The sequence below is a fragment of the Bacillus sp. 5B6 genome (genome assembly GCF_000259405.1).
GTDB classification, from domain to species: domain Bacteria; phylum Bacillota; class Bacilli; order Bacillales; family Bacillaceae; genus Bacillus; species Bacillus velezensis.
Window position 1 is genome coordinate 1909804 of record NZ_AJST01000001.1, and the last position, 55509, is coordinate 1965312.

The 55509-nt window shown below is 42.5% G+C and carries 65 protein-coding genes, 9 pseudogenes and 1 riboswitch (2 of these 75 cut by a window edge); of the genes and pseudogenes, 26 read left to right on the plus strand and 48 right to left on the minus strand.

Features of this window, described 5'->3' with window-relative positions:
* Positions 1 to 500: the 5' end (the start) of a glycosyltransferase family 2 protein gene (locus MY7_RS08785; protein ID WP_007612031.1), read on the minus strand. It extends 772 nt beyond the left edge of the window; only the first 500 of its 1272 coding nucleotides appear in the window; the start codon lies at positions 498 to 500; the stop codon falls past the left edge of the window.
* A 64-nt stretch (positions 501 to 564) separates the two neighbouring features.
* Positions 565 to 864 carry a spore maturation protein CgeC gene (gene cgeC, locus MY7_RS08790; protein WP_029326145.1) on the minus strand — a complete coding sequence of 100 codons (300 nt, stop codon included), beginning with the start codon at positions 862 to 864 and terminating at the stop codon, positions 565 to 567.
* 210 nt (positions 865 to 1074) lie between these two features.
* Between cgeC and MY7_RS08795 the strand changes: the two genes are divergently transcribed.
* A complete protein-coding gene (locus tag MY7_RS08795) occupies positions 1075 to 1506 on the plus strand; it encodes a hypothetical protein (protein WP_029326144.1) in 432 nt (143 codons plus the stop codon).
* Between the two features lie 6 nt (positions 1507 to 1512).
* Positions 1513 to 2469 (plus strand): CgeB family protein, encoded by a 957-nt coding sequence (locus tag MY7_RS08800; RefSeq protein WP_007612045.1) that lies wholly within the window; start codon positions 1513 to 1515, stop codon positions 2467 to 2469.
* Between the two features lie 49 nt (positions 2470 to 2518).
* Here MY7_RS08800 and phyC read toward each other — a convergent pair whose 3' ends face one another.
* Positions 2519 to 3670, minus strand: a complete 1152-nt coding sequence (phyC, locus tag MY7_RS08805) for a 3-phytase (RefSeq protein ID WP_007612047.1) — start codon at positions 3668 to 3670, stop codon at positions 2519 to 2521.
* 315 nt (positions 3671 to 3985) lie between these two features.
* Between phyC and MY7_RS08810 the strand changes: the two genes are divergently transcribed.
* The gene (locus MY7_RS08810; protein ID WP_007612048.1) at positions 3986 to 4411 is read left to right on the plus strand and encodes an SDR family NAD(P)-dependent oxidoreductase; all 426 of its coding nucleotides are present in this window, start codon (positions 3986 to 3988) and stop codon (positions 4409 to 4411) included.
* 33 nt (positions 4412 to 4444) lie between these two features.
* Here the strand turns inward: MY7_RS08810 and sprB are convergent, their stop codons facing one another.
* The 3 genes and pseudogenes from sprB to MY7_RS08820 form a co-directional block, all read right to left on the minus strand.
* Positions 4445 to 4621, minus strand: coding sequence for a recombination directionality factor SprB (sprB, locus tag MY7_RS19560; protein ID WP_007612049.1), 177 nt, complete (start codon positions 4619 to 4621; stop codon positions 4445 to 4447).
* A 2-nt stretch (positions 4622 to 4623) separates the two neighbouring features.
* Positions 4624 to 4803: pseudogene (locus MY7_RS08815) on the minus strand (hypothetical protein); the annotation flags it as partial.
* Positions 4804 to 4993: 190 nt separating this feature from the next.
* Positions 4994 to 5338, minus strand: coding sequence for a DUF3221 domain-containing protein (locus MY7_RS08820; RefSeq protein WP_224224354.1), 345 nt, complete (start codon positions 5336 to 5338; stop codon positions 4994 to 4996).
* 461 nt (positions 5339 to 5799) lie between these two features.
* Here MY7_RS08820 and MY7_RS08825 point away from each other — a divergent pair, with 461 nt between their 5' ends.
* Positions 5800 to 6036: a hypothetical protein gene (locus tag MY7_RS08825; RefSeq protein WP_007612058.1), complete on the plus strand. Its 237-nt coding sequence runs from the start codon at positions 5800 to 5802 to the stop codon at positions 6034 to 6036.
* 125 nt (positions 6037 to 6161) lie between these two features.
* Positions 6162 to 6536: a YoqO family protein gene (locus tag MY7_RS08830; RefSeq protein WP_029326142.1), complete on the plus strand. Its 375-nt coding sequence runs from the start codon at positions 6162 to 6164 to the stop codon at positions 6534 to 6536.
* Positions 6537 to 6552: 16 nt separating this feature from the next.
* Here MY7_RS08830 and MY7_RS20150 read toward each other — a convergent pair.
* Positions 6553 to 6631: pseudogene (locus MY7_RS20150) on the minus strand (hypothetical protein); the annotation flags it as partial.
* Positions 6632 to 6769: 138 nt separating this feature from the next.
* The gene (locus MY7_RS08835; RefSeq protein WP_007612060.1) at positions 6770 to 7222 is read right to left on the minus strand and encodes a hypothetical protein; all 453 of its coding nucleotides are present in this window, start codon (positions 7220 to 7222) and stop codon (positions 6770 to 6772) included.
* Positions 7223 to 7600: 378 nt separating this feature from the next.
* Between MY7_RS08835 and MY7_RS08840 the strand changes: the two genes are divergently transcribed.
* Both MY7_RS08840 and phrK read left to right on the plus strand, forming a co-directional pair.
* Positions 7601 to 8716, plus strand: a complete 1116-nt coding sequence (locus tag MY7_RS08840) for a Rap family tetratricopeptide repeat protein (RefSeq protein ID WP_029326141.1) — start codon at positions 7601 to 7603, stop codon at positions 8714 to 8716.
* Complete coding sequence (phrK, locus tag MY7_RS19175; RefSeq protein ID WP_016936664.1) at positions 8713 to 8835, plus strand: phosphatase RapK inhibitor PhrK; 123 nt, start codon at positions 8713 to 8715, stop codon at positions 8833 to 8835. Before MY7_RS08840 ends, phrK begins: the two co-directional genes overlap by 4 nt.
* A 40-nt stretch (positions 8836 to 8875) precedes the next feature.
* Here phrK and MY7_RS19180 read toward each other — a convergent pair.
* A pseudogene (locus MY7_RS19180) lies at positions 8876 to 8980 on the minus strand (DNA polymerase); the annotation flags it as partial.
* Between the two features lie 387 nt (positions 8981 to 9367).
* Between MY7_RS19180 and MY7_RS08850 the strand changes: the two are divergent.
* Positions 9368 to 9766, plus strand: a complete 399-nt coding sequence (locus MY7_RS08850) for a hypothetical protein (RefSeq protein WP_007612064.1) — start codon at positions 9368 to 9370, stop codon at positions 9764 to 9766.
* A 338-nt stretch (positions 9767 to 10104) separates the two neighbouring features.
* Here MY7_RS08850 and MY7_RS08855 read toward each other — a convergent pair whose 3' ends face one another.
* The 6 genes and pseudogenes from MY7_RS08855 to MY7_RS08880 form a co-directional block, all read right to left on the minus strand.
* Entirely contained in the window at positions 10105 to 10443 is a 339-nt protein-coding gene (locus MY7_RS08855; RefSeq protein WP_007612065.1) for a hypothetical protein, read from the minus strand.
* A gap of 210 nt (positions 10444 to 10653) precedes the next feature.
* Positions 10654 to 10974 (minus strand): annotated as a pseudogene (locus MY7_RS08860) (GNAT family N-acetyltransferase); the annotation flags it as partial.
* 238 nt (positions 10975 to 11212) lie between these two features.
* A pseudogene (locus MY7_RS08865) lies at positions 11213 to 11810 on the minus strand (SMI1/KNR4 family protein).
* A gap of 62 nt (positions 11811 to 11872) precedes the next feature.
* A complete protein-coding gene (locus MY7_RS08870) occupies positions 11873 to 12370 on the minus strand; it encodes an SMI1/KNR4 family protein (RefSeq protein WP_029326140.1) in 498 nt (165 codons plus the stop codon).
* Between the two features lie 8 nt (positions 12371 to 12378).
* Entirely contained in the window at positions 12379 to 14094 is a 1716-nt protein-coding gene (locus tag MY7_RS08875) for a T7SS effector LXG polymorphic toxin (RefSeq protein ID WP_007612069.1), read from the minus strand.
* A 36-nt stretch (positions 14095 to 14130) separates the two neighbouring features.
* Positions 14131 to 14567, minus strand: a pseudogene (locus MY7_RS08880) (SMI1/KNR4 family protein).
* 263 nt (positions 14568 to 14830) lie between these two features.
* Here MY7_RS08880 and MY7_RS08885 point away from each other — a divergent pair.
* The 3 genes and pseudogenes from MY7_RS08885 to MY7_RS08895 form a co-directional block, all read left to right on the plus strand.
* Complete coding sequence (locus tag MY7_RS08885) at positions 14831 to 15796, plus strand: thermonuclease family protein (protein ID WP_007612070.1); 966 nt, start codon at positions 14831 to 14833, stop codon at positions 15794 to 15796.
* Between the two features lie 361 nt (positions 15797 to 16157).
* A pseudogene (locus tag MY7_RS08890) lies at positions 16158 to 17842 on the plus strand (recombinase family protein).
* Positions 17818 to 18438 (plus strand): annotated as a pseudogene (locus MY7_RS08895) (polysaccharide biosynthesis protein); the annotation flags it as partial. The pseudogenes MY7_RS08890 and MY7_RS08895, both read left to right, overlap by 25 nt.
* A gap of 40 nt (positions 18439 to 18478) precedes the next feature.
* Here the strand turns inward: MY7_RS08895 and msrB are convergent.
* Entirely contained in the window at positions 18479 to 18913 is a 435-nt protein-coding gene (gene msrB, locus MY7_RS08900) for a peptide-methionine (R)-S-oxide reductase MsrB (RefSeq protein ID WP_007409536.1), read from the minus strand.
* A 1-nt stretch (position 18914) separates the two neighbouring features.
* Positions 18915 to 19448: a peptide-methionine (S)-S-oxide reductase MsrA gene (gene msrA, locus MY7_RS08905; protein ID WP_007612075.1), complete on the minus strand. Its 534-nt coding sequence runs from the start codon at positions 19446 to 19448 to the stop codon at positions 18915 to 18917.
* A gap of 128 nt (positions 19449 to 19576) precedes the next feature.
* Between msrA and MY7_RS08910 the strand changes: the two genes are divergently transcribed.
* Positions 19577 to 20002 (plus strand): MarR family transcriptional regulator, encoded by a 426-nt coding sequence (locus MY7_RS08910; protein ID WP_003153639.1) that lies wholly within the window; start codon positions 19577 to 19579, stop codon positions 20000 to 20002.
* Positions 20003 to 20052: 50 nt separating this feature from the next.
* Here the strand turns inward: MY7_RS08910 and MY7_RS08915 are convergent, their stop codons facing one another.
* The 5 genes from MY7_RS08915 to ilvA form a co-directional block, all read right to left on the minus strand.
* On the minus strand, positions 20053 to 20616 hold the full coding sequence (locus tag MY7_RS08915; RefSeq protein WP_029326139.1) for a YpmS family protein: 564 nt from the start codon (positions 20614 to 20616) through the stop codon (positions 20053 to 20055).
* Between the two features lie 9 nt (positions 20617 to 20625).
* Positions 20626 to 21381: an SGNH/GDSL hydrolase family protein gene (locus MY7_RS08920; RefSeq protein WP_003153635.1), complete on the minus strand. Its 756-nt coding sequence runs from the start codon at positions 21379 to 21381 to the stop codon at positions 20626 to 20628.
* A gap of 77 nt (positions 21382 to 21458) precedes the next feature.
* Positions 21459 to 22040 carry an SCO family protein gene (locus MY7_RS08925; protein WP_029326138.1) on the minus strand — a complete coding sequence of 194 codons (582 nt, stop codon included), beginning with the start codon at positions 22038 to 22040 and terminating at the stop codon, positions 21459 to 21461.
* A 98-nt stretch (positions 22041 to 22138) separates the two neighbouring features.
* A complete protein-coding gene (locus MY7_RS08930) occupies positions 22139 to 22390 on the minus strand; it encodes a DUF2535 family protein (RefSeq protein ID WP_007409532.1) in 252 nt (83 codons plus the stop codon).
* Positions 22391 to 22482: 92 nt separating this feature from the next.
* Positions 22483 to 23751, minus strand: a complete 1269-nt coding sequence (gene ilvA, locus MY7_RS08935) for a threonine ammonia-lyase IlvA (protein WP_007612085.1) — start codon at positions 23749 to 23751, stop codon at positions 22483 to 22485.
* A gap of 184 nt (positions 23752 to 23935) precedes the next feature.
* Here ilvA and MY7_RS08940 point away from each other — a divergent pair, with 184 nt between their 5' ends.
* Both MY7_RS08940 and trhA read left to right on the plus strand, forming a co-directional pair.
* Positions 23936 to 24928 carry a sigma-54-dependent transcriptional regulator gene (locus tag MY7_RS08940; protein WP_007612090.1) on the plus strand — a complete coding sequence of 331 codons (993 nt, stop codon included), beginning with the start codon at positions 23936 to 23938 and terminating at the stop codon, positions 24926 to 24928.
* A gap of 16 nt (positions 24929 to 24944) precedes the next feature.
* Complete coding sequence (gene trhA / locus MY7_RS08945) at positions 24945 to 25583, plus strand: PAQR family membrane homeostasis protein TrhA (protein WP_007612091.1); 639 nt, start codon at positions 24945 to 24947, stop codon at positions 25581 to 25583.
* Positions 25584 to 25623: 40 nt separating this feature from the next.
* Here the strand turns inward: trhA and MY7_RS08950 are convergent, their stop codons facing one another.
* From MY7_RS08950 to MY7_RS08995, 10 genes are all read right to left on the minus strand, one after another.
* Positions 25624 to 26247 carry a lysophospholipid acyltransferase family protein gene (locus MY7_RS08950; protein WP_029326137.1) on the minus strand — a complete coding sequence of 208 codons (624 nt, stop codon included), beginning with the start codon at positions 26245 to 26247 and terminating at the stop codon, positions 25624 to 25626.
* Between the two features lie 20 nt (positions 26248 to 26267).
* On the minus strand, positions 26268 to 26753 hold the full coding sequence (locus MY7_RS08955) for a dihydrofolate reductase (RefSeq protein ID WP_007409527.1): 486 nt from the start codon (positions 26751 to 26753) through the stop codon (positions 26268 to 26270).
* Positions 26750 to 27544 carry a thymidylate synthase gene (locus MY7_RS08960; RefSeq protein ID WP_007612094.1) on the minus strand — a complete coding sequence of 265 codons (795 nt, stop codon included), beginning with the start codon at positions 27542 to 27544 and terminating at the stop codon, positions 26750 to 26752. Before MY7_RS08960 ends, MY7_RS08955 begins: the two co-directional genes overlap by 4 nt.
* A 99-nt stretch (positions 27545 to 27643) precedes the next feature.
* Complete coding sequence (locus MY7_RS08965) at positions 27644 to 28252, minus strand: YpjP family protein (protein WP_007612095.1); 609 nt, start codon at positions 28250 to 28252, stop codon at positions 27644 to 27646.
* 262 nt (positions 28253 to 28514) lie between these two features.
* Entirely contained in the window at positions 28515 to 29285 is a 771-nt protein-coding gene (locus MY7_RS08970) for a class I SAM-dependent methyltransferase (protein WP_007612096.1), read from the minus strand.
* A 39-nt stretch (positions 29286 to 29324) separates the two neighbouring features.
* A complete protein-coding gene (locus MY7_RS08975; protein ID WP_003153619.1) occupies positions 29325 to 29759 on the minus strand; it encodes a BrxA/BrxB family bacilliredoxin in 435 nt (144 codons plus the stop codon).
* 81 nt (positions 29760 to 29840) lie between these two features.
* Complete coding sequence (gene ilvD, locus MY7_RS08980; protein WP_007612099.1) at positions 29841 to 31517, minus strand: dihydroxy-acid dehydratase; 1677 nt, start codon at positions 31515 to 31517, stop codon at positions 29841 to 29843.
* 252 nt (positions 31518 to 31769) lie between these two features.
* The gene (locus tag MY7_RS08985; RefSeq protein ID WP_007612100.1) at positions 31770 to 32903 is read right to left on the minus strand and encodes a conserved virulence factor C family protein; all 1134 of its coding nucleotides are present in this window, start codon (positions 32901 to 32903) and stop codon (positions 31770 to 31772) included.
* A 68-nt stretch (positions 32904 to 32971) separates the two neighbouring features.
* On the minus strand, positions 32972 to 33580 hold the full coding sequence (locus MY7_RS08990) for an HD domain-containing protein (protein ID WP_007612101.1): 609 nt from the start codon (positions 33578 to 33580) through the stop codon (positions 32972 to 32974).
* An 11-nt stretch (positions 33581 to 33591) separates the two neighbouring features.
* Positions 33592 to 34074, minus strand: a complete 483-nt coding sequence (locus tag MY7_RS08995) for a glutathione peroxidase (RefSeq protein ID WP_007612102.1) — start codon at positions 34072 to 34074, stop codon at positions 33592 to 33594.
* A gap of 283 nt (positions 34075 to 34357) precedes the next feature.
* On the opposite strand from MY7_RS08995, the gene metA reads away from it, so the two are divergent.
* From metA to cspD, 4 genes and pseudogenes are all read left to right on the plus strand, one after another.
* Positions 34358 to 35263 (plus strand): homoserine O-acetyltransferase MetA, encoded by a 906-nt coding sequence (metA, locus tag MY7_RS09000; RefSeq protein ID WP_003153608.1) that lies wholly within the window; start codon positions 34358 to 34360, stop codon positions 35261 to 35263.
* A gap of 224 nt (positions 35264 to 35487) precedes the next feature.
* Complete coding sequence (locus MY7_RS09005; RefSeq protein ID WP_007612114.1) at positions 35488 to 36630, plus strand: diglucosyl diacylglycerol synthase; 1143 nt, start codon at positions 35488 to 35490, stop codon at positions 36628 to 36630.
* Positions 36631 to 36724: 94 nt separating this feature from the next.
* Positions 36725 to 36836 (plus strand): annotated as a pseudogene (locus tag MY7_RS19565) (hypothetical protein); the annotation flags it as partial.
* 15 nt (positions 36837 to 36851) lie between these two features.
* Positions 36852 to 37052, plus strand: coding sequence for a cold-shock protein CspD (cspD, locus tag MY7_RS09010; RefSeq protein WP_003230776.1), 201 nt, complete (start codon positions 36852 to 36854; stop codon positions 37050 to 37052).
* 53 nt (positions 37053 to 37105) lie between these two features.
* Here cspD and MY7_RS09015 read toward each other — a convergent pair whose 3' ends face one another.
* Positions 37106 to 37288, minus strand: a complete 183-nt coding sequence (locus MY7_RS09015) for a hypothetical protein (protein WP_003153585.1) — start codon at positions 37286 to 37288, stop codon at positions 37106 to 37108.
* 160 nt (positions 37289 to 37448) lie between these two features.
* On the opposite strand from MY7_RS09015, the gene MY7_RS09020 reads away from it, so the two are divergent.
* Complete coding sequence (locus MY7_RS09020; RefSeq protein ID WP_007409519.1) at positions 37449 to 37706, plus strand: DUF2564 family protein; 258 nt, start codon at positions 37449 to 37451, stop codon at positions 37704 to 37706.
* 26 nt (positions 37707 to 37732) lie between these two features.
* Here MY7_RS09020 and MY7_RS09025 read toward each other — a convergent pair whose 3' ends face one another.
* Complete coding sequence (locus MY7_RS09025) at positions 37733 to 37915, minus strand: zinc-finger domain-containing protein (protein WP_003153581.1); 183 nt, start codon at positions 37913 to 37915, stop codon at positions 37733 to 37735.
* Positions 37916 to 37917: 2 nt separating this feature from the next.
* The gene (locus tag MY7_RS09030) at positions 37918 to 38589 is read right to left on the minus strand and encodes a ribonuclease H family protein (protein WP_029326136.1); all 672 of its coding nucleotides are present in this window, start codon (positions 38587 to 38589) and stop codon (positions 37918 to 37920) included.
* 81 nt (positions 38590 to 38670) lie between these two features.
* Between MY7_RS09030 and MY7_RS09035 the strand changes: the two genes are divergently transcribed.
* Genes MY7_RS09035 through sspL form a run of 3 tightly spaced genes read left to right on the plus strand, consistent with a single transcriptional unit; the run spans position 38671 to position 39930 of the window.
* Entirely contained in the window at positions 38671 to 39351 is a 681-nt protein-coding gene (locus tag MY7_RS09035; RefSeq protein ID WP_012117815.1) for a queuosine precursor transporter, read from the plus strand.
* Positions 39352 to 39357: 6 nt separating this feature from the next.
* The gene (locus MY7_RS09040) at positions 39358 to 39750 is read left to right on the plus strand and encodes a reverse transcriptase-like protein (RefSeq protein WP_025649782.1); all 393 of its coding nucleotides are present in this window, start codon (positions 39358 to 39360) and stop codon (positions 39748 to 39750) included.
* 51 nt (positions 39751 to 39801) lie between these two features.
* Positions 39802 to 39930, plus strand: coding sequence for a small, acid-soluble spore protein L (gene sspL, locus MY7_RS09045; RefSeq protein WP_007612122.1), 129 nt, complete (start codon positions 39802 to 39804; stop codon positions 39928 to 39930).
* A 5-nt stretch (positions 39931 to 39935) separates the two neighbouring features.
* On the opposite strand, the gene MY7_RS09050 is transcribed toward sspL, so the two are convergent.
* The 7 genes from MY7_RS09050 to MY7_RS09070 all read right to left on the minus strand — a co-directional run bounded on the left by MY7_RS09050 (position 39936) and on the right by MY7_RS09070 (position 46998).
* Positions 39936 to 40823, minus strand: coding sequence for a 5'-3' exonuclease (locus MY7_RS09050; RefSeq protein ID WP_029326135.1), 888 nt, complete (start codon positions 40821 to 40823; stop codon positions 39936 to 39938).
* Between the two features lie 94 nt (positions 40824 to 40917).
* On the minus strand, positions 40918 to 41061 hold the full coding sequence (locus MY7_RS19570; RefSeq protein WP_003153570.1) for a hypothetical protein: 144 nt from the start codon (positions 41059 to 41061) through the stop codon (positions 40918 to 40920).
* Between the two features lie 76 nt (positions 41062 to 41137).
* Positions 41138 to 41395, minus strand: a complete 258-nt coding sequence (locus MY7_RS09055) for a YpbS family protein (protein WP_003153568.1) — start codon at positions 41393 to 41395, stop codon at positions 41138 to 41140.
* Positions 41396 to 41462: 67 nt separating this feature from the next.
* Positions 41463 to 45041: a dynamin family protein gene (locus MY7_RS09060; protein WP_007612127.1), complete on the minus strand. Its 3579-nt coding sequence runs from the start codon at positions 45039 to 45041 to the stop codon at positions 41463 to 41465.
* Positions 45042 to 45223: 182 nt separating this feature from the next.
* Positions 45224 to 45319 (minus strand): Fur-regulated basic protein FbpC, encoded by a 96-nt coding sequence (gene fbpC / locus MY7_RS19575; RefSeq protein ID WP_025284905.1) that lies wholly within the window; start codon positions 45317 to 45319, stop codon positions 45224 to 45226.
* Positions 45320 to 45391: 72 nt separating this feature from the next.
* The gene (locus MY7_RS09065; protein ID WP_003153565.1) at positions 45392 to 45898 is read right to left on the minus strand and encodes an isoprenylcysteine carboxyl methyltransferase family protein; all 507 of its coding nucleotides are present in this window, start codon (positions 45896 to 45898) and stop codon (positions 45392 to 45394) included.
* A complete protein-coding gene (locus tag MY7_RS09070) occupies positions 45898 to 46998 on the minus strand; it encodes a type III polyketide synthase (RefSeq protein ID WP_029326134.1) in 1101 nt (366 codons plus the stop codon). The genes MY7_RS09065 and MY7_RS09070 overlap by 1 nt, the downstream gene beginning before the upstream one ends.
* A 165-nt stretch (positions 46999 to 47163) precedes the next feature.
* On the opposite strand from MY7_RS09070, the gene MY7_RS09075 reads away from it, so the two are divergent.
* Entirely contained in the window at positions 47164 to 47772 is a 609-nt protein-coding gene (locus MY7_RS09075) for a GNAT family N-acetyltransferase (RefSeq protein ID WP_007612132.1), read from the plus strand.
* A 28-nt stretch (positions 47773 to 47800) separates the two neighbouring features.
* On the opposite strand, the gene MY7_RS09080 is transcribed toward MY7_RS09075, so the two are convergent.
* The gene (locus MY7_RS09080; protein ID WP_007612133.1) at positions 47801 to 48109 is read right to left on the minus strand and encodes an MGMT family protein; all 309 of its coding nucleotides are present in this window, start codon (positions 48107 to 48109) and stop codon (positions 47801 to 47803) included.
* Positions 48110 to 48340: 231 nt separating this feature from the next.
* Between MY7_RS09080 and MY7_RS09085 the strand changes: the two genes are divergently transcribed.
* Both MY7_RS09085 and MY7_RS09090 read left to right on the plus strand, forming a co-directional pair.
* Entirely contained in the window at positions 48341 to 48610 is a 270-nt protein-coding gene (locus tag MY7_RS09085) for a hypothetical protein (protein WP_007409508.1), read from the plus strand.
* 515 nt (positions 48611 to 49125) lie between these two features.
* The gene (locus MY7_RS09090) at positions 49126 to 49710 is read left to right on the plus strand and encodes a DUF421 domain-containing protein (RefSeq protein WP_007612136.1); all 585 of its coding nucleotides are present in this window, start codon (positions 49126 to 49128) and stop codon (positions 49708 to 49710) included.
* Between the two features lie 240 nt (positions 49711 to 49950).
* On the opposite strand, the gene MY7_RS09095 is transcribed toward MY7_RS09090, so the two are convergent.
* Positions 49951 to 50517, minus strand: a complete 567-nt coding sequence (locus MY7_RS09095) for a cysteine hydrolase family protein (protein WP_007612138.1) — start codon at positions 50515 to 50517, stop codon at positions 49951 to 49953.
* Between the two features lie 317 nt (positions 50518 to 50834).
* On the opposite strand from MY7_RS09095, the gene MY7_RS09100 reads away from it, so the two are divergent.
* Positions 50835 to 51110 (plus strand): hypothetical protein, encoded by a 276-nt coding sequence (locus MY7_RS09100; RefSeq protein WP_007612144.1) that lies wholly within the window; start codon positions 50835 to 50837, stop codon positions 51108 to 51110.
* Between the two features lie 263 nt (positions 51111 to 51373).
* Here MY7_RS09100 and pbuX read toward each other — a convergent pair whose 3' ends face one another.
* From pbuX to MY7_RS09120, 4 genes are all read right to left on the minus strand, one after another.
* Positions 51374 to 52678 carry a xanthine permease PbuX gene (gene pbuX, locus MY7_RS09105; protein ID WP_007612149.1) on the minus strand — a complete coding sequence of 435 codons (1305 nt, stop codon included), beginning with the start codon at positions 52676 to 52678 and terminating at the stop codon, positions 51374 to 51376.
* Positions 52675 to 53259, minus strand: a complete 585-nt coding sequence (gene xpt, locus MY7_RS09110; RefSeq protein WP_007612152.1) for a xanthine phosphoribosyltransferase — start codon at positions 53257 to 53259, stop codon at positions 52675 to 52677. Before xpt ends, pbuX begins: the two co-directional genes overlap by 4 nt.
* Before the next feature lie 99 nt (positions 53260 to 53358).
* Positions 53359 to 53458, minus strand: a riboswitch (purine riboswitch).
* A gap of 132 nt (positions 53459 to 53590) precedes the next feature.
* Entirely contained in the window at positions 53591 to 55093 is a 1503-nt protein-coding gene (locus MY7_RS09115; protein WP_007612154.1) for a carboxypeptidase M32, read from the minus strand.
* 112 nt (positions 55094 to 55205) lie between these two features.
* On the minus strand, positions 55206 to 55509 hold the end of the coding sequence (locus MY7_RS09120; protein ID WP_029326133.1) for an ATP-dependent DNA helicase. It continues 1616 nt past the right edge of the window; 304 of the gene's 1920 nt are visible here — the last part of the coding sequence; its start codon lies beyond the right edge, outside the window — the gene reads right to left on this strand; it ends in the stop codon at positions 55206 to 55208.

Genomic DNA, 55509 nt, shown 5'->3' on the forward strand with positions numbered 1-55509 from the left:
GATCTCCGGTGCATCACTGAACAGTGATCAACGAGAAAAGCGGCCTGATCAAGCACCTCTTCAGCAAAACGATAGAAGTGGAATTGTTCTGTTCCGCGTCCGTTTACATGTATCACCTTCTGGCTGGAATAGACGGCATCAAACTCGCTGCATTGATTAAGCGCTTCCGCCATGCGGCTGAGCCTATCCGGATGAAATACGGTGTCGTCTGTCAAATAAGTGATGTATTCGCCTTTAGCCCGTGAAAGCGCATCATTAATCAAAACGGCATACCGGGTCGACTTCAGCCGTTCGGCAGGATTGATAAAACTGTTGTCATAATATATGCGAGGATCTTTTATATACGTGCTGATGGCAGCCGAGGTTTCTTCATTTGAATGATCATCCATCACAAACAGCTCCCAATTGCTGTAGGTCTGATGCAAAACACTTTCAATCGCCTGTTTCACAAGATCCGGTTTGTTGTAACTCGTTAAGATAATTGAGATCTTCTTTTCCATCCCATCACCCCTTCTGTAAAACGTAAAAAACGGCTCCGAAAGAGACAGAGCCTGATATCCGTTATTAAAAAGCACCCCAGCTGACGATGCTTGAAATCGCGACGTTTGATCTCGTATTATTGAGCGGATTTTGAAAAACGGCCAAATCTGACAGCACTTCTTTGACAATTACGTTTTGCAGTGTGCTGCCGTTAATCAGATTGACGCACGATACAGGAACCCCAAGCTCTTTTGCCATTACAAGCTGACGCCGCAAATCTGAATGATCTCCGGACGGCTGACGGGATAACAAAAGAAGAAGAAGCAGTACGAGCTGAAATTCCTCCTCAAAACCCCCGTGTTTTACAGTTTCTCCTGAATCCAAAATATTCCTCTCCTTCATTTTTTAATCTATACAACGTATGTCATACTCTTACAATCCGCATAGGCAAACAAAGCCTGATTCGAAAATTCAGCTGTTTGATTAAATATTGAAAAAAACACAAGCAAAACGGCATTCGACTTATACCAATCTCTTCAATCAGGAATATGAATAAACGTGAGGTTGAAATTGTTAAAGGAGGTGTATGTCCGCATGAGCGAGGATCGTTTGGAGCTTAAAAAGAACTTATTGAAGACTCTTTTAGCCCCTGTATTTGACAACAGCGCTTTATCTGGCGGTACAGATGGAGGAGATAACGTGAAAAACAGCGTAAAAGAATTATTGGAATCGGCAATTGATGCAAAAGTAGATGAAGCAGCGGCGAAAGACAGTCTCAGCGCACAATCTGTATTGGGAAGCGGTATTTCATTAGCGGCGAGATGGATTTTTGCAAGAATTCAGCCCGGCACTGTCATCAGCATTGTGATGGATTCAGGAGACATGATCGGCCCGGTTCAATTTGTTGCCTTTGACGAAATTCACGGAATCGTTTTTGTTACGCAGGAAAATTCCGTTACACCGGCAGGCTCTGCTACAACATTGCTTGACGTCGACAAAGTTGAAAGTGTCACGTTCACTTCGTAACAGCATATGAACGTTTTATATATCCGTTCAGGATATAAAGGCATATACACGTATTTTGACCGCTGGATCGAGGAAGGCTTTTTACAGTCTTCCGTCCGCTTTTTTTCTGTTTCTGAGTTTGAGGAAGATACCATTCGCAGTATACGGGCATTCAAACCAGACATCAGTCTGATGATGACGGGAGACCGTATTCCGTCTGAATGGCTTCAATGGCTGAAGACAGAACAGATTCCCGTTTATCTATGGATGACGGAGGATCCTTTTTATTTCGATGTGAGCATGACAATCGCCCCTTTCGCCGATGCCGTTTTGACGATAGAACAAAACGCGCTTGATGCTTACCGGCAAATGGGCTTACAGCACGTATATTATGTCCCGATCCCCGTTAATCAGCGGCTTTTTAAGAAACAACCTGCTGAAGCCTCTCTTCACACAAATCTGCTTCTGATCGGATACCCGTATCCGAACCGCGTTGAACTGGTGAAAGCAGCGGCAAAGCTTCCGTATACGCTTCGTATCATCGGGAAGGGATGGCGCAGACATCTGCCTAAAAAAATCGCCAGGCAGCAAAATGTGCTCGTAATGGATGAATGGATTGCACCCGAACGTGCCGCATTATATTACAACAGCGCAGACGTGGTCTTAAACCCTCACCGTTCTTATCGGTTTGCGCTCAATCAGAACGGACGCGGCATCGAAAATATCAGTTTAAATACGAGAAGCTTAGACATTGCGGCTTGTCAGGCCTTTCAGCTGACAGACCTTTCTCCCGCGCCCCCGTTTTCATCATTTGTTTCTTACAGCGGGCTTGCGGATTTTGCGGATAAGATCCATTTTTATATGACAAACCCGGGTGAACGTAAACAAATCGCGGCGCTTAACTATCAAGAGACAGTACCGGCGTACACGTATGACCTGCTGCCGGCTGTGCTTACGGCTATCCGTTCCAAGACTTTCTCATGAAACGCTCTTCACATCAAAAAGCAGCTTGGATAAGCTGCTTTTTTCATGTTTATTTTCCGCTTCTGTCAGTCAGTTTTCTCGGGTCAACCTGTTTATTGACCTGCGGGTGAAAGCCGATTTTATCAGCGATTCTTTCCCATGGCACCATTTTAAAATTTTGATTGGCCTTTTGGCCGTGATCTATATTTTCTCCGTCCTGTGCGACAAAAAGGCCGAACGGATATTCAGGCCCCAGCCCGAAACCCAGAACGTCAATTCCGTCTGTATCGCTTGTGCCGTCTGTTTCAGGCCCGTCTGTTATCTGAAAGTCCGCAACATATTTGTTCTGTCCCTGTCTTTCATAAATCGCGTAGCTGCTGTTACCCTGGCTTGATGCAAGCAAATAACCTTTCCCGTCAGCAGCGTAGTAAATCGTCAGTCCTTCAATATCAGGGGTTAAATGCCTGCCGTCGGCACGATCGATCACCGTTCCGTTACTGCCGCCGTCCGGCTCAGCGCTGAACTTCCAGATGGCCTCATCTTCTTCTGCGATATAAAGACTGCCGTATTCATCGTCTGCTGCCATCCCTTCTGTCTGAGAATTCATTTTAAACGCCCTTACCTTTTTGCCGGATATGTATCCATTTTTATCCGCATTTAATTCGTATTGTTCAAATTCGCCTTCTTTCCCAGTCACCATCGCGTAATATTTTCCTGTTTTTTGACTATGGTACAAGCTGAAACCGTATACTTCATCAATTGCTGACGCAATCGGGCGGTCTGGGTTCGTAATGCTTTGTAATGTGCCGTTTTTCCCGTCAATGGCGTAAATCTCAATGGTATTCTTTCCTTCAGACCGATTGGATGCCGCCGCAATATCGACTTTTTTTCCGTTCAACGGAAAATCATAGCGGATATCAACATTGTTCAGCTTCCCGGTATGATAGGAATGAAGCATCTTTCCCTCTAGGCTGTACACGACTAAGCCTGATTTTTTATTGGTTGTGATCAATTTGCTGTTCTGAGGATTCTTGGAGTCCAGCCAAATCGCAGGATCATCAGCTGCATCACCGGCTGTATCAACCGGTTCCGTTTCCGCCGCCGCATTCACTGTAAAATGATAAGGATCAGACAGTTTATGCTTGGCCTGGGAAGAAACCGCACCGCATGTGAGCATCAATCCGGCTGCCGCGGTTAACAAAAGTGTTTTTGAATGATTCATTTTCCTTCCTCCTTTTATGAAAATGCACTTTAATTGTAAAATACATACAGGAAGTTCAGTGTTAAGTTTTTGTGAAGATTGTCCGCATGTGAGAATTTATGAAGAGAAAAAATTGACGTGAGCAAATATTCTCGATGAATATTTAGTACATTGTTTTATTTGTAAGTTCTATTCTATTAACCGGGTAAAGCGATATGAAAGCGCATCAGATTAATGTTTTTCTCTAATTTTTGATTTATTGGTTTCTTTCATTAACTCGCTGAAATTGTTCAACATATGATGCATGGTAGAGAAACGAGAGTTGGAGGATAAGCCATGCCTAAACAGCAAGCAGTAGAGCTACAACCGTTTTTTCACGATAAAACTGTTCTCGTCACAGGCGGGACAGGATCAATCGGAAGCCAAATTGTAAAACGCCTTTTGCTCTTAACCCCTAAAGAAATCATTGTGTTCAGCAAAGATGACAGCAAACAATATGTGATGAAACAAAAATACGCCGATGAACAAAGACTGTCGTTTGTGCTCGGCGATGTTCGTGACTACAGAAGAGTCAACCAAGTGATGAAAGGTGTTGATATTGTCTTTCACACAGCTGCGCTGAAGCAGGTTCCGACATGTGAGGATAATCCCTTTGAAGCCATTCAAACCAACCTTATCGGCGGACAAAATGTCGCAGAAGCCGCTTTGCTGCAAGAAGTGACGCATGTGATTAATATCAGTACCGATAAAGCCGTTTATTAAGATACTTACCACAAACAAATCAAAAAAAGAAGCTTACTCTGCACTCCTTTCCAAAGCAGCCTCCAATAAATGCTGAGCAAATTGTTTATAAAATTCATCTAAGTCATTACTCGCTTCATCCTGATCTATATAACGGATACTGTAATTATCTTTATGGACAACCTTTATTGTTTTCTTCTTTAATTCCTCATAACGTTGGTAAGGTTCCAAAACTACACCCCCGCTTTCACAGGAGTATTATATGTATGTAATGGTTCGTCTCTTGACTGTTCTTTCTTTATCAAAGCCTCGGAAAGCTTGTTCAAATAATATGTATGGTTAACTTTTTTCTTTATCCAGCGTTCAGTACCGATCTCTTCGCATATGAATATGGGAATGCTGGCTTTATTCAAGGTGCCCAGTAATTCAAAATGTGTTCTTGACATATGCCTTCTCTGCACCTGAGTCAACAATCGTCAAATAAATCTCGGGGCAGGAATAAGCCACCGCGAATAAAGAATGAGATGAGGTTTGAAGACATTATTTCTGTTTAATATGCCGCTTCAGTTTTGCAGCGGTATTCCTAGGAATTAAAGAGATGTACTAAATACTTTCAAACTTTGAGATGTTTGTTTTTGGAGGTGAAGATTCATTTAATTTTTTATACCAAATACGAATTTTTTGTCCTTTGCTCAAGTCATCTTTATTGTTAAGTTGACTAAGCCCCAGTAAAACTATATCCGATCTATACTTTTCAATAATCTCTTTTTCACTAAGATTTTCATAGTCTTTAACATCAGCTTTTTCATTAGGTATGAGAATTGCTTGATTCTCTCTTTTTAAAATGACATAGCCGACCATAGTTTGCTCAGCCTCCATAAAATGTTTGTTATGTTGGTTTTGACACCCTAATGTTATACATAACAAAATTAATAGCATTATAAACACTCTATACAAGTTAAAACCGCCCTTCTTGCATATTTGTAACAAGAATAAAACACCGTTTTAGGAAATGACAGACTAAAACGCCTCATGTTTATGAATTTAAACAAATTCCTCCTAGACAAATGGAACACGGTGAGGTCTTCACCATTATAGAACCGCACAAATTGCATCATGAAATATTCAATTGACTGATCAACCACATCACCTTCTTTAAGCGATCTAATGTTTATATTATAAGGTCCTATAAGTCTATACACCTTTCCGCTTAATCATTTTGCTTATCTATAAGCAGTTTACATTAACTAAGGGTATGTACAGTTTTTCAGACATGTTCAGCTTGTCCTTGAAATGCCGGATTGCTTTATCTTGTTCTTTACTTAAAATGTTTATCATTTAATCATGCTGACTTAATATAATGTTTAAGTGTTTTTATATGGGGGAATATGTGTAAGGAGGCGGTTTATTTGAAAAACGATCAGAAAATAACACTTGACTCTTCTTTTGCGTTATCCACTCTTATTGTCTTACTTATTGCATTGTATCCATCCTATTCTTCTTGGTTTGTCACAATATTTCTTTTAGGATTTGCACTAATATACACATTTGAAAAAAAGAGCAAATCTTCAAAACTAATTGCTGTTATCTCTTATCCATTATTTATTGTTGCGTTTGTTTACAGCATAATAAACAGCATGTCATGATCCACTCTAAATTTGTTCTTAAAATTACGATTTTAAGTTAAGTTTAAACTGCATTATGTTGAGAATATCACCTTTAATTGGTAAGCTGACATCTAAGGTCATACTTATACAAAGCAGGTGATATATTGAATAAAATAATCGGAATGACCGGATTAATTATCTCCTTACTTGTGCAAGGGTTCTCAGCAAGTGATTCATTGACTCATAAGATCGCCATGGCTTGTCTATTCTTGTTCTTATTGGTTTATAATTTTAACCATACTAAGGAGTTCTCTAAAAAGTCTCTGGCGATTATAGGCGCTTCCTTTATTGTGCTAATGCTTGGAATTTATCAATTTCTCTTTTTTACCGATGATTACTTTGAAAGTCGCGGTTTAAATTTTGGATTTATCCTCTTACTTGAAATTGTTTTAGTTATTGGATTAGTGACTGCTGCGCTGAATTTAATTAAGCATATTGCAGACCGCTTAAGGAAAACACCTGATGGTAAAGAGCGTTGACTCTTTGCCTTTTTTTAGCTAACCATTTCTTTTTATGCCGTCTTTCTATGTACAAAATCAAACGCAATATCGACTTTTGCCGGCTCTCTTCTGTCAAATGATGAATTGACTCCAGACATTCCATCTTAATGGACTCTTCTTCATTTTTCACCAGAATTTCTCGATCAATTACCTTTTTGACAATTTACAAAAGATCCAGTCGCATTGCTCTCTTTGATAAGAACTCTACATTTCTAATAGCAAGATTGAATATTGTTTGTTAATACACTCGGCCCCAACTTTTGTGTCTTAGAATTTGAAAGGCGTACTTGCACTTTAACATTTGTCATTTCAGCTGATATGGAATCAATCCTTCCAGCCCAATTAGGACTCTCTCCCTCGGGAGTCGGATATAGTTTAAATCGCCAACTGATCTCCCCTGTTTTGGCGGCAAATCCTTCATAACTGTCGTAGCTTCCATAAGAAGATGGTTGAGGAAGGTGGACAGCAAGAATACTCATATTCGTTCTTGCAGCACTTGGCGGATAAAACTGCACTTTATAGATTAGTGCCGCACCCTTCGCATTTTTCAGTTTTTGATTCACCGGTTCGAGTACTGCACTACAAGGCATTGGACTTGCTTTCATTTGAGTTGGAGAGGCAATAACAGCAGCCAATAAAGGTATAACCAAGATAAATCGTTTCATCTACATTCCCTCACATTTTTTTGTTAATTTCCCTTACTCCCGCCTTGAATATTCATCACTTTTGAATGGTTAGCTTTATTAAAAGGTGAAAAAGGCAGTACTGGAGCTAAAGGAGCTACTGGTGCTGCTGGTAAAGATGGAAAATCAGCATATGAATTAACCGTTCAACAAGGTTTCTCAGGAACATTAGATGAATGGCTTGCCTCACTAAAAGCAACAGCAAACTGAACACGTACCCTTCTCTAACGAGGAGGGTATTTTTTTCGTTTTTTCAAATTAGAAAATCCCAAAATCTCTACATCCTTTTACAATTTTTTCAATGACTATGTTATGATTATTCCCAAAGGATTTTTGAAATTTTCAGAAAGAGGGGTTTGGATGAGCAAGATCGCTTCAGAAGTTGTTGCTACTACACTGAATGATTGGTACATTGCTATAAAGAAACAAAAGGTACATGAGTCAATAAAATATTACTCAGAGATTAAAAGTCTGTTCGATGATATGGAAGAGGATCAAGAAGTTCTTGCATATTACAGTTTATTAGAAGAAAGACACAAAATGTTGCTACACTCTTCACGCGGAGAGCCTTTACAAAAGCACACTTATTTCACTGAAGAGAATGAAAATTTCATAAAAAGAACGAACGATAAATTGGAATATAACTTTTATTTATTCGAAGCAATGTACGAGGCATACAACAAAAATTATGATCGAGCAATTAACTTATATGGATTAGCTGAGAAAAAGCTTGCAGAAATTCCGGATGAAATTGAAGCAGCTGAATTCTACTCCAAGGTCTCCTACTTATACACTCTTGTTAAACAAAGCATTGTGGCACAACACTATATCAAGAATGCAATTGCAATATATAAGCGACACCCTGACTATAAATGCAAACTGGCAACTTCAACAATGATTGCGGCTGCAAACTATTCCGATATGAAACGGTTTGAGGAGTCAGAAACATATTATTTAGAAGCAATAGACATTGCACAAGAAACAAAGGATGAATATTTGGAAGCTCAGTTATATCACAACCTTAGTATCGTGTATTCTGATTGGGACAAACCTGATAAGTGCATTAAATCTCTCGAAAAAGCTATTGGAAATGAATCTTGGATGAATTCAAATTATTATATAAATTCTTTATTCATGATGATTAAGGAGCTATTTAAAATTGACGAAAAAATGAAAGCCATTAATTTTTACAATAAAGCACAGGAAAGACTCATATTAATGGAGAATAAGGTATACGAAGCCAAAATTAGCACCCTATACAACCTATATTGTGGTGAATTAAAAAACAACTTCAATAATTGCATCCGTTACATTGAGTTTTTAAAACAACAAAATGACCTTGAAAGTGTAGATGAATTGTCCTACATAGCTGCAAAAAGGTTTGAATCAATAGGTGCTTTTGAAGAAGCAACAAGCTTTTTCAATGAAAAAATTTGGGCTGAACAGAAAATGAATCAGGTGGAGGGAATCTTATGAAAAAAATTGTGCTTTGCGTATCTATTTTAACTGTAATTTTAAGTGGGGTAGCTTTAACGCAATTGAGTACAGATTCACCATCTAACATCCAGGTAGCTGAAAGGCCAGTCGGAGGTTAAAAATTAATTTAGCCCTACTCATATGAGTGGGCTTTTTATTTTATAATTTGTGGCCACCTGTCAAACCTGCTCTATGCAAAGCTGTGCCTCCAGGTGTATAAGAAACAACTCGTAAGATCGCTTTTAATCCGTATTTATTTCTTATCATCCATAACAAAATTATGGACGCATGAAAGTGGTAAGGAATTATCAGAACAACTGGGGTAAGCGATTCAAAAGCAAAAAGAAACAGTATGTTAAGGGCGCAGATATCTATGATAAGGTAAAGGCCCAGAGATATGCTAGTAGTAAAACAGGTAAGCCTTATTCAGTGGCTGCAACCAAAAAAAGCACAAATAAATAGTATTGCTCTAAACTTGTGTGGCAATCATACAAAAATACAAAAGGAACCGACCTAGACAGTAATGGAGGCGCACTTGTCACACCTGCAGATATTGACCGCTCATTAAAAACTGTCTGCTCCTAATCATTTGCTTTGCAGATTTATTCTGCAAGTGTCTTTTTATTTTATATAAAAGATAGGGAGCGTTATATGAAAAAGTCTTATGTTTTATATGGGATTTCAGGAGTTCTAATTGGTGCAATAGTTATATTGTTGATCTATGCAATCTTTATAAATAAAAGTGAACACTCTGTACGTACTTCTAAAATTAATTCAGCCGAAGATAAAATCTTTTTTATCTATTCAAATCCACTCATCAAGAAAAGCGTACTCATATCCACATCCCAAGGAGAAAAATTCAATAAACGATACTTTAAAGTACCGGATATACCATATATCCAGAAAAAAACCCCTTCTTCAGACGATATCGTCTTGTTAGCTGAACATGAACCATATTATTACACATTAAATAACAACACCATTAAGGATCATCAATTGTCAAATCCATTTGCTTTTTGGTATCTAGGAGAGGAACGTAAAAGCCTATAATGTCGACACCAATGGAAATGAACTGAAAGTAAATGATAAAAAGTTCAATAAGAAATAGACCTCCCTTGAGCTGGAAACCTGAAGGGTTAGGTCTATCATGAAACTACATCGAGCAAGCCCTTTGATGGGCAGCTTTTTGTACAGAGCCGGGGTGCTACCAACACCCTGGTCTTTTTATTTTATGCAGCATTTCTTATTAAAGAAATAGTAATATAACCAGTTTGTATTTCACAGTTTGATTATAACAGATTAAATGAAATAATTGGAATGTTTACAAAAATTTTGTTTATTGGATATCATCGTTATTTTATTTAGAGCCGATAAGAAGCTTTAATGTATCAATGTGCTTCAACACTTTCTAAATACTTTTCATGTTGTTCTTCTAAAAGATTGATATCCTTTTTAATGATTTTAACTTTATATTTTTCTTTAGCTTCCTCAGATAAATTGTCGTTTAGATAGCGCCGTAATTCTTCTTCATTTTTTGTTTTATCCATACCAATTGATATGACTGGGTCTGTTTCTCCAATTCCAAAGCTAAATAAGCCAAATTCATCCCATGCACTTTCTAATACTTCCTCAGTGGATTTTTGATTTTTAAAAGAATGTGTAACTGCGCCATACATGAACACAGAGAAACAAACAATGATCAAGACCCCAATTAATTTCTTTTTCATTGTCTCCTCCTTTCATTTCGAGAATACCATAAAATACAATACATGAAAAAAATTACTCAGCCAACAGTATCCTAGTTCAGTACGGGTTGGTTTTGAGAGGATAAATGCTAATCCGCATCTTAATAACGATCTAATTAGATTAGATTAAGTTACCGTCTATCATCGTTTGTGAAAGTAACCTCCCACACATTCACCATAATCTCGGGAATTTTATTTTAATACTTTTAGGAGTTTTACATATTCACCATATTCATCTTCACCAAGAAATAATACGGTTGTAAAACCCTTCTTTTCATATAGATACCTTGCGTTTAAGTTATCTGTATCTGCACCGAGTGTTATTTCCTCATATCCAAGTTGTTTAGCATAATCAATCAAATAATCAACAATAATACCACCTATCCCACAATTTCGATATCCTTCTTTAACAATCATACGAGATAGATAAATGCGTTTATCCGGAATGGTATAATCTGGGTCATTGTTTTGAAAAACTAACGATCCTTCTCCTATAAACTCGTCATTCACTGATGTAAATAAAAGTAATTCTGTTTCCGCTTACTAATTCGTCATAAAACACCTTAGCCATTTTCTTTTTCTTTTCCATGTCCCAAATATTATTACACTTATTTAATTCTCTTCGGGTTTTAATTTCTTTATTTGGTACGAATCCATAACCTCTCTCCCTTTTTATATTTAGTTTCTATCGAAAATAAAAAGCTCTCTTTCTGAGAGCTTAACTTTGCAATACTTTTCCTAAAAATAAAAGCTAATTGTCCTTACCAAAGAGCAATTTTCCAAAGTCATTGTCTAAAATCTCAATTTCCACATCAATGTCATTATCATCAGTTTCAATTGGTTCGTCTACTAAACTTAGGATAAACTCCTCAAACGAATTGGCAATTAGGAAAAAGTCTTTATCAGGCTGACTTAATTCGTGATCCCAAAACAAAACTTTTTCATTGTCGATGTCCATACATATTTCATTACCACCTGCCGAGCTTGCTATAGGAATAATATTCCTAGGAAAGCGATCAGAATAAGTATTAATTGCTTCTTGGAGACTGTTATGATCGTTAGCTAAACCATAGAAGCTCTCTAGTAATTGTGTATCATCTTCCTTACCCATCCAAGGATCTTTCTCTATAGGTTTGTAGCAAACGTCATACTCAACTTCATCTGTTGTTTTTTTACTTTCTAAATAACAGCCTCCATATCCCTTCAAAAAATCCTTATAGTCGGAAGGCAATTGATTACCTATATTTCTTTCAATTTCTTTGAGTTGTTCATTTGTATTATTGCTAGGATCTGTTTTTTGCATAAATTGAAAAATCTTTCAACTTTTGTTTGATATTATAGAAGCTCATATAATCCCCTCCGCATTGCACATTTTTAGCACTGAACAATTGCAATACTTTTGTTTAATAGATTATTCAATTTCTACGCCATCATACGCATCGCCTAGTGATATATAATCATCTCTTAACCAATACCAATGTTTACCCTTATTCTCAAGCAGTCGCTGTACTAAATCTGTAAATGAACTTGCTATCACCTGTGTTTCGCCGACTATTCCATGTCGATCATAAAAGCTGTCATAGCATTTTCCTTTTCGCTCCTCGTTTAAGTCAATTGTTATGTATTCTCCTTTTCCATCCGTGCAAACAATATACCACTCGGATGAAATATCTTCTTCACAAAGTTCCCCAACAATAACGGGATTAGCCAATTTAAACTCTTGTGGACTTATTATATATATTGGATAATCTGCATTTTCAAATAAAACTGCTCCGCCACATTGCTCATAAAATTCACTAACATCTCTTGGTAGTTGATGCTTCTCGTCTATTGTCGGGAGACCATCAGCTTCAAACAGCCGGCAGTCTGATGTAGAAGCAATCTTCTTGATTAACATATGAATACTCAAGTCCACACCTACTTTCTAAAATTGTATTGATTAAATGAGTTATAATATTGCTGTCTCGCTTCTTTAGGAACATTAGCAGCATCAAACATCTTCTCAGTAAGTTCTTGTATTTCTCTGGGGGATACTTCTTTCCAGTTTACTTTGCTGCCAACTTTCTTCCCTGTTTTTTCGAACAACCATTCTCTATATACTTTCTTGGTAGCGTTGTGTTGTTCCTTAGTTAAAGCTACTGTTGGTGTGTTACTCCCTCTACTCACATAATTCGGAACATTGTGTTTAGCCCATACGTCCATTACACCGTGATGATTCTCTAAGGGACTGTTACTCGGTCTATAGTCAACAACATCGAAAGGTTTTACTTCTTTATCTGACCTTTTAGCAAAACTCATTAGTTGATTTTTCAAGTTTGCTCCATCCACTACATTGTATGGCACGTCCCCTGTCAGAGCAAGATCATACTTTGGATTATATGGCAGCAAATCCGGAATTTTAACATCCTTCATTTTCTTCCCTGCCTGTCCTGCCCTGTTTATGACCTTCCCCGCCGCATCAGCTTTGTTAACGGCTCCTGCGCCTTTCGTTCCGACGACAGCCACAGCTGCTGAACCAATTGCATATGTCACCCATCTTGATCTGGAGTAAGCATCTCCGTTCACCATATCTTTTTGATACGATTCCTCGATTGCTGCTGAAACAGCATCATATGTTTTAACAGGATGAAGTACTGCATTCCCCAGTGCTGACAGTGTTTCCCCCGGATCGGTTATGAAGTCCCATAAACCGGTTACCGTGTCTTTCCCGACATCATATAAACCAACGCCAGCTCCTTTTAAAATATCCCAAGTCACTTCTCCGGCTTCTTCCAGCTGTTTTGCTTGTTCAAGCTGAATGACATATTGCTGCTGGGAAGGTTCAAGGTTCTCGTAACCGATCTTCTTCGCAATTTCCAAGTATTCCTCCGGATCGGTCAAACCGTCAGCGAGTTTTTTCTTCAGATCCTTGATTTCCCGCTCTTTCGCTTCTTCCTTCTTAATCGTCAAATAAGCATCTGAGTGTCTTGTAATCTCGCCTTTTTTCTTATGTATGTCACTTTCTCTGTATGCCTTGGCGTTATAGTGAAGTGGAGTGGCGTTTTTCCCTTTTCCCGTAGCGTTTTGGAGCTGTTGAAAATCTGCCTGAATGAAATGTTCATTTGCCTCGGTTTCTGCGTATTCTTTCGTTAGATTGTGATCAAGCTTTCCGAGCTTATGTATGGTCTCATCCCGTTTTTTATCTGCTGAATCCAGCTTTTGATCGACATCTTCTGTAGAGAAAACTTCTAGATGAATGATATCACTGATTTCATCAAGGATACCTTTCATTTCATTGCGCTGCTCCTGCATGATGGCTTGTGATTTATTCTTCGTATGAATCAGCTCGTGTTCTAAAAATGACTCTTCCACAAACGAATTGGCTAATCCGGCATCAGCTACTTTTCCTGAAATACTGTTAAGAAACGCAATCTTCATATCCATCAGATCAAGCCAGCTGTCTGTGACACCAGCGTGATCTTGAAAGAATGCTTTAATGTTGTCTGCGCCTTTGCCTGAAAACTCACTGTCGTCTAAGTCAGCCATTCCCTGAAACGCTTTTCTGAGATTGATAAATTGTTCTCTAATCTGATCGTATTGTTTCGCCCGCTTTTCTGCGGCTGAAATGAACGAGGCTGCTTCAAATACTTTCATTTACGTCTCCTTTCCACTTGATCTTATCTAAACTCTCTATTCTGAAACATATTTATAATATTCTTTAATTTTCGGCTTTACTTCCCAGTATTTAGTTCCGTTTGATGACACCAACATGTCAAACCATATCTCAAAGTTAGAGTCTAAATATACCGTATCTTCAATATTATCAATTGAATCCAGATACAACATATATCCTAATCCCTTATTTGATTTGTGTTTACATCAATAACATACCTGCCATCATAATGATACCCAATTAGGACATATCCCTTAGGGAAGTCTTGAACTGCATTAAATTCAATTATCCCTTCTGTGCTTAGAAGCTCAATACCATTAAACATTTCCATTCCATTGTGATTGAATAGGAACTCTTTATAATCATCAGGCAAAGTTACCCCTAACATCTTTTCTAAACTATTAATTTCTTGAGGACTGGCTGGGTCTCTGAATTGAAAAGCAGCATCTTCCATGACATGCCCTCCATGTTGGAGCATAGGAAAAGTTCCGTATTTAGAAACAGCTTCCTTTATCCCATCAAGAGTCATGCGAATTAACTTTCCTTCTTCCATTTAAATTTCCCTCCTTTAAGGTGTTTAGGTCACTAAATTTTACCACACAACTGTATTTGAGTGTCCTAAAATGCCAAACGGAATTTACAATCTTTGGTTTTATATTTATAATAAGGAAGGTTTGTCCGATATAGAGACAGAACAAACAAATTGGGGGAATTACATTGAAGAAATGGCTGTTAGGTATTGGCGCATTATCTCTAAGCTTTTCTTTGGCTGCGTGTGGATCTGATTCTGCTTCTACAGATAAAACAGATTCAGATAAAGCTAAAACAACGCAGCAAGAAGAAAAGGATGCAAAAGAGACAAAGGCAGACACTCAATCAAACGACAAAAGCAATAATGACAAAAATGAAAAAGCCGAAAATGCTTCAAAGAAGGATTCGTCGGATAAAAAGGCGTCTGACAAAAAGAAAAAGCTGGTCGATGTAACACTTAACAGAACAGTTGATGGGAATACGATTAAAGTTAACTATAAAGGCGGAGTCAAAACTGTTCGTTATTTACTTGTTGACACGCCTAAAACTAAGAACCCAAACTCTTGCGTACAACCATATGGTGAGGATGCTTCAGCAAGAAACAAACAGCTGGTTAACAAGGGAAAACTTCAACTGGAGTTTGATAAAGGAGATCGTACAGACAAGTATGGGAGAATGCTGGCTTACGTTTATGCAGATGGCAAATCAGTACAAGAAACACTGCTTAAAGAAGGATTAGCACGAGTAGCTTATGTATATGAGCCAAACACGAAGTATTTAGACACGTATAAGAAAGATGAGCAAGCTGCGAAAGATAAAGACTTGAAGATTTGGAGTAAGAATGGATATGCGACTGATAAAGGATTTAATGGCTGCGTAACGAAACCGAAGAAATCAGTAAGTGTATCTAAGCCGGCTCAAAAGTCAGTTACAACACACCAATCCGAGACACATAAATCGAACTCGAGCAGTTCAGCATCAAGCAGCTCTTCTAACTCTGCACAAGCCTCCCCTTCTGCTGGAGGAACAGAACACTTTGCAAACTGCACAGAGCTGAGAAAGAAATATCCGCATGGTGTACCAAGCACTCACCCTGCTTATACATCTAAAATGGATCGCGATAATGACAACTTTGCATGTGAGAAGAATTAATTATTTTGAAGTCCTCTGAGGCTTCTTTTTTATTTGGGTATTTTCTTAGCATGTGAGGGAGCTCTGCGGCCCCCGTTTCACTGTTTAATATCAGGACATTCAGATGAAACTGATTTGAAAAATTGTTGCAAATTCTTATCTGCCACTAATGAATTGCGTTGACATTTCAAGAAATGAACAAAATAAAAACCCTGTTAATTACAGCGGCGTTTAATTAAAAAATGAACACGATTAGAATAGATATTCAAACAATACAATCCTTACAATATATTACGTTATTTTCGTATTCAATGTCAGACAGAATATTGTACGAATACTTCTGTTTTTACAGTAAATACAATAAAGAGGAGGTGCTGATTTTTTGGAGTTAAAAAACATCGTTCATTCTTACAACATTACAAATATTTTGGGTTATCTTAGACGCTCTCGTCAGGATATGGAGCGAGAAAAAAGAACAGGCGAAGATACGCTAACAGAACAAAATGAACTCATGAATAAAATACTGAAGTCGATTGAAATCCCCTATGAATTAAAAATGGAAATCGGGTCAGGAGAAAGCATTGAGGGTCGCCCTGTTTTTAAAGAATGTCTTAAAGACCTCGAGGAAGGCAAGTACCAGGCAATTGCTGTTAAAGAAATAACAAGACTCAGCCGCGGGAGCTACAGTGATGCGGGACAAATTGTTAACCTTCTTCAAAGCAAGCGATTGATTATCATTACACCATATAAAGTTTATGACCCTCGAAATCCTGCAGACATGCGTCAGATTCGTTTTGAATTGTTTATGGCCAGAGAAGAATTTGAAATGACCAGAGAGCGTATGACAGGCGCTAAATACACATATGCGGCACAAGGGAAATGGATTTCCGGACTAGCGCCTTATGGATACCGGTTAAACAAAAAAACATCCAAACTAGTCCCAGTCGAAGAAAAAGCAAAAGTCGTTCAATTCATCTTTAACCTCTTTTTAAATGGGTTGAATGGAAAAGATTATAGTTATACAGCGATTGCTTCTCACTTAACAAAATTACAAATACCGACTCCATCAGGAAAAAAGCGCTGGAATCAATACACAATTAAAGCAATTCTGCAAAACGAAGCGTATATCGGAACTGTTAAATATAAGGTTAGAGAAAAAACAAAAGACGGTAAACGAACAATTAGACCTGAAAAGGAACAAATTGTAGTATCGGATGCACATGCCCCTATAATAGATCAAGAACAATTTCAACAATCACAAGAGAAAATTGCAAACAAAGTTCCCCTGCTGCCTAATAAAAACGCATTGGAATTAAGTGAATTGGCAGGCGTATGCACTTGTTCTAAGTGCGGTGAACCATTATCTAAATACGAAACTAGGCGAACGCGAGAAAACAAAAACGGCACGGAAAGTGTATATCACGTTAAATCACTCACTTGCAAAAAGAATAAATGCACTTATGTGAGATATAACGATGTTGAAAATGCCATTCTGGATTACCTCTCTTCTTTAAGCAACTTAGATAATAAGACTTTAACAAAACATATCACTTCAATGATTTCTAAATACGAAGACGTAAATAGTAATGTGAAAACAAAAAAGCAAATGTCTGAACATCTTTCACAAAAAGAACAAGAGTTAAAAAACAAAGAGAATTTTATCTTTGAGAAATATGAGAGCGGCATTTACACTGATGAACTTTTTTTGAAGAGAAAAGCTGTTTTAGATGAAGAATTTAAAGAACTCCAGATTGCTAAGCATGAGCTCAATGGAACCCAAGAAGCGAAATCAGAAATAGACAGTAATACAGTCAGAAACAACATAAATAAGATAATTGATCAATATCACATTGAAACAAGCACAGAGAAAAAGAACGCGCTATTAAGAATAGTCTTCAAAGAAGTTATCGTTACGATGACACAAAAAAGAAAAGGGCCAATTCCGGCTCAGTTTGAAATCACCCCTATCCTGAGGTTTAATTTTTCGCTTTCGATCTCACCGTCACTGATAGTCCCTCACAATACAGTAAATACCTTAAAAAACCGATAAAGCCGTTTCCCCGGTAAACACAATGGGAGCTACGAAGCTGTTGTCCGAGAAGCTGTTTCATCAGGCGAATCATCATGTTCAAAACCGCGGTACGGTATTTTGTTCGGTCCGCTTCGGCAATGTGCTAGGTTCACGCGGTTCCGTTATTCCTATTTTATTTGAGCAGTTGATGGCAGGCGGTCCGCTCACCATTACGGATAAAAACATGACAAGGTTTTTTATGTCGATTGATGATGCCGCATCGCTCACCCTGCAATCTGCGGCGATTACAAAGGGCGGAGAAACGTTTATTTTTAAAATGGAGTCCCTGAGGCTCGAAGAACTGCTTCACGGGTTTGAGGAATATGCGTCCCGGCACGGGCTGCCGCGCCCCGCCGCTGTTGAAGTGGGAAAACGTCCCGGTGAGAAACTTCATGAAGAACTGACCTCTCCTCATGAGACGGAATCTTTATATGAATGGGGCAACCTTTACGCGATATTGCCCGACCCCGCCAAACATCCGGAATTTCGGAAGGTCAATCTCCCCAGATATCAATCCGATCAGGCGCCGCTCATCACAAAAGACACAATCGTAAAGATTATTGAACGATTACATGAAGAAAAAAAAACATAGAAAAAAGGCCTGTCTGATAGGCAGGCCTCATTGCTGAGCTCTATTTTTCAAATAAATGCAGGCAGGCTTCATAGCCCTCTTCCTTCAGCTTGTCTTTCGGAATAAACCGGAGTGCCGCAGAGTTAATGCAATAACGGAGACCGCTTGGCCCCGGGCCGTCATTAAATACGTGGCCTAAGTGGGAATCCGCTGTTTTGCTTCTCACTTCCGTCCGGATCATCCCGTGGCTTGTGTCCAGTTTTTCGTCAACCTCTTCTTCCTCAATCGGTTTTGTAAAACTGGGCCAGCCGCAATGAGAATCGAATTTATCCAGAGAAGTAAACAAGGGCTTTCCCGATACGATATCAACATACAGCCCCTCTTCTTTGTGATCCCAGAATTCATTTTGAAACGGCGGCTCCGTTCCGTTATTTTGTGTGACTTCATATTGCATGCGGTTTAATGATTTGATTTTTTCTTCTTTATTAAAAGCCATCTTATCTGTCCCTCCAATGCTCATCCAGAAAGCCTTGACGTCCGGAACCTACACGGTAGCGCCCGTAGTGATCAGGATTTTTCTTATAAAAGTGCTGATGATAGCCTTCCGCTTCATAAAAAGTCTCAGCCTTCAAGATGTCTGTCACGATCGGCTTTTTAAATATGCCGCTTTCTTCAAGCTGTTTTTTTGAGGCTTCAGCGATTTGTTTTTGTTCATCATTATGGTAATATATCGCCGCCCGATATGAACTTCCGCGGTCTGCAAACTGGCCGCCTGCATCAGTCGGGTCGATCTGCTGCCAAAACAGCTCGACAAGCTTTTCATACGGATAAATGTCAGGTTGAAATGTGATTTGAACGGCTTCTCTGTGTCCGGTCGTTTCACTGCACACTTCTTCGTAAGTCGGATTCTCAGTATGACCTCCTGTATAGCCGGACACCACCTTTTCAATTCCGGGCTGTTCGTCAAACGGCTTCACCATGCACCAAAAACAGCCGCCTGCAAATGTGGCGATTTCTTTTTTTTCTGACATACGGGTGCCCTCCTTTGTTCATACGTGGTATTATTATATTATAGCATGTATAAACAGAATAAAAATAATTCTGCTTTCAGGGGAAGCTAAACGAATGCCACGCTGACTACATATTGGAGGTTCATGATTTGAAAGTAAGGACACAAATGATGTATGATATGGAAGCTTTGCTTCGAAAAGTGTTTAAACAAATCAGAAATGAAGTTAATGAAATTCTAGATAAAGAGCTGTCCAGGAACGAATTCACCATTTTGCGGATTCTCAGTGAACAAGGACCTAAAAAAGTAACGGAATTCGCCCCTATTCTTGAGGTCTCCGCAAGCCACATTACCGCAGTGACCGACGCTTTAGTAGAAAAGGAATGGATCACCCGCATCCGTTCTAAAGAGGACAGGCGAATTATCAGAATCCATATTACGGAAGCCGGGGAGAAAATTGTCGATCATTTCAACCAGAAAAAAACAGAATACTTTTTTAAACGGTTTGACTGCTACTCTGATGAAGAGCTTGCAACGTTAATCAAACTGTTCAGCAAACTAGACAAAAAACGCTGACACGAAAAAACACAAATCCCTGAAAGGATCTGTGTTTTTTTTATGAAAACTTATTGTTTCGGATGATAATAGGAAAATTCAATTTCATCCGTGTCAAGATTGATTTTATCCGCTTTTACATACATGCCGTTGTCTAAAGGCATTTCTGACAGACGGATCTCGATGCTTTTATCCCCGGAATGAACGTGCACAAATGACGGGAGTTCATAAAAGCTGTCCATATAATTCAGCACAAAGCTGATCGGCAGGCTTAATTCGCCTAATGAAAACTTCGTCACTTTCAAAACCACATCTCCGTTCTCCTGTACGGACGGTTCAAATGTGACAACCGCATTAATGGAGGTTGAGAATGCTTTGATTTTACCTGCCACGTGCACATCGTTATTGATGTCCACTTTGTAGTCAAGCTGATTCGATGCCTTCTCTTTTAAGTATGCATTCACAAACCTGGCAAGAGATTCTTTGGAGCTTGTGATATGAAAGCCGTACTCACTTTTTGTCTGATCTTGTATTTTCGCCTGCTCTCCCGGCATAACCAATAATGTCACAATTACCGCGGCGGCAATCACATTGAGTGCGAGAAGAACAAAAAACAGCGATTTCCACTTTTTCATCATTTCACCCTATTCTGCTGGTAACCCTTGTTTTTCAATGATGCCGTATAATCGATCGGCGATGAGTGCATATCCTTTTGCGTTCGGATGAAAATCATCATCCTTTGAAATCCGTCTGCTGCCGCTTTTTTGACTGAACAAGTCTTCAACATTCACCGCGGCGGCGTGGGGATCTTTTTCCAGCTCCTTTGCGGCGATCTTGTTCCAATCCGTCACAACCCCATTAATTTCTTTTAATTCAGGCAGCGTAAACGTGAATGGATTATACATGCTGACATACACCAGCTCTGCGTTTTCATTATATTTGCGGATTTTTGAAACGATCGCCTTGAATCGTTTTTCAAAAGGTTTCTCTTCCTTTTGGAACGGCTGAACCGTCAGCTGCATCATATTCTGGCGGAGCACCTTCATTAAGTCATTGCCGCCGATGGTAAAAAAGATATAGTCGGCGCTCTTTAATGATTTCTGAACTTTTTTATTATCAAGCTTTTCCAGCAGGTCCGACGTTTTGTCGCCCTGCACCGCATAATTTTTAATATCTACCGTTTTCACATGTCCCTTTTTCTTAAGGGACTCCGCTGCCCTGCCGACGTATCCTGAACCGTCAGGATCTCCTACTCCTTCAGTCAATGAATCACCGACCGCAGCTATGACAATATGATCTTTCGTTTTCGGTTCTTCAGCGTCAGAACCGGTGCGCTGGACAGAACATGCTGATAAAAGCAAAGCCAGTCCGGCGATCAATGAGAACATTCGCAGCTTCAATCTGGTTGCTCCTTCCCCGTCTACTAGTGGAAAGTGTAACATGTTTTTTCAGATTTGAAAATGTCTAATCTGCCAGTTTACTTGAGCTCCTCAGCCGCTTTGACATCTGAGAGGATATCATCATACGGAACCTTCTGCACACCGTCATAATCTTTAAGCACCTTGCCGTCAGGTCCGACTAAATAAAAAGAGGTTTGATGTATGACCTGGTCCTCTCCCTCCGGCTTTTTGACGATTGCTTTAAAGCTGTTCAGCGCAAAATCTTCAATGTCCTTTTGGCTGTAACCGGTCAGAAAATCCCAGTTGCGAAGCGAAAGCGGATATTTGGAAGCAAATGCTTTCAGCTGTTTCGGCTTATCATTTTCAGGATCTACACTGAACGACACAATCCGCACGTCCAGGTTCTCAGCCTTCAGTTTTTTTTGCAGTTCGGTCATGTGGGCCGTCATCGGCGGACAGACTGTATTACAATTTGTAAACATAAAGTCGGCAATCCAGACATGCCCCTTCAGGCTTTTCAGTGACACTGTTTTTCCGTCTTGGTTCTGATATGAAAACGGTTCAATCTGATAGTTCAGCGGGTCTTTTATCGTTTTCCCCCCGCAGGCGCACAAGAGCAGCAAACAAAAGACGGCAGCGAAGATTTTCATTTTTTTCATTTCCATTCCCCCCATGGATAAAACGCTTACAGCATTCATCATAAAAAAATTCCCGCACCCTCCCTTATCAAAAGGAAGGCGCTAAGGAATATGCACCGTTATGCGTTATGTTTTAAAATCTCTTGGTTGAAAACGGCCTCGTAATCTTTCCACTTCATACGGCGCTTGACATATTGTCGGAATGAATACACTGTTCTCACACTTTGTGAAGCAAAAACCTCTCTCAAATAAAGCTCAAGGTGCTGATGAATTTGAAAAAAATAATGTTCACCTTCTGTGACAACCGGTATTTCTGTCACTTTTACCTGAATCCCGTCCTGTCGTTTGAACTCTAGGCTTTTGAGTAACAAGATATCAATCCTTCTTTTTCGATTGTTTTCTTTTTATTATATACAATCTGAGAAAGCGTGTCTGTCATTTTGCGCGGCCGTTCTAAAAAAAGTCAGATTAACAGGTGGAACAGATCCTGATCTTTATTCACCTCTACGTAATGAAATCCTTTTTGATTCATCCGGGCAATGAGCGCGCCGTAATCTTCCCGATGCTTGAGCTCAATGCCGACCAATGCGGGACCGCTGCTTTTGTTATTTTTTTTCGTGTATTCAAACCGGGTGATGTCATCATCAGGCCCGAGCACTTCATCAAGGTATTCGCGAAGCGCTCCCGCCCTTTGCGGGAAATTAACGATAAAATAATGCTGCAGCCCCTCGTAAATCATGGAGCGTTCCTTCATCTCCTGCATTCTGCCGATGTCATTATTCCCTCCGCTGACCATGCAGATGACGTTTTTCCCTTTAATCTCTTCCTTGTACAGATCAAGTGCTGACACGGACAATGCACCCGCCGGCTCCGCCACTATGGCGCATTGATTATATAATTCGAGAATCGTGCTGCACACTTTTCCTTCCGGGACAAGCACAACGTCATCGACGACGGTTTCGAGCGTTTGAAAGGTTTCGGCGCCGATTTTTTTTACGGCCGCCCCATCGACAAATTTATCAATTTTCTCAAGTTCAACCACTTGTCCGGCTTTTTTCGATTCAAAATAGGAGGCTGCGCCCTTCGGCTCTACCGCTATGATTTTTGTATCCGGCGAGATGTTTTTCATGTACGTGCCGAGCCCGGACAGGAGTCCTCCTCCCCCTACGCTTGCAAAAAGAAAATGCGGTTCAACGTCAATGTCATTTAAAATTTCGATGGCAGCCGTTCCCTGTCCGGCCATGACATCGGGATCGTCAAACGGATGAATAAACGTGCGGTTTTCTTTTTCACAGCATTCCGCAGAACTCTTATACGCATCATCGAAAGTGTCACCCGTCAATATGATTTCAACAAATTCTTTTCCGAACAGTTCCACTTGGGATACTTTCTGTCTCGGTGTGGTTGACGGCATAAAAATCTTGCCGTGAATGCCGAGGTGTTTGCATGAAAACGCAACCCCCTGCGCATGGTTTCCCGCACTTGCGCATACAATTCCGTTTTCAGTCTGCTCTTTTGAGAGCTGCCTCATTTTATTATAAGCCCCTCTGAGCTTAAATGATCTGACCACCTGCAGGTCTTCTCTTTTCAAATAGATATTGCAGCCATACCTCTCAGAAAGTCTGTCATTCCTCTGCAAAGGCGTATGTATCACAACGTCCTTTACATTTTGGTGCGCTTTTAAAATGTCTTTTACCTGGATGAGAGAGTCTTCTTTAAGCAACGGTTTCATTTACAGAGTCCTTTCTTATTTAAATCCCTATTTAATATGCCATTATAACATGAATATTCAAATAATAAGATAATTATTTTAATTTTGTAAATAAAAATAAATGAACCGATACAAGAGAAAAAGATATTTTCGATCGCATAAACGTGTTATACTTAAACCAATTAGAACCAAAAGGAGCCAATTAATGAATGTAATTGAACAAACTGATCCTTTTTATCAGCTGGCCGGCGAACATCAAACCTTTTTAGAAGCGAAACGATTGGCCTCGCAATTTGCCTTATCTGATTTGCCGGTCTTCATAACAGGTGAAGTCGGAACCGGAAAAAAACAAATGGCCAGAGCGATCCATCATAAATCCCGCAGAAACAGCGAGCTATTTATTACCGTTCACTGCAGCCAAAACGAAGATCGGCTCGAATATGAACTGTTCAGCGCTGAAGGTGCATTAAACAGGGCCCGCCGCGGAACATTATTCTTATATGAAATCGGAGACATGCCGCTCTCGGTACAGACCCGCCTTCTTTCCGAGCTGGACGCCGGGATTTCCGCCCGCATCATTGCAAGCAGCACGGCGGATCTTGGCGATACCGGCGCAGAAAATACGTTCAGCCAAGATTTATTTTACAGGCTTCACGTGTTATGCCTTCCGCTCCCTGCTTTATCTGAACGAAAAAGCGATATACCGCTTCTTTTGCAGCATATGCTGACAGCCACGGGGCAGCATGTTCATATCGATCCGTCCGTTTATCCGCTGTTTGAGCGGCACACCTTTAACGGCAACATCAGAGAACTTCAAAATGCGGCGTACTATATGGCCGCGGCAGCATCCGGCAGCACGATTTATCCCGATGATGTCCCGCTGTATATCAAAAACAGCCAGAAAGCGAAAACAGCTAAGAAAAAAGAAAAACGGCTGACATTGATGGAGAAAGAAGAGTTTTTGTTTATTTTGGAATCAATTAAAGACTTAAATACAAAGGGCGAACCCGCCAGCAGACGGAGCATATCCGAATTAAGCGAAAACAGCACAATGACATTATCGCCCCAGCAGGTCAGAAACAGGCTTGATTACTTAGAAAAGATGAACTATGTGACAAAAGGCCGAGGACGCGCAGGAACAAAAATTACATTAGAAGGGTTAAGCTTTTTGCAGTCACTGCAAAAACAAATCCTTTAAAAAGGAGGACATTTGATTGTTCACAATAAAAGAAGAAATCGCAAATGCCGTCACACACGGAATCGGTGTATTGCTGTCGATTCCGGCGCTTATTTTTCTCATTATCTTCGCGGTGAAATACGGCTCGCCGACAGACATCGTCAGCTTTTCAATCTTTGGCGCTTCAATGCTGCTGCTGTATCTCAGCTCGACTCTTTTGCACAGCATTCAGCATAAAAAAACAAAAGACATTCTTGAAATTGTGGATCATTCCGCGATATACGTATTAATAGCCGGAACATATACGCCATTTTTATTAGGACCCCTTAAAGGGGCACTCGGTCTGACCCTTTTAATTATTGTTTGGTCGCTTGCCATCGGAGGCATCGTGTTTAAAATCTTTTTCGTGAAGCGGTTTATCATTTTTTCAACGCTTGTCTATTTATTGATGGGCTGGCTGATCATCGTCGCCATTAAACCGCTGTACGCTTCGCTGTCAGGCCCCGGTTTCGGCCTTCTTCTTTTCGGCGGCTTATTGTATTCCGCCGGCACAATATTTTATATTTGGAGAAAGGTTCCGTATCATCACGCCATTTGGCACAGTTTTGTTTTAGGCGGCAGCGCCTCGATGTTTTTCTGTATTTTGTTTTATTGCGTCAAAGTTCCCTTTATCTGAAATAAAAAAGCACAGCCTCTCTATAGAGACTGTGCTTTTTTTATGCACGGAGCCGTTTCTGACCGGCCGGATAATAAGCGGGCTTTATATGTAATTCAATGTCAGCCGGCTTCAGCCGTTTCAGTAATCTGCCCCGCAGCAGCCGGTCTGTTCCCGAAGTGCTGACGGGCACAATCGGGAGATCGAAACGAAGTGCCATTTCCTCCGGATTGATTTTGCCGTCTTCAGACAGAATCAGACTTTGCCCTTTTTGCAGACGGACTTCCGCCTCCTGAAACACGGCGTCCCGGCTGTCTCCGTCACAAATCACACCCATCAGCCGCAGCCAATTTCCGAGAAACGGCACCCGGAAAGCTTTCTCGCCAGCGATAAAACCAGCCGGCTCTTCAAGATGTCCCGCAAGCAGCAGAAGATCAGCCGGGCGCAATCTGGGATGCACATACAATACGGGGCCGTCCGGTATCGGCTGATCATGATGAATGCCGATTGCCGATCCCGACACGTCAATGCAGCCTCTCATAAAGGCTTTCGGCCTCTCATACACCAGCCTCATCTGTTTTTGAAAAGAAAGCCGCGGGTCAAGCTCTTTTTGATTGATATATTCCTGAATATTTTTCATGAACATAAATACAACGTACATCACAAGGCAGCCGTAACGAATCAATTCTTGTCCCCCTGCTTAAATCAATTCTTTTTCTCGTATACAAGGTACTCATAATCGTAAGGGTTTTTTTCATCTTTTACTCCCTGTTTGCGGGATGTCAATTCCCATTCAGCTTCATTAAATTCCGGAAAAAAACGGTCTCCTTCAAAGACATGGTGAATTTTTGTCATGTAGAGTCTGTCCGCATAAGGAAAGAGCGCACTGTACAGCTGGGCGCCGCCGATCACAAAGCATTCTTCATCTGCCGGGATCAGCTTGAGCACTTCCTCAGCCGAGTCGGCAGTAATACAGCCCGGGAATAAAGATTCGTCCCGTGAGGTTACAACGATGTTACGCCGGTTCGGAAGCGGGCGTCCGATTGATTCAAACGTTTTCCGCCCCATTACAATGGTGTGACCCGTCGTCACTTTTTTGAAATATGCGAGATCATCGGGAAGGTGCCAAGGCAGATCGTTATCTTTTCCGATCAGCCGGTTTTCATCCATCGCAAAAATAAACGAAATCATACGCTGACAGCTCCTTTTATGTGCGGATGCGGGTCATAATCCTCAATGATAAAGTCTTCAAACGCAAAATCAAAAATAGAATCAACATTTCGCGCAAACCGCAGTTTCGGCAGCGGACGGACATCCCTTGTCAGCTGCAAATTCACCTGCTCCACATGGTTTTGGTAAATGTGGACGTCTCCGAATGTATGAACAAACTCACCCGGTTCAAGCCCCGTCACATGCGCGATCATCATTGTTAAAAGCGCATAAGACGCAATATTAAACGGCACGCCGAGAAAGACATCCGCTGAGCGCTGATAAAGCTGGCACGACAGTTTTCCGTCCGCGACATAAAACTGAAACAGGCAGTGGCAAGGCGGAAGCGCCATATGATCAATTTCGCCGACATTCCAGGCGCTGACGATTAAACGTCTGGAATTCGGGTTTGTCTTGATGTCATGAATCAGCCGGGAGATTTGATCAATGGTCTCGCCGTCCGCTCCGCGCCATGAACGCCATTGAGAGCCGTAAACCGGTCCGAGTTCTCCGTTTTCATCCGCCCATTCGTTCCAGATGCGGACTCCGTTTTCCTGAAGGTAGCGGACATTCGTATCTCCTTTTAAAAACCAAAGCAGCTCATGCGCGATGGATTTAAAATGGAGCTTTTTCGTCGTAAGCATCGGGAAACCTTCCTGAAGGTTAAACCGCATTTGGTAGCCGAACGTGCTGATCGTACCCGTTCCCGTACGGTCTCCTTTTTTTTCTCCGTTTTCTAACACATGACGGCACAAATCTTTATATTGTTTCATTTTTTTCATCCTTTTAAAGTAGTCTTTTAGTAGTGTAACACAATAAAAAATCATTTCTGCAAAATTTCTCAGAAATGATTTTTTTATTTCTTCTCTCTATTACACGCTCATCCAGTCAGGCGGCGTATTGCGGTCCCAGTAAATGCTGCCGAGCTCATGATGTGATTGAAATCCGTCTTCAGCGGTATGGTAATGAAAATTAAACCAGTAGCCGTCTTGCGGAGGATGATCCCGGCGGACGTGGAACCTTAAAAGATCTTCACCCGTCAGCCTGTTATACACATGAAAAATTTTTTCAGTTTTTCCGGCCGACGGTTTGCTGGAAATAACCACATCCTGATACGCTTCATCATCTTGAAACTTGGCCAAATGTCCTGTGATCACATCTTCGATTTTCGGCAGAATTTCACTTCTGTAATCATCTTCAATGACCGGAGAGATTTTGCTGCCGAATTTTAAAAATGATTGATTTTCAGCATCACCGAGAAGCTGCTGCTGATACGATTGAAACAGTAATTCAGGCTCCCGCCCTGCCTTATCTTCTCCCGGCAGGGCGTGTTCATCATAAAAAGCGGTGTAATCATTCTGCTCAAGACTGCTCGACTGTCCTGAAGGCTTGTCTGTCATCAAAGCAGCCGGAGGAGACACGAGTCCGAACGTTACAATGGTAAACAGAACCACAAGGGTCTTTTTCATCCACAATTTCATGACAGATTGTTCCCCTCTGTTTTATTGTCCTCTTTTCCTTTATTTTAGCATAGATGAAAGCGCGGCGTCATGTCCGGCAGCGTATTATCATGCAATATGGGAAATTGGTAACTGTGACCGAGCGGATAAACCGCTTACAATAAGAAGGAGAAAAAGGAGGGGATGAGATGATTAACGCTTTATTTGCGACTGTATCACTTCTCACGCTGCTTTATTTTGTCGTTATGGAAATCACTGATTAACGAAAAAGAAGCCCATGATATCATGAGCTCACATGGATGACACCAAAGTGGAAAAGCGCCGTCTTTCTTTTCAGCACCTTGAAGCCGTATCGTTCAAACCGCGGGCTTTTCCAATGGTCTTTAAGCACTACGCATTTTTTCGCCGCCCGGACGGCTTGCGTGATGCACTCTTCGTTAAAACCCTCTTCTGCCAGCGCGCGGAGCGGTGCAATGCCGTCTGACGTTTCAACAGGTTCGTGAAACATCGGGTCAAAATAAATGACATCTACCGATGAATCAGGAAGCTCCCGCAAATAATCGGCGCAGTCGGCATGTTTGACCTGAATGCGTTTCATGGCGGTTTGGAGCTGCTCCATTCCGGTTTCCCACGTTTGAAGTCCTGTTTCTACAAGCAATGAGACAAGCTTGTTTTTCTCCAGGCCGATGACTTGTCCGCTTTTTCCGACTGCCAGGCTTGCCAAAATCGCATCGGATGCCAGGCCGAGCGTACAATCTAAAAAGGAATCCCCTTCGCGTAATCCGGCTGCTTTTAACAACGGCTCGGCTTCACCTCTCAAAAACCGCTTTGCGCGGAACATCGCTGTATTCGGGTGAAAAAAGAACTTCTCCCCTTGCTTCGTGTAAAGTTCGAACCGTTCCTTTCCGATGACTAAAAGATCGCCAGCCGCTCGTTCCAGCATTTTTTCAATGGGCTGTTTATTGCGGCTGCAGTAAGTGTCACCCAGCTTGACACTGAGTGACTGCGCTGTGTGTATCGTATATTCGCTTGGTCTGTAACTCGTTGTGATCATTTTTTTCTCCAAAAAGAAAATGCCCGGAATTCGGGCATTTCAGCAGTGCGCATCGAAGGCATCCGTCAGATTTTTCATAATTTCCTCCATGTCATGCCCTTCGATTTCGTGGCGGGGAATAAAATGAACGACCTCTTTCCCTTTTAACAGCGCCATTGAAGGCGAGGAAGGTTCCTGCCCCGTAAAATATTCACGCATTTTTGCAGTTGCGTCTTTATCTTGACCGGCAAATACGGTAACCGTATGATCAGGCGCTTTTTCATGCTGTAAAACAGCCTGAGTCGCAGCCGGACGGGCAAGACCGGCAGCACAGCCGCACACGGAGTTGACAACGACCAATGTCGTGCCCTCTGCCTGTTCCATAAAGCTTTCTACTTCTTCAGCAGTCGTTAATTCCTGAAAACCCGCACCCGTCAGCTCACGGCGCATCGGCACGACCAGCTGGCGCATATATTCTTCATAAGCCATTGACATAAAAAAGCCCCCTCTAAAATCCTTATATGAAGTCAAGGATACTATAGAGGGGGCCGGAATTCAATTGTTCAGGCCTCTGTTTTATATTTTCATGATTCCGCCTGTATTGGCGCTTGTTACGAGTTTGGAATACCGGGCTAGATATCCTGTTTTTACTTTCGGCTCGAAGCCTTTCCATTCGGCCTTGCGTTTTTCCCATTCTTCTTCAGGCACTTGTACGTCCAAAATCCGTTTTTCTATGTCAACGATGACATGGTCGCCGTTTTCTACGAATGCGAGCGGGCCGCCTTCAGCCGCTTCAGGCGATACGTGCCCGATTGAAAGACCCCGGGACGCTCCTGAAAAACGCCCGTCTGTAATAAGCGCCACTTTCGGGCCAAGCCCCATTCCGACAATCTGAGACGTCGGAGCAAGCATTTCCGGCATGCCCGGGCCGCCCTTTGGCCCTTCATAACGGATAATGACAACATCTCCTTCTTTTACTTTGCGGTTTATAATGCCTTCAAGCGCGGCTTCCTGGGAATCAAAGACGACAGCGGGCCCTTCATGTCTTGTAATCCCGTCCTGTACGCCGCCTGTTTTGATAATGGCGCCGTCCGGAGCCAGATTCCCAAATAGGACGGCCAAACCGCCTTTTTCGGTAAACGGATTGTCAATCGGATGAATCACGTCATAATCCTTTACTTCATGACCCTCAATTGTTTCTCCGAGTGTGCGGCCTGTTACAGTCAGCGCGTCAAGATGAAGCGCTCCTTCTTTTTTCGCCAATTCATTAAGGGCCGCCGAGACTCCGCCCGCTTCGTGCAGATCCTCAATGAAGACGTCCGAGGCCGGCGCCAATTTCGATATGTGAGGCACTCGTTCAGCCACTTCGTTAATGCGTTCTAAAGAGTACTCAACCCCAGCTTCATTGGCAAGCGCAAGCGTATGAAGCACTGTGTTGGTTGAGCCGCCGAGAGCCATGTCTAACGCAAATGCGTTGTCAATCGCTTTTTCGGTGACGATATCGCGCGGCTTAATGTCTTTTTTGATGGTCTCCATTAATTGGGCCGCTGATTTTCTCACAAACTCTCTTCTCTCCGGTGAAGTTGCTAGAATTGTTCCGTTGCCCGGAAGCGCCAGGCCGAGCGCTTCAGACAGACAGTTCATGGAGTTTGCCGTAAACATGCCCGAACAAGATCCGCACGTCGGGCAGCCGAACTGTTCCAGCTCCTGCAGGTCGCTTTCACCGATTTTCCCGGCTTGATATGCGCCGACGCCTTCAAATACTGAAGAAAGCGAAATTTTGCGGCCGTCGCTTGTGCGGCCGGCTGCCATCGGCCCCCCGCTGACAAAAATGGTCGGAATATTAATCCGCATAGCCGCCATCAGCATTCCCGGCGTAATTTTGTCGCAGTTCGGAATGCAGACCATTCCGTCAAACCAGTGCGCCGAGACGACCGTTTCAACTGAATCGGCAATGATTTCGCGGCTCGGCAGCGAATATCTCATGCCGATATGCCCCATCGCGATTCCGTCATCTACTCCGATCGTGTTAAATTCAAAAGGCACACCGCCCGCTTCCCTGATTGCTTCTTTTACGATTTTTCCAAATTCCTGCAGGTGAACATGCCCGGGAACGATATCGATGTATGAATTACAGACCGCGATAAACGGTTTGCCGAAGTCTTCTTCTTTTACGCCGGCAGCGCGAAGAAGGCTGCGGTGCGGCGCTCTGTCAATTCCCTGTGTGATCATGTTGCTGCGTAATTCTGCCATGGTGATCCCCCTACTGTTTTTAGACTGTGCATTATTTTTAAAATTTTCAGTTTATTCTAGGGCGTGTTCTGCAAATTTTACAGTGTCTTTGCCCTGTCTCGCTTTTCTATTCTTTCTGTATTTCGATAAAAACCCTCCAACAATTAATATTGTACTTACTATATAGAGTTTTGAATCATTTTTCAACAATATTCTAAATAATTTTTATAAAAAGTGAATTCAAATAAAAAAGGTGCATGGCGCACCTTTTTGTTATAACTGTTCTTTTTTTCTGCTTTCAGTCATCTGTTTCCAGACTGAACCTTTCGCCTCTTCTCCGTGCTCAATCCGTTCAATCGCCATTTTGACTTGCAGGCTGACTTCGAATTCCGGATCGTCTTCCGCCGCTTTTAATGCTTCCAGCGCGCTTTCATCGCCGACTTCATATAAAAACATGGCCGCGCGCCAGCGCACAAGCTTACTTGAGTCACTGAGCGATTTCATCATGGCCGGGATGGCGCTCGCATCGCCGAGATCCGACAGACAGTCACCCGCCGTCCTTCTGACCGTCACCGTTTTGTCTTCAAGCGCTTTGTATAACAGCGGAAGCACAGACGGTTTTTCGATCATTCCCAAATAAACGACGGCTTGTCTTCTGATCGAAGTCTTCGGATCATGCAGCGCCTTTTCCAATACTGGTAAATCGTCTTCATCCGGATCCATTTGCTCAAGATGGGCATAGCGCTGTTTCCAGTCTTCATCATCAAGCATCTCCAATGTCACTTTATAAGCTTTCCGCTGCACTGCCGGTTTGGCCTCACCCTTTTGCTGTGCGGCTGCTTCTGTCAGACGTTTGAGCCGCTCATCACTGTAGGCGGCCTGAAGCTCTTCTGTGACATCGTGTCCGATTTCGGTAAAATCCCCGAAGCGCACGCCTTGTTCTTTCCAAGCCCGCTCAAATACAACATTTGAAGCTTCGGAACGCAGCTTTAAGATGGCTTCTTGGAAACGTTCCGGAAGGCCGAAGCGCTCTTCACGTTCGCCGTCCGTCAATTTGACCTGCATCGGGATTCCGCTGAACATTTGTACGAAAACCTTCACTTCACCGAACGATTCCTGTTCAGAACGGCTCTCAGACTGCTCCGTATGTTCCATTCCGAAGGCGGAACGGACCTGAGGCAGAATTTCCTTCCAGTCAAAACGGGCGTTTCTCTCCACAGCCAGGAAATCGGCAACGTGATAAACGCCCTTTACTCCTTCAATGTTTAAAATATCACGTACGACAGCCGGAGCATTATCTGCCTGATCGGGCTTGTAATTGTTGCTTTTCCCTGCCGAAAGCTCTTCAGTCAAAATCACTTTCATCGTGTTCGGACTCGGCGTCGGTTCTATTGATTTAATCTTCATATTGGTCCTCCTATGCGCAATCTGACACTTATTCTAACATAGTCGGCACAAGCGTTCTATTGCGCCGCTTAGCTTTTGCAAATCCCGGCCTCTTTTTGGATACGGGCGGCGAACTGCAAAAGAAATTGATGCCGCTCCTCTGCTAAACCGGCCCCCGCTTTTGTATTCATTAAGCCTTTAAGCTTGATTAATTTATCCTCTATATGGGCCAGCACACTTGTTTGAGTTCCGTACATCGGATGACCCTTCGCCCCGGCAAACATAAAAGCCCTGCCGATGCCCGCTGCGCCGATCGCATCAAGCATGTCTGCATCCTGAACAACTTTCCCCTCCAATGAAAGCGGCCGCTTTTTCAGCAGTTCCCTGTGTCTGAATGACATTCTCGTGATAATATCCGTGATCTCCTGAATGGAGCCAGCCGCGATGTTGAAAGCAGCCAGCCGTTCTGTCACTTCGCCTGCCGTCAGCCTTTCGCTTTTTTCGAGCTTGGCGTCAATCAGATCATGAACCAGCGCGGCCGTCTCAGTGATAAATAAGTCGGCGCCTTCTTCTTTTGCCATATAAACAGAAAGTGTTGCGACCCGGGAAATATGAAGCCAGTCATGGCCCGTTCGTTCATTGATAAGCTTTTCTCTGACCCAATTCCTGACGCTTTCCAGCTGCTCTTTTTCGTTCACCGTATCACCTCTTATCGGGCCAAAAGCCTCTGCACCGTATCTTCAAGCTCTTTTGGGTTGACGTTCGGTGAAAAACGCCCGGTGACTTCACCGTTTCGGTCCACGATAAACTTAGTGAAATTCCATTTGACCGCTTTTGTACCGAGCATCCCCTTCGCCTGTTCCGTCAGATATGTGAAGAGAGGATGAGCGTCTGCTCCATTGACATCGACTTTTGCAAACATCGGGAATGTGACTCCGTAGTTTTTCACACAGAACTCTTGAATTTCCGCTTCGTTTCCAGGTTCTTGGTTCATGAATTGGTTGCAGGGAAATCCCAATATTTCAAGACCTTCCTCCCGATATGTATCATAGAGCTCCTGAAGCTGCTTGAGCTGGGATGTGAACCCGCATTTGCTTGCTGTATTCACAATGATCATCACCTTACCTCTGTAAGCCGATAGCGTCATGTCTTCGCCTGTTATGGCCCGTACGTTTATATCGTAAATTGTCATCTGCGGCCCTCCTTTTTACATTCTTCATTTATTTTACCTGTTTTACACTGCAAAACAAACGGTAACCGCTTTTTCCTTCCACTTAACGGAAAACGTTTTTTTCGAGGAACCAAACGGCTGTTTACCCGTCATAATAAAGAGCCGCTCCGAATTTATGCCCATTTGCCGCTTTTATCCCTGTCATTATGCGTTAAATGCGGTTTATTACGCCGGGATGGATTGAAAAATGGCTTAAAAATTTCTATAATGAAGAAAATTAACGGGGAATAACGGAGGTGGCATGTTGCCTATTAATATACCAAATCACCTGCCCGCTAAGCAGGTGCTTGAAAGTGAACACATCTTTGTAATGGATGAAAGCCGGGCTTTTCATCAGGATATCCGGCCGCAGAAGATCGTGATTTTAAATCTGATGCCGAAAAAAATCCAAACGGAAACCCAGCTCCTCAGGATGCTTGGGAATTCACCTTTACAAGTTCACTTTACGTTCTTAATTCCGAGCACACATACTCCAAAAAATACGGCAAGGCAGCATCTGGATGAATTTTATACGGATTTTTCCAGCATCCGCCACAAACGGTTCGACGGAATGATTATTACCGGGGCTCCGATTGAGCACCTGCCGTTTGAAGATGTTTCTTACTGGGAAGAATTGAAGGAAATCATGGAATGGAGCAAGACGAACGTCACTTCAACCCTCCATATCTGCTGGGGCGCTCAAGCCGGTTTATACTATCATTACGGCATTGAGAAAGTGGAGCTGCCGAAAAAAATCTTCGGTGTGTTTGAGCATACCGTTCTTAAAAAACATGAGAGATTGGTAAGAGGATTTGACGAGCTATACTATGTGCCCCACTCACGGCATACAGATATTAATACGGAGCAGCTGCAATCGGCTTCGGATCTGGATGTGCTCAGCGTTTCAGAGGAAGCGGGGGTCTGTTTAATCGTTTCAAAAGACGAAAAACAGATTTTCTTAACGGGTCATCCGGAATATGATACCGATACGCTACTTCAGGAGTATGAGAGAGACATAGAGAGAAATCTTTCAAACGTAGAAGCTCCTAAGCACTATTTTGCACCCGGCGGGAAAGAACCTGTTAACCGCTGGAAAGCTCATGCAACGTTATTGTTTATGAATTGGCTGAATTATTACGTATATCAGGAAACCCCGTATGAATGGGATTAATTTTTGTTTTGAGTGATACGGTGACAAAAATATGATAAAATACTCTTGATTCAGTATGCGTATAACAAAACTTTAAAATAATGGAACATATCAATTAAATTTAGTTTAAATATGTTGCCGCGCTTATTATAAAATGATGCACTTGTGTTATGTTTATCTATAGACAATAACTCCTTACGATGCATGAAGCTTGCTTGTTGTTGATTACATTGAGGTGAATTTACTTGAATACCAATAAAAAAGTATTAATTTTGACTGCAAATTACGGAAACGGGCATGTTCAAGTGGCCAAAACGCTCTACGAACAGTGTCTGCGTCTCGGCTTAGATGTGACGGTTTCCAATTTGTATCAAGAGTCAAATCCGATTGTTTCAGAGGTTACTCAATACCTTTATTTAAAAAGCTTCTCAATCGGGAAACAGTTTTATCGTTTGTTTTATTACGGAGTTGACAAAATCTATAATAAACGCAAATTCAATATTTATTTTAAAATGGGAAATAAACGTTTAGGCCAGCTCGTCGAAGAGCATAAGCCGGACATTATTATCAATACATTTCCGATGATTGTCGTACCGGAATACAGACGGAGAACCGGAAAAGTGATCCCGACGTTCAACGTTATGACCGATTTCTGCCTTCACAAAATCTGGGTTCATGAAAATGTTGATAAATATTATGTCGCCACAGATTACGTGAAGGAAAAACTGATTGAAATCGGCACTCACCCGAACAACGTAAAGATCACGGGCATTCCCATCAGGCCTCAATTCGAGGAATCGATGCCGAAAGAGCCGATTTATAAAAAATACAATCTCTCTCCCGACAAAAAAGTTCTTCTTATTATGGCGGGAGCGCATGGTGTGCTGAAAAACGTAAAAGAACTGTGCGAAAATCTCGTTCATGACGATCAGGTGCAGGTTGTGGTGGTATGCGGCAAAAACAGCTCGCTGAAAGAATCCCTCAGCAGCTTGGAAGGTGACAATACCGACCGGCTGAAAGTGCTGGGCTATGTAGAAAGAATTGACGAGCTGTTCCGTATTACGGACTGCATGATCACGAAACCGGGCGGCATCACACTGACGGAAGCGACGGCGATCGGAGTACCCGTTATTTTGTACAAACCGGTTCCCGGACAGGAAAAGGAAAACGCCATTTTCTTTGAAGATCGCGGTGCGGCTGTCGTGGTCAACCGCCACGAAGAAATTTTAGAGTCTGTCACCTCCCTTCTTGCGGATGAGGAGAAGCTGAACCGGATGAAGGACAATATTAAAAGCCTTCACCTCCCTAACTCCTCTGAAGTCATTTTGCAGGACATTATAAAAGAATCTGAACTAATGGCCGAAAAGGCGGATATGGCATTATCGTAAGAGAAAAGCACACGGACGATTCGTGTGCTTTTTGTTTTTTTCCGGATAAGCTTTGTCACTGGAAAAATAAAGATAAAAAATAGAGAGCGGCCGCTTGACGCCCGCTCCCATATGGTGTATAGTTGAACCATCATTTAACAACGTAAACATACGTACGGTTGAATGATGACAAAATTTTTTTTAGCACGAAGGTGCTACAGTACTAGGAGGAATTAAGCAATATGCAAAACGGTAAAGTAAAATGGTTCAATAACGAAAAAGGATTCGGCTTCATCGAAGTTGAAGGCGGAGACGACGTATTTGTTCACTTCACTGCTATCGAAGGAGACGGATACAAATCATTAGAAGAAGGACAAGAAGTTTCTTTTGAAATTGTCGAAGGTAATCGTGGACCTCAAGCTTCTAATGTTGTAAAACTCTAAACTCAATACATGTTGATCAGATGACACAAATAGAGGAGAGGCGTATGCCTCTCCTATTTGATTGCCGTCTGAATCTCAATTGCGACAAGATTCTGCTTGCAGCGCTGCTCGATTTCTTCAATTTGTTTCTCCATTGACGGCATTCCTTTTTTCGCCATTTCCGCTAAACTTCCCAAATCACCGTATATTTCTTTAAATGTCTGCTGAAGGATTGTTTTTAAATCATTATCATTCACGGCTGGTTTTTCCCTTCTCTCCCAAGATACCCTGAATAATAGTAATTAAGCCCTAATTAATCAGGTTCAATAGTTATATCGGCTCATTTTATATATTTTTTCTATTTTCCGTACATATTTCTAAAAAAAATCTCCAAACTATTTGCGGAGGTGTTTTTTAATGGACTCTGAATTTTTTCCAAACGGACTGACGGATAAACGCCAGCTTGAATTAGCGGTAGAAACGGCCCAGAAAACAACGGGAGCGGCTACCCGGGGCCAAAATTCAACTTTGGTGGAATCTGCTTACCAGGCGATTCAGGATGCCAGAACGATGTCACAATCCAGTGAACTGCAAGCTCTCGACCAGGATTTTCTGCAAAAGCAGCGAATGCTTCTCGACGATTGCCAGCATCAGCTCGATGAATTCGAAAAATAAAACCGCAGAAACTGCGGTTTTATTTTTTATTGATTTGTCAGCACCTTGCCGTAGGCTTTCAGCTTCTCCCCCACCGTGCATTGGTTGATGCAGAAAGAATGAGCGTGCGTTTTTCCAAACTCTTTGCGAAAATGCTTTTTTACGAAACAGTCTTTGCAATATTCATCCTGAAGCTCAGTCAATTCTTTATAAATGCTTTTTTTATCCAATATCAGTCATCTCCGTTACCTTCTAATGTTATGCGGCTTTCAATCTGCCGGTCCGAGAGAATTTTTCTGGCAAGGTCATCCGCTTCTTGATTTTCCTTTCGGTTTACGGCTTCATATGTCGGTGTCAGCTTTAAGGATTCGACCAGCGCTTCAATTTTATCCAGCCATTCGTTTTGCGTTTCATCATAACACGGCCAGCTGCCGTCAAGCTGATGCAAAACGACGAGGGAATCCCCTCTTATCGTGATTGAATTTCTGCTTGCGCCAAGTTCCTGCACTTCCTTAAGGGCTTCGTACAAAGCGGCATATTCCGCCTCATTGTTCGTCTGAAGCGTTAAGCTTTTGTTTTTCCGTATGCGGTGCCGCTTGCCGCCGAGAGAATAATACACGACAATTCCGAGTCCGGCGCGTCCGCTTGTTTTGTCAAAGCCGCCGTCGAAATACACTGTAATGTCGTCAGGTTCGTGCGCAAGCTCTTCAGTAAGCTTTTCTAATTCTTTAAGCGTCCAGCTCGCGCCTTTTTCATCCTCAAAATAAATGTCTTTTATATAAGGAAAGCGGCTGACTTCTCTTGCAAGCATGCGCGCTTTCGGAACGGTCAGCCAATCTTCGGAAAAAAACGCGACAGGGCCTGTTCCTTTTGCTTCTATTTCGATATACGGCTTAAGATTCATTGAAATCACCTTACCATTCATTAGTTGACGGGCGTGTGCTATAATCAAACCATTCTCAAATTGAAAGGAAGTCAGCAGGTTTTGTTTAACGATGTGTTATGGATATTATTTGCGGTCATTCATTTTATCATTGTTCTTCTGTTTTATAAAGGATTTGGCAAAACGGGCCTATTCGTATGGATCGGTTTCGCCACGGTGTGCGCCAACTTGCAGGTTGTCAAAACAGTCGAGCTGTTCGGGCTTACGGCGACACTGGGAAATATCATGTACGGCACCGTTTTCTTCGCAACGGATGTGCTGAATGAAAAATACGGTCCCAGGGAAGCGCGCAAAGCCGTCTGGCTCGGGTTTTCCACTCTGCTCGCTTTGACATGCGCCATGCAGGGGGCTCTTTTATATAAACCGGCTGCGTCAGATATCGCACAGCCGGCCCTTGAGACGATTTTCGGTTTTCTGCCGCGTGTTGCGCTCGGAAGCCTCTTGGCTTTTATTTTCAGCCAAACGATAGATGTTTATGTATATTCAGCCATTCGGAGAATCTTTCCTTCAGACAGGCTTCTTTGGCTCAGAAACAGCGGAAGCACGGCGCTCAGCCAACTGCTGGATACATTTATCTTCACTGCCGTGGCCTTTATCGGCGTTTATTCCGCGGGAGTATGGTTCAGCATCTTCATTTCAACTTACCTGATTAAATTTGCGGTATCACTCATTTCTGTCCCTTATGCGTATGCGGCAAAACGAATGACACCGAATGGAGAGTGACGGATGATGCCCGCTGAAATTTATGTAGACGGTGCAAGCGCCGGAAACCCGGGCCCGTCCGGTATCGGTATTTTTATTAAACATGACGGGAAAACAGAATCTTTCTCAATTCCGATCGGCGACCATTCAAATCAGGAAGCTGAATTTCTCGCTTTAATTGAAGGAATGAAGCTGTGTGCCGCCCGCGGATTTGAGTCCGTGTCATTCCGGACGGATTCGGATATCGTGGAGCGGGCCGCAGATCTTGAAGCGGTTAAAAACAAGGCTTTCCAGCCGTTTGTTGACGAAATCATCCGCTTAAAGGCCGGATTTCCATTGTTTTTCATTAAGTGGATTCCCGGCAGACAAAACCAAACAGCCGATCAGCTCGCAAAAAAAGCGATTCGGCTGAATAAATAACCGGAATGAAATTGCGTCTCACTGTTCATCCTACAAATGAGGTGAACAGCTATGAGAAAAGAAAATAAAGGCCGGCTGACCGGGAGCGTGAATCCTCAGGGAAATATGGAAGGAAATGCGCACAAAGACCCGAAATCAGCCCTTGAAAACAACGCAAAAAAAAGCAATACAAAACGCTAGAGGGATCAGCTGATCTCTCTGGCGTTCAGCTTTTCGAGCATCCTTTCAATTCCTTTTATCTGATGACGTCTGAGCATGAATGCCGCCTCTTCCATCTTCAATGAAAAAAGCGCTTCTTCAAGCGTACAGACTAACGGCACCTCGCAATGTATTTCAGCAAGCTGCCTTGACAGCTCCAATTCTTTCAAGCTTTGCTGAATTTTCGTTTGCTGGCCCTTCGGCAAGAGAGCGAGGCTTTCTAATAAGCGGTCTATGTTTTGATATTCACGGATCAACTTGTACGCCGTTTTTTCCCCGATCCCTTTAACGCCGGGATAGTTATCGCTCGTGTCTCCCATCAGCGCCTTAATGTCAATCAGCGCTTTTGGCGGAACTCCCGTTTCTTCTCTGAATATCTCATCTGTATATACCTTATAATTGCCGATACCCTTTTGCAGCAGCGCTACTTGAACTTGATGATTCAGCAATTGAAGCAGATCTTTATCACCCGTTACAATCGTAATTTCCGCTTCTCCGGAAAATAGGGCAGAAAGCGTACCGATACAGTCATCCGCCTCATAGCCTTTTATGCCGATGTTTAAAAAACCGAGCTCTCGCGCTGCTTCTTTCGCTAAATCAAATTGCGGAATCAGCTCAAGCGGCGGTTCGCTTCTGTTGGCCTTATAATCTTGAAACAAATCATTGCGGTACGTTTTGCTTCCCATATCCCAGCAGCAGACGACATGTGTGGGCTGAAACGTATCAACCGCCGTAATGAGATGCTTTAAAAAACCGTTGACGCCGTTTGTCGGGATTCCGTTTTCATTTATCATAAAATTGCGATGAACGGCCGTCGCGAAAAACGAGCGGAACAAAAGCGCCATGCCGTCAACGAGCAGTAATTTATTATTCATATATCGAAACTCCTTTTTATTCAATGTTCCTATTTTACCAAAGAAGGCGGTAAAAAAACAGCATCCCCCCATTTGGAAGATGCTGCCGTCACGTTTACTCACCGTGTCTTTTATTGCTTGCCATCAGCTTTTCAGCTTCACGGCCGGCATAAGAATCAAATTTCTGTCCGAAGCCGTTTTTCTTTTTGGCATTGTTATTCTGCTGAGCATTTCTGTTTCCCAGTTTTGTTCTGCCCATGGTCATATCCCCCTTTAGAGAAGATAAGGATAGTATGTACAGCAAGCGCTGATGACACACGCGGCAGGTTCATCCATTACTGTCTGCTGACGAATTCTTTCACCATCTCTTCACTTACGAATCGTCTTTGCGGCACGATGCCCTTTTTCGCCAGCTGGTTCATTTTTGCGGTAATGCCATTGATGGCATCTGTCGTGAACGGTTCATTCTGTCTGCATTTTACAATGGCTTCTTCAATGGCCTGTTCACGCTGATAGTCAAGCTGTACAAATGTTTTGACGTGCTGATGCTGTTTTGCGGAATGTGCTGAAATTGCTTTATGGACTTCTGACATAAAAGGTTTCATCTCGCTTTTTTCATTTTAGTCTACCACGACTGTTATCTGCCCGCCAACCGGATTTTTAAATTTTCAGCATTTCATCTTTCTTTTTCCATGCTTTTTCGGCTTCGTAAAGGTGTTCAATTTCCCTTGCACTCGTATTTTCCGCAAGGCCTTGTAAATAAGTGTCCCGCTGCTCGCGGATCTGGGACAGGCTTTTATCCGCCATGTCTTCTTGCAGACGGCGCACCTGCTCAGTATATCGCTCTGAAAGGCTTTCTTTCTCCTGCTCAAGCCACTTTTCTGTCACTTTTTGCAGGCTGAGCCTGAGCCCTTCTACAAACGCTGCTTTTCCGTTCTGTTCAAAAAACTGCTTCGGCGATTTAACTTCTTTTATGTGATGTGTGAATGCCGAGACGTCAATGACCGGAGCGACTTCTTTCAGCTGAACCGCAAATTCGTTTTCGGCGCTCACATAAATGGAGAAATCTCCGTCTTCCATAAGCTTCTTCTGACAGTTTTCCATCCATTCCTCAGTCATATGGCGCTCAATAAAACCGGTCATCCGGATATCGAGCGTTTTCAGCTCTTGAATATATTCAAAACGGAATTCCTTGAGCGCCTCATTCAGCGCCGCTGCTATATTTTGTTTCCAATCGCCGTTTTGAAGGCCCGGATGGAAGGCGGTTTTCAGCATATCATTCGCATAAAACGTCAGGCGATGTTTAATGTGATAGAGCTGTTCTTCCGTATCTTTCATCACTTTTCGAATGATGACCTCAGACGTACGGCGCTTTGAAATGTCAGCGAGAGCTTTTTCATAGGAAGACTCCAGACGCTGTTTCTTTTTCTCTTTTTCTTCTGCCGACTGGTGAAGAGATTCGTGAAGCTGTTCCACCATATCGCACAATTTGTCCGCCTCTGTTTTCAGCTGGGCGCAGCTGGCCCTCATTACATCTTCCTCAATAAAGTGCTCAAGTCCGGTTCTTACATCAGAGAACCTGTTATAAAAAGCTGCTTTTTTACCCGCAAGCTCTTCTTTACTTGAGACATGATATAATTTCGGCCGGTTAATTCCCTCTTTTGAGAGTTCTGAGCGGACATAGTCTTTGACGGTTTCCAGCTCGCTTTCGGTTTTGGCCAGATCGGCGGCGTTAATGACAAAAAACATTTTATCCATGCCGAATGATTCTTTGACTAGGCCGAGTTTCTTCAGAAAAGACCTGTCTCCTTTTGAAAAAGAATGCTGATAGTACGTCATATAAAAGAACGCGTCAGCATCTTTTATATATTGAAAGGCAAGTTCCGTATGGCGCTTGTTTATACTGCTTGCTCCCGGCGTATCAACAATGGTGATGCCTTTTTGCGTGAGAGGCGAATCATAATACACGGTGACTTCTTTTACGCAGCAGGCCGTTTTTTCTTCGGCTGCATACGGTTTTAAATCTTCAACCGGCACCGTCAGTGTCAGCCTTTGACGGATCTGTTCTTCGTACGTATCAAACGCCTGCAGCATCGTCTGAATCACCGGGATAAGTTCATCCGGAACTTTTCCCTTTTTAATGGCATAATTCCATCTCTCTTTCAGTGAACGCCCTTTTAAATCAGCATCTTTCAGCTCAGTCAGCTGAAGCATTTCAGCGTCCAGCTCCTCCTCCGTTTTAAAAACGATCTCCGCAGATTTATGCGGTTTGCCGTCTTGCGGTTTCGTTATTTTGTTGATCGTAGCCGTTGTGGGCGTCGGTGATGACGGAAGCACGTATTCACCGACAAGCGCATTTGCAAATGATGATTTACCGGAACTGAATCCGCCGAATAACGCCAAGGTAAACTGGCGGTTTTCAAGCCGCTCAATCCTGCTTCGAAAGGCTTCTGCCTGTTTTCCTAATATGCTCGAGGATTCAAGAATCCCGGCAAGCTCATAGAACCGATCAGTCTGCTCTTTTATAGGAAGTTCCTTCATCGCATTTTTTTCGGGCTTGCTTACTTTATGCTGTACAGCCTCTTTTGGTTTCTTTTGGACGGGCGCTTTTGCAAGGCGTTTTTTTCGCGTATACCAGTCGCCGCTTCCCGTATCACAGGTCAATTCTTCTTCCCACAAAGCGCGGACTCGGGCTGCTTTTTCCGAGGCATTGCGTTCTTCTTTTGCCGATTGCGCGAGCTCATCCCTTATTTTCTTTTCTTTTTCGAGCCGGTTTTTCAAGTTCTCAATGAGCGGTCCGTTTTTTGTCTGAACATAAGCGGTCAGCTCCTCAATGAGTTCCGTTGTCTGTCTTTTGGCTTCCCTTCTGATCATTTCAGCGAGGTCTTTCGTATAAGTTAATACGTATTCAGATGAAAAGGCCGCTCCCTGCTTAAGGGCCTGAGCGATGATATCATCAGAAAGCGGTGTGCGGTACGCCTGGATTTTCTTGATCAGTTCGTCCGAATCCGCTTCATACCGCTTGGCCGCTTTCGTAAATGTGTCGATAATATGCCAATCCGCTTCCCCTTCCGTTCTTTTTTTAATATCGGCAAAAAATTCAGCATGCCTTCTTTCTTTCTCCTGAGCCGTTTTCGCTTTTGAAAAGAATAATCCGGTTTTAAATGAGGGCTGCTGTGATTCAATATAAGCAGATGCAAGCTCCCTCATCTCAAAGGGTGTCAGATTAGCGTTTTGCAATATGTTCTGCACGTCTTTTCTGATGTCTTTCTCTGCTGTATCAGCCTGTTGAACGGCTTTTTTAAGCTCATTTTCAACAGAACGGACAAGTGCTTCTTGTTTGTCAAACTGCTCTCCGCTGCCGTTTTTATCATCTTTTACGAGCATCTCTGTATGCTCTTTGACTAAGTGTGCAACTTTTCTCTCCGTTAAGGACCATAAATTTGTTTTTGCCTGCTGTTTCAGCTTTTGCAGATGTTTTTTCAGCTGTTCCATGCCGTTTAAAGGATGGTCAGGCTCAGTGACAGACGTAAAGAAAAGCGATTCTTTCGGTATTCCCGCGCTTTCAAGCATGTCTTCCACCTGCCTGCGGTACTCTTCAAACTTCGTTTCAGTTTCATCATGTCTGTCAATTTGGTTGACGATCAGAAATAAATTTGGAATACGGTCTTTGATGGAGCTGAGAAACAGCATATTTTCTTCTGAATGAACGTGATTATAATGAACGACGTAAAATAAAGCGTCAGCCTGATGGAGAACCGAAGCCGCAGATAAAAAATGCGCTTCGTCCGTCGAATCAATTCCCGGTGTGTCGATGTAGGCCGCATAAGGCTCTGACTCCTTAAAGCCGGCATAGACTTCCACCGTCTCAATTTGCTCACCATCCTTACAGAGTTGCTGCACTTGTTCTTTATCGTAACTTCCTTTGATCTCTGCATAAGCCCCGTCCGTCGTATGAAGCACGACTTTATCTTCACCGTGCCGGATGACAACGAGGTTGGCGCTTGTAGGAATCGGGCTTGTCGGCAGTATGTCTTCACCGAGCAATGTGTTTAATAAAGAGGACTTTCCGGCCGAATAATGCCCGGTAAACGCGATATAAACCTCTTCATCAGCCGCTTTTTTCATAATGGCCGCGAGCTGATCGGCCCGTTTTTTATCCTGATGATCCAAAAATTGTGCGTATAAGGCACCCGTTCTGCTGAAAATCTCCCTGTTATGGCGTTCTTCTTCTGTCATGTGTCTTTACCCCTTTGTGTCTGTCGCATCAAATGACGTTTTCATTTTTAGAAAGCTCTGAAAAAAACCTCTCCCCCATTTTACACAAGAATGGCTCACTTTTCTTCAGGAAACGCAAAAAAGCCGCCGATATCGGCAGCTGATAAAGAAAAAACACCCGCGGCAGGAAAAACCGCAGATGTTTAAGAAGACATCGATTTATTCGAAACTTTTTTCAATACGAAACCAATTAAAACACTGTATGTACAAACGGCTGCAAATAAAAATAACATTGTCATTTTCGGCACCACCTTGAATGAGAATCATTTTCATATTTACATCTTATCATGAGTGAGAATGATTTTCAATCTCTATTTTGCGGTGTTTTCTTCTAGCGCTTTCTCTTCGGCGCGAATCCTCACGGTGAGCATGCAGGCATTGAGAATCGAAAAGAGAAACAGTGTCCAATAGGCTCCGTATAACAGCGGCAGAAAAATAAATTCTAAGATGACGACCGCGTAGTTCGGGTGCTTCATCCACCTGTACGGCCCCTTTCTGACAAGCTCCGCATCCGGCACGACAAGGATTTTCGTATTCCAATACCGCCCTAATGATAATAGCGCCCAATACCTGATCCCCTGTACAAATAAAATAATACATATAATGGCGGCCCACCTTGGAGAAAGCGTTTTTTGAAACGCCGCCACCTCAGCTGTAAGAGAGACAAAAAAGAGCACGTGCATCAGGACGAGAAAGGGATAATGTCCTTCTCCGTATTCGACTGCGCCTTGCTTTTTCACCTTTTGCTCATTACGCCGGGCCACGATCATCTCCGCAATCCGCTGGGCCGCAAGCAGCATGATAAACAGCCAAAACATTAAGAAGCCCCCTTTTCCCAGCTGAACAGCAAAAGCTCAGACGAAAATCCCGGCCCGAGAGCGCCGATCAGCCCTTTTTCGTTTTCTTTCTGCCGCCCGTGGAGCAACTGTTCTTTTATCACATGAAAAATAGTTGCGGAAGACATGTTCCCGTGTTTTTGCAGCACCTTCCGAGATGCCGCAAGCTGACCGGTGTCCATTGAAAGACTCGTTAAATAGGCGTCGATGACCTTTTTCCCGCCTGGATGGGCAAGAAAGGTTTTAATGTCGTGAGGACTGACGCCATATTCAAATAAAAATTCATCAACATTGTCCTTCAGCCACTGTGAAACCAGGGTGGGAATATCTCTTGCAAAAATGACTTGAAAACCGCTGTCGGTGAATTCCCAGCCCATCACATCTTCCGCATCCGGCATCATCACCGATTGAGTGGCGAATATCCGCGGAAGAAGCGGCTGTTTGACGTCGTTTCGGTTCGCCTTTTCTCCTCCGATTAGTACTGCGGCAATTCCGTCCGCAAACAGGGAAGTTCCGATTAAGTTGCTTTTTGACTTGTCGTTCGGCTGAAACGTTAAGCTGCAGAGTTCAGCCGCGATGACAAGCACGTATGCTTCAGGATACGCGCGGCAGTATTCGTACGCCCTGGACAGGCCGGCCGCTCCGCCCGCGCATCCTAAACCCCAGATCGGTATCCGTTTTGTTTTCGCAGAAAACGGAAGCTGATTCATCACTTTCGCTTCAATGCTGGGTGTCGAAAGACCGGTGCTGGAAATAAAAAAGATCGCATCCACTTTTTCATATGGAAAGGGATTTGTTAAACAATCCGGGTTTGTTAAACAATCAAGTGCCGCATCCGCACTATGCTTGACGGTTTCTTCCCTATACAGCCGGTTTTTTTCCGAAAAACCCCGTGCCGTTTTATACCATTCAATCGGCCGGACAAACTGCCTTGATTCAATTTCGCCGTTTTGAAAGGCTTTTAACAGCCGGTCAATATCCTTAAATGAATCGGCAAACATCCCTCTCGCAAAATCCGCCGCCGTTTCTTGCGAGACATGATACTTCGGAATGCTCGTTCCGACAGATAACACATATGCCAATGCCCATCACCTCTTTAATAAAAGTTTCCGCATTTTTCCTGAATGTATGCATAAATTCGGGCTGGTCATTTGCCTGACCCGCCATTTTAATAGGAAATTGGCCCTTTTGAATAAGAAACCCTTCGACTATACTTGATCCATTCATAAAAAAAGGTTGTGATAAGAATGCTGAAGCCTGTCATTCTTAAAGGGTCACTCGTTCAGTTAGAGCCGCTGGCGATTGATCACACTCAGGCACTCTGTGACGCTGCTTCAGAAAATAGGACGACTTACGCTTACACCCATGTTCCTGACGGAATCGAAGAAACAAAGCGTTATATTGAGCGCGCGCTTTCCGATTATGAAAAAGGACTTGCATTGCCATTTGCAGTACGGAGTCTTGAAACAGACCGAATCGTCGGAAGCACGCGGTTTATGGAGGCGGAAGTGTTTACGCGGCCGGCGGACGCAGCCCCGGAAGTGTGTGAGATTGGCAGCACATGGTATGCCTCTGTCGTGCAGCGGACCGGTGTCAATACGGAATGTAAACTTCTGTTGCTGACCCATGCGTTTGACGCGTGGCAAGCTGTCAGGGTTACGCTGAAAACCGATGTTCGCAACCAGCGCTCACGAACTGCGATTTTGCGGATCGGTGCCCAATTTGAAGGAATCCGCCGCGCACACATTCAAGCTGTCGACGGCGGCCTCAGAGATACCGCCTACTACTCCATCCTTCGGGAGGAATGGCCTTATATCCGGCAAAACCTTTCTGGCCGGCTCGCAGCATATAACTGAAAAACCTGCCGATATACGGCAGGTTTTTTTACATATTCGGATCATGGACGTATAAATTGAGATCGATCCGTCCGTCTGACGTGACCGCTACCCCCTCAGCTTCAAGAGACAGCTTCTGTACAGAAAACATCTCTTCGTCTCTCAATCCGATTTCGCCCTTTGCATTGATGACCCTGTGCCAAGGAAGACGATGCTTTTTACTCATGGAGTGAAGAATCCTCACAACCTGCCTCGCTCCCCGCGGACTTCCCGCAAGATCGGCAATTTGACCATACGTCATCACTTTTCCTTCAGGAATCTGTTTGATAATGGCTACCGCCCGTTCCGTAAATGTCATGCAACTCCTCATTTCGACTAAAAATGATTTCCCTAGTATCATACAACAGTTTTGAGGCCATATGATGATGCCTTACTCTGGAGGCTTAAAATAAGATGGTACGAGTTAATAAAACTCATGGGGGAAAATACTTTCTTATATTCACAAAAAGTTAACATAAGTTTATATGGACAAATTTTACATACAGTTATATAATACAGTTGTATCAAATAAAAAAAGGGAGTGTTTTAAATGAAATTTAAAAAAGTTTTAACCGGTTCAGCTCTATCACTTGCTTTACTTGTTTCTGCTGCTCCTGCTTTTGCAGCAAGCCCGACTGCAGATGGCGGGAGTCATAAAACTGCAGCTCCTCAGGCAGTGTTAAAAACTATATACATCAATGCTAATACACGTGGAGAACTTCTTAATGTAACAGTATTTGCTGGAGTTAAATACTATTTAAAAGATGCAAAGCAGAACAGTGATGGTACATGGACTGGTGAATACCAAGGTTGGTTTTAAGATTATCTAAGGGATAAGAGATTTTTCTCTCATCCCTTTTTTTCATAGTTGTTTTCCCTACTAACCTCCTAAAAACCATGATCAACGAAGAGCGTTGTGCGGCGATCCCAAGCAACCGTATTTCAAGCTCTGTCTCAGCAGCAGACCGTTGTTCCTCAATGCATTTTAGCAGGGTGTCTCAGTATGCATCCTTTTTTGTTCCCAACCATGCCGCTTTTCCTATGACTTAATTGTGTTAATTGACAACTCGTATTTCTTGGCAAGGTTCTTCTATTTCATGCCTTACGCACTCCTTATACTCCTTGGTGTGCTTTTCAGCCACCAATATTCACCGCCGCCTCTTGTATTGGAGATTCCGAAATGAATTCACCCTCGCAGAATAGTTTCTCCAGTTAGGAAAACACCTAAAATGAATAAAATTAAATGTAAGGGCAATAATTCTTCGTGAGCAAGTACCCCATAAAACCTCTTACTTGCTCTTTTATTTTTGATAAAACACAATCCAGGGTGATAACATGAAATTTGCTTGGGAAGAATTAATTATAATTGCATTCGGAATGATTTTACTGAGAATTTCAGGGAGAAAATCCATTGCACAAATGACCATTGCACAGACAATGGTGATGATTTCAATCGGTACGATTATCGTTCACCCCATTTTAGAAACCAGTTTATTGAAAACATTAATCGCTGCGTCTATCCTTTTTAGCGCTTTGATTTTAATGGAGTGGTTTCAAGTAAAAGTAAACTGGATTGAATCTTTTTTAACCGGAAAATCTAAATTCGTTATAGAAGACGGCCAACTCAATATAGAAAACTTAAAGAAGCTGAGACTGACAGCAGATCAACTCGAAATGCGTTTAAGGCTTCTTGGCATTTCAAATATAAATACAATTAAATATGCCACTTTAGAAGCTAATGGACAATTAGGCTACGAATTAAAAGATGACTGTAAGCCTTTAACCATCAAAGATCTTAAAAATGTGATCGATCCAAAATGTCTTAACAAAGAGCCTCAGCCTCAAAAAGATGATCAAGCCAATATATTCGAGGAAATCAAAAGTCACCAGACCCAGCACAAGCCAAAAAATCTTGAATAATTCGCTGATTAGTAAAGCCTTTTGTTATTCGCCGAATCAGACCGTTAACCGCCGATCATTTTTTACCGAAACCGGTTTACAAGAAACAAAAAAAGCATCTGAAGCAGATGCCTTTTTCAATCGATATTGCGACGATGAAAAGAGTCGGTAATCCCCGTATTTTCCGACGAGGTCCTTGTATGCGCCTGAATATGCTTTTCAGCCGCCTGTCCCTACCGCCGGCCTTAGCCATAATGTTAATCAGTTTGTTTTTATAAAATCATTGATTAATTGATCAGTCGTTAATATTGTGGCAAATTCATCATGCAATGTTGCCAGAGATATATTGTGAATAGTCTCTGCATCATAATATGTATCATTTTGATCTCTCATTCCGAAGGCTGCTGTTGCATCTGAAATCAGGTATGTATCAAATCCTAAATTACCGCTCATCCTTGTGGTTGTTGAAACACAGTGCGGCGTAGTCAAGCCAGTGATTACGACAGTTGTTATATCATTTGCTTTTAAAAGCTCTTCTAGATTAGTCCCAATAAAGCTGCTGTTTACTTTTTTGGTTATAATGACTTCTTTATCCATAGGTTTAACGATTTCCTTTATAGCAACCCCCTCATTTTTTGGATAAAATAAAGAACCAGGTTTATCAGAAGTATGTTGTATGTATATGACTGTCCATCCTTTTTCTCTCCATAATTTCAGTATTTTGCTGATATTTTCTTCCGCCTTTACGTTATTTCGTTCTCCCCACTTTTTATCATCAAAGGCTTTTTGTACATCCACAATGATTAAAGCTTTTTTCTTTTCTGCCATCAGATAACCTCCTATATTAAATTTCGTATTTATAACATTTTAAATAAAGTTTTTACTTTTGTACAATTGATTAAGTTACTATCACATCTTCCCCGTTGGAAAAGCATTGAAATATCTAAAGTTCACCAGAGGCCAGCAATATTCAACTCTTTTTCTCTATATACTTATCAATATCCTGAAATAAGCCGCAACAGTGAATGAAAGGATTGCCCCTAACTCAATTCACGCTCACAAAATATTAACAAAAAAACCCTTGGTTATTTTTGTATTGCACGTGATAATACAAGTGTATCAAAAAAAACAAAGGAGTGTTAAAAATGAAATTAAAAAAAGTTTTAACTGGTTCTGCCTTGTCTCTCGCTTTACTCGTTTCCGCTGCCCCTGCTTTTGCATCTAGCCCTGGTAATACAAATATCGACTCAACTCAAACAAAAATTTCGACACAAGCGACCAAAGATTCTTTTACAATGGATTACCTTCATAGATGGGATATTCCAAATACAACTGTTAAAAATGGTGTTACATATTACCTTAAGAAAGTAGAGATAATCGAAGGGTTCTATCGCGCAACTTTTGAAGGATGGATTAATTAAAAGAAGGGGCTTTCCCTTCTTTTACTCTTTTTTGTAAGAATTCGTGCACAAGATACTCGTGCACGTACATATAGTCCGGGACGGTTTTTCGGCGAAATAAGACGGATGCCGCATCACTCAATTTGTTTCTTTTCAAACAATGAAACTAATAAAAAAAGAAGATGCCTCACAAAAAGTTCAGCAAACTTTCGGAAGCATCCTCGATCTCGGGATTTCATAAAGAAATGTTATTAAAATGTTATTTTTTCAAGAAAAACGGGTGACTAACCCTCTTGAACCCTTGTCACATCAAGGGTTTTTTTCGCTTTAGGAATCATATTATAAATAATATTCAAAAGGACGGCGGTAAAGCTTCCGGCGACGATTCCGTTTGTGGTCAGCAGATTTAAGTAAGACGGCAGGTGCTTAAACATATCGGGAACGACGGTTACACCGAGTCCCAATCCGACCGAACACGCGACGATCAGAAGGTTTTCCTGCTTTTTAAAGTCAATTTGACTGAGCATTTTAATGCCGTAGGAAATGACCATGCCGAACATGGCCACCATCGCGCCTCCCAGTACCGAAGACGGGATGATGGTCGTGAAGGCTGCGATTTTCGGAAAAAGGCCGAAGAGCATTAAAAGTGCGCCCGTGACACCGATAACCGCATTTTTCTTAATTCCCGTCAGCTGCACGAGGCCAACGTTTTGGGAATAAGCCGTGTACGGAAAAGCATTGAAAATGCCGCTGATGAATACCGCCAGGCCTTCCGCACGGTAGCCTTTTGCTAAATCACGTTCAGACAGGCGCCGGTTTGTCAGGTCACCGAGAGCGAAATAGACGCCGGTTGACTCAACAAGGCTGACAATGGCAACGATGGACATCGTAATAATCGGTGCCGCATGAAATGTCGGCGTCCCGAAGTAAAACGGTTTAATCATTTGAATTGCATCAGCATTCGCCACATTGTCAAATTGCACTTTTCCCATAAAATATGCGATGGCCGTCCCGATGACAATGCCGATTAAAATCGAAATGGATTTCAAAAATCCTTTTGTAAACCGATAAAGCAGCACGATGATGACGAGCACCGTAAATCCGAGGGCAAGGTTAGCCGGATCACCGAAATCCTTGCTGCCTTCCCCGCCGGCAATATGATTCATCGCGACCGGCATTAAGGTCATCCCGATAATCGTCACGACAGATCCGGTTACGACAGGCGGGAAAAAGGATACGAGCTTACCAAAGAAAAACGACAGCAGAATGACAAGCAGACCCGATGCCAAAATGCTTCCGTAAATGGCTGAAATCCCATACTCCTTACCGATCGAAATAATCGGCGCTACCGCGGTGAACGTACAGCCGAGCACAACAGGCAAGCCGATGCCGAAAAATTTATTCCTCCATACTTGAAGCAGCGTAGCCGCCCCGCACATAAAAATATCAATTGATACGAGATATGTCAGCTGTTCTGCGTTCAGTCCCAATGCAGCTCCTACAATTAAAGGAACGACGACGGCGCCGGCATACATGGCAAGCACGTGCTGGATACCGAGGGAAAGTGTTTTGGCATAGCCGTTTTTCATGAACGGACCCCCTGTACAAATGTCACTTTTCCATCTTCAAGCGATTGAATTCTCGCCAGTGATTCGACCCGGCATCCTTTTTTCACCAACTCATCTCTTCCCGGCTGAAATGACTTTTCAATGACGATTCCGATCCCGCAAACCGCTGCGCCTGCTTGTTTTACGATGGATAAAAGTCCTTCTGCCGCCTGTCCGTTCGCTAAAAAGTCGTCAATGATTAACACGCGGTCATCTTTCGACAGATGATTTCCGGAGATTGCAATCTGACTTTCTGTTTTTTTCGTGAAAGAATAGACGGATGCCGTCAGCAGATCATCCGTTAATGTGAGAGACTTCCTTTTTCTCGCAAAGATGACGGGAACGCCGAGTTCAAGACCGGCCATCACCGCAGGGGCGATACCCGAAGATTCAATTGTGACGATTTTGGTTATCTCGTCTTTTTCAAAACGGCGCGCAAATTCCCGGCCGATCTGCTGCATGAGAACCGGATCAATTTGATGGTTTAAAAAAGAATCCACTTTCAGCACTTGATCAGAAAGAACAATTCCGTCTTCTGCTATTTTTCGTTTTAATGCTTCCACAATGACTACCCCCGCTTATAAAAAATAAAAAAAGCATTGCCCACTCTCCAAAAAAAGAGCAAGCAATGCCGAATGATCTACACGTAACGGCCGAATAAAGCCGTCCCATTGCTCACTCATAGTCGGACATTTACGGTGACCGGTAGAAACTTGCGTGCCATATCCACGCGATTATATGAGTGTTCGTATGATATTAATCAAATTATAACAAGATACACTTCTTTTGCATAGTGAAATTTGAATATTTCCGAACTTTTACAAAGAATCGGTTTCGATTATTCGTGTTTTTAGAATTTTTAGAAAAACGCCCGGTGTATGCCGGGCGTTTCGTTTATAAATATAAATTTGAATATTTGCCGACGAGATACTCAATGAGATATTGAACGTTCAGCTCTTCTCCCGTTGCATCTTTTATGATGTCAAGCGGCATTTTGCGTCTTCCGTGCTGATGAACCTTTTCTGTCAGCCATTGTTTAATCGGCTCAAAATCGCCCCGTTCTATTAATTGGTCAAATTCAGGCAGATCGTCAAGCATGGTATGCTTCAGCTGTGCCGCATACATATATCCGAGCGCATAGGAAGGGAAATAGCCGAAATCGCCGCCCGCCCAATGTACGTCCTGCAAAATGCCTTTTGCGTCAGATGGCGGCGTAATGCCTAAATAATCATGATATTTTTGATTCCACAATGCAGGCAGTTCTTCCACTGTCACTTCATTGCTGAAAATCGCTTTTTCAATTTCATAACGGATAATAATGTGAAGCGGATACGTCAGCTCATCGGCTTCAATTCGGATAAAGGTCGGTTTCGCCTCGTTGACAGCGCGTACAAAATCTTCTCTTTTCACATCTTGAAATTGATCAGGCGAAGCCTCAACCATTTTTTCATAATAGGCGGTCCAGAAATGTTGATTTCTGGCGATAAAGTTTTCATAAAATAACGATTGGGATTCATGAATTCCCATGGATGCACCGTCAGATAAGTTCGTTCCGCTCAGCGCTTCGTCAATATTCTGCTCGTAGATCGCATGCCCGCATTCATGAATCGTTCCGAAAATCGCCGTGCGGAAATCGTTTTCGTCATATCTGGTCGTCACCCGTACATCGCCCCGGTTGATTGTCGTCGCAAACGGATGCACCGTCTCGTCCAGGCGGCCGCCGTCAAAATCATACCCGAACTCTTTTAAGAAATACAAGGAGAGGTCTCTTTGCTGTTCTTTCGGAAACGTTTTCGTTATAAAGGAAGTGTCCGGTTTATTGCCGGATTCCGTCACTTTTTTGATAAGCGGAATGATCGCTTCCTTCAATTCAGAAAACAGCTGATCCAGCACCTTTACCGTAACACCCGGTTCGAAAATATCGAGCAATGCATTGTATGGATGATCTTCATAGCCCCAATACGAAATAAACCGCTTATTAAAATCAATCAGCTTCTCAAGGTACGGAGCAAACATAGAGAAATCAGAGGCAGCCTTTGCATCCTCCCAAGCCGTTTCCGCTTTCGATGTTAAAATGACATATTCTTTATACTCATCTTCAGGAATTTTTTTATTATGATCATAATCTTTTTTCGCAAGTTCCGCCGCTTTCACTGTATCTTCAGGCAGCTCTTCTGCATGCGCGAGAAGGATGTCGATCAGCTCTTTCATCCGGTCGGATGTCTGGATTTGAAAAACGTCAGCCGACAGCTGTCCGATGCTTTCCGCCCGGTCATCAGAGCCTTTTTTCGGGGCTCCCGTTCTTAAGTCCCAGTGCATAAGCGCAATGGCTTCTTCATAGTGGGACACTCTTTTTAACAGATCAAAAAACTCTTTTTCATATGTATGTAAATCCATATCCATTCCCCTCCCTTTTCACTATCAATTACAGGCTAATGGAACGCCGTGACAAAGTCAACTTCCCGGATTTAAAAAAGCCGCAGGATAAGAATCCTGCAGCTTTTGTGTTTTATACGATTTTCGGTGTAACAGGCAATATCTTTTTGACTTCGGCCAATACCCGTTCACTTTCTCCGCCCGCATAAATGGATATGGTTCCGCTGTCCTGATTAGAACGGATGAGGCGGCCGATTCCCTGCCGGACTCTCAAGAGCATGTACGGCAGATCAACTTCCTCAAACGGATCTTTTTTCGCTCCGTTCCGCTTTGCGGTAAACACGGGATCATGAGGCGGATACGGCAATGCCCAAATGGTCACATTCCGGAGCGAGTCACCGGGAATGTCAAGACCTTCCCATAAGTGGACGGAACAA

Coding starts and splice junctions, on each gene's coding strand:
- MY7_RS08795 (WP_029326144.1), top strand. CDS start 1,075: ATGAGCGAGGATCGTTTGGAGCTTAAAAAGAACTTATTGAAGACTCTT.
- MY7_RS08800 (WP_007612045.1), top strand. CDS start 1,513: ATGAACGTTTTATATATCCGTTCAGGATATAAAGGCATATACACGTAT.
- phyC (WP_007612047.1), bottom strand. CDS start 3,670: ATGAATCATTCAAAAACACTTTTGTTAACCGCGGCAGCCGGATTGATG.
- MY7_RS08810 (WP_007612048.1), top strand. CDS start 3,986: ATGCCTAAACAGCAAGCAGTAGAGCTACAACCGTTTTTTCACGATAAA.
- MY7_RS08835 (WP_007612060.1), bottom strand. CDS start 7,222: ATGAAACGATTTATCTTGGTTATACCTTTATTGGCTGCTGTTATTGCC.
- MY7_RS08840 (WP_029326141.1), top strand. CDS start 7,601: ATGAGCAAGATCGCTTCAGAAGTTGTTGCTACTACACTGAATGATTGG.
- phrK (WP_016936664.1), top strand. CDS start 8,713: ATGAAAAAAATTGTGCTTTGCGTATCTATTTTAACTGTAATTTTAAGT.
- MY7_RS08850 (WP_007612064.1), top strand. CDS start 9,368: ATGAAAAAGTCTTATGTTTTATATGGGATTTCAGGAGTTCTAATTGGT.
- MY7_RS08855 (WP_007612065.1), bottom strand. CDS start 10,443: ATGAAAAAGAAATTAATTGGGGTCTTGATCATTGTTTGTTTCTCTGTG.
- MY7_RS08875 (WP_007612069.1), bottom strand. CDS start 14,094: ATGAAAGTATTTGAAGCAGCCTCGTTCATTTCAGCCGCAGAAAAGCGG.
- msrB (WP_007409536.1), bottom strand. CDS start 18,913: ATGGCTTTTAATAAAGAAGAAAAAATCAAATCATTAAACCGCATGCAA.
- msrA (WP_007612075.1), bottom strand. CDS start 19,448: ATGTCAGAAAAAAAAGAAATCGCCACATTTGCAGGCGGCTGTTTTTGG.
- MY7_RS08915 (WP_029326139.1), bottom strand. CDS start 20,616: ATGAAAAAGTGGAAATCGCTGTTTTTTGTTCTTCTCGCACTCAATGTG.
- MY7_RS08925 (WP_029326138.1), bottom strand. CDS start 22,040: ATGAAAAAAATGAAAATCTTCGCTGCCGTCTTTTGTTTGCTGCTCTTG.
- ilvA (WP_007612085.1), bottom strand. CDS start 23,751: ATGAAACCGTTGCTTAAAGAAGACTCTCTCATCCAGGTAAAAGACATT.
- MY7_RS08940 (WP_007612090.1), top strand. CDS start 23,936: ATGAATGTAATTGAACAAACTGATCCTTTTTATCAGCTGGCCGGCGAA.
- MY7_RS08955 (WP_007409527.1), bottom strand. CDS start 26,753: ATGATTTCGTTTATTTTTGCGATGGATGAAAACCGGCTGATCGGAAAA.
- MY7_RS08960 (WP_007612094.1), bottom strand. CDS start 27,544: ATGAAACAATATAAAGATTTGTGCCGTCATGTGTTAGAAAACGGAGAA.
- MY7_RS08965 (WP_007612095.1), bottom strand. CDS start 28,252: ATGAAATTGTGGATGAAAAAGACCCTTGTGGTTCTGTTTACCATTGTA.
- MY7_RS08970 (WP_007612096.1), bottom strand. CDS start 29,285: ATGATCACAACGAGTTACAGACCAAGCGAATATACGATACACACAGCG.
- MY7_RS08975 (WP_003153619.1), bottom strand. CDS start 29,759: ATGTCAATGGCTTATGAAGAATATATGCGCCAGCTGGTCGTGCCGATG.
- ilvD (WP_007612099.1), bottom strand. CDS start 31,517: ATGGCAGAATTACGCAGCAACATGATCACACAGGGAATTGACAGAGCG.
- MY7_RS08985 (WP_007612100.1), bottom strand. CDS start 32,903: ATGAAGATTAAATCAATAGAACCGACGCCGAGTCCGAACACGATGAAA.
- MY7_RS08995 (WP_007612102.1), bottom strand. CDS start 34,074: ATGACAATTTACGATATAAACGTACGGGCCATAACAGGCGAAGACATG.
- cspD (WP_003230776.1), top strand. CDS start 36,852: ATGCAAAACGGTAAAGTAAAATGGTTCAATAACGAAAAAGGATTCGGC.
- MY7_RS09020 (WP_007409519.1), top strand. CDS start 37,449: ATGGACTCTGAATTTTTTCCAAACGGACTGACGGATAAACGCCAGCTT.
- MY7_RS09030 (WP_029326136.1), bottom strand. CDS start 38,589: ATGAATCTTAAGCCGTATATCGAAATAGAAGCAAAAGGAACAGGCCCT.
- MY7_RS09040 (WP_025649782.1), top strand. CDS start 39,358: ATGCCCGCTGAAATTTATGTAGACGGTGCAAGCGCCGGAAACCCGGGC.
- sspL (WP_007612122.1), top strand. CDS start 39,802: ATGAGAAAAGAAAATAAAGGCCGGCTGACCGGGAGCGTGAATCCTCAG.
- MY7_RS09050 (WP_029326135.1), bottom strand. CDS start 40,823: ATGAATAATAAATTACTGCTCGTTGACGGCATGGCGCTTTTGTTCCGC.
- MY7_RS19570 (WP_003153570.1), bottom strand. CDS start 41,061: ATGGGCAGAACAAAACTGGGAAACAGAAATGCTCAGCAGAATAACAAT.
- MY7_RS09055 (WP_003153568.1), bottom strand. CDS start 41,395: ATGTCAGAAGTCCATAAAGCAATTTCAGCACATTCCGCAAAACAGCAT.
- MY7_RS09060 (WP_007612127.1), bottom strand. CDS start 45,041: ATGACAGAAGAAGAACGCCATAACAGGGAGATTTTCAGCAGAACGGGT.
- fbpC (WP_025284905.1), bottom strand. CDS start 45,319: ATGACAATGTTATTTTTATTTGCAGCCGTTTGTACATACAGTGTTTTA.
- MY7_RS09065 (WP_003153565.1), bottom strand. CDS start 45,898: ATGTTTTGGCTGTTTATCATGCTGCTTGCGGCCCAGCGGATTGCGGAG.
- MY7_RS09075 (WP_007612132.1), top strand. CDS start 47,164: ATGCTGAAGCCTGTCATTCTTAAAGGGTCACTCGTTCAGTTAGAGCCG.
- MY7_RS09080 (WP_007612133.1), bottom strand. CDS start 48,109: ATGACATTTACGGAACGGGCGGTAGCCATTATCAAACAGATTCCTGAA.
- MY7_RS09085 (WP_007409508.1), top strand. CDS start 48,341: ATGAAATTTAAAAAAGTTTTAACCGGTTCAGCTCTATCACTTGCTTTA.
- MY7_RS09090 (WP_007612136.1), top strand. CDS start 49,126: ATGAAATTTGCTTGGGAAGAATTAATTATAATTGCATTCGGAATGATT.
- MY7_RS09095 (WP_007612138.1), bottom strand. CDS start 50,517: ATGGCAGAAAAGAAAAAAGCTTTAATCATTGTGGATGTACAAAAAGCC.
- MY7_RS09100 (WP_007612144.1), top strand. CDS start 50,835: ATGAAATTAAAAAAAGTTTTAACTGGTTCTGCCTTGTCTCTCGCTTTA.
- pbuX (WP_007612149.1), bottom strand. CDS start 52,678: ATGAAAAACGGCTATGCCAAAACACTTTCCCTCGGTATCCAGCACGTG.
- MY7_RS09115 (WP_007612154.1), bottom strand. CDS start 55,093: ATGGATTTACATACATATGAAAAAGAGTTTTTTGATCTGTTAAAAAGA.